Below are 56080 nucleotides of genomic sequence, written 5' to 3' on the forward strand. Positions count from 1 at the left end.
CCCGAACGCCCGGACGAGGGGACACCGCCGCCGCGCGAGGCGCTGCCACCGCGCGAGGCCACCGGGCCGCGGGGCGAGGAGCCGGTGCCGCGCGGGGGAGGCGTGCCCTGCGCCCCGGGGGTGCCCTGTGTGCGGCGCTGGGTGCGCTCCGGATAGCTCTCGGTGAGCCGGCCCGTGGGCCGGTCGGTGTCCGGCGCGCGCGGCGCGGGCGGCCGCAGCTCGGCGAGCCCCTGCGCCTCACGGGCCGCGATCTCCTTGAGCCGCAGCGACAGCTGGAGCGTGGTCGGCCGCTCCCCGGGAGCCTTCGCCAGACAGGCCCGCACCAGCGGGGCGAGCGCGTCGGGCACACCGTGCAGCTGGGGCTCCTCGTGCACCACGCGGTACAGCATCACCTCGGAACTGCCGTGCCCGAAGGGCGAGTCGCCCATCGAGGCGTACGCCAGCGTCGCCCCGAGCGAGAACACGTCCGTCGCCGGGGTCACCGCAGCGCCCCGCACCTGCTCGGGGGCGAGGAAACCGGGCGAGCCCACCGCCGTACCGACGTGGGTGAGGGTGGAGGCCCCGGTCGCCCAGGCGATGCCGAAGTCGATGATCCGCGGCCCCTTCGGGGACAGCAGGATGTTGGAGGGCTTCAGGTCCCGGTGGACGACCCCGGCCTCGTGGACCGCGACCAGCCCCTCGGACAGCGCCGCCCCGATCGCCGCGACCTCGGCCGCGACCAGCGAGCCCTCGTCGACCACCTTGTCGTGCAGGGAGGGCCCGGGGACGTACTGCGTGGCGAACCACGGCCGGTCGGCGTCCAGGTCCGCCGCGACCAGCCGGGCGGTGCACCCGCCCCGGATCCGCCGGGCCGCGGAGACCTCGCGCGCGAACCGCGACCGGAACTCCTGGTCCTCCGCCAGATCGGGCCGGATCACCTTCAGCGCGACCCGCTGCCCCTTCTTGTCGGAGCCCAGGTAGACCACGCCCATCCCGCCCGCGCCGAGCCGCCTGTGAAGCCTGAACGAGCCGACGACGCGCGGGTCCTCGCGCCTCAGGCGCATCATCGCCATGTTCATCCCCGCTGCCCGGTCCTGTGACGAGCCACAGCTTACGTTTCCCCGGCCGCCCGCGCGCAGAGGCCGCGCCCTCTCGGCCGGACGGATTGTCAGTGCCCGGTGCGAGAATTGAGGAGTGGTCAGGGACCTGTCGAGCAGGCCGACTTCGACCTGCCCGGGAGGCCAACCACCCGTCACAGAAGGGGGATTGAACCCGTGAAGGGCGATCGAGTGGAGATAGTCGTGGACGCGGGGGACACGACCCGCACCTACGAGATGGTGGCCAGCAGAGCGGGCCGCCGGGTGGAGACCGCGGTACGCCGAGGTGTGGTGGAAGTGAGCGAAGTCACCCGAAGCGGAACCGTCGTCCGTACGGCGCGATTCATGGCGAACCGGGTCCTGGCGCTGGTCGAGCAGCCGGTGCCGCGCGAGGACGCCTCGGAGAAAGCGGGTCACACCGGGCGCCCCCTCCGGGAAGACCCCGAGACCTAGGACCCGGTCTCCACCCAGGGGAGTACTCCGCAGGTCACGGCTCATCCTCCGGGAGGCCCGGCAATCGGTACGAGGGCATGACGTGCGCGTGGGAGCGCGCCCGTAGATTTGAGGTCAAGCGGCGGGTGCAGCACTCGTCCCCCGAGGTCAGACACTCGCCGCTCCACGACAACCGAACGGTCAGGAGAGGGACCATGGCCTACCCGGCACCGCGGACCCGCACGGCGCTCCGCCCCCGCCGCGACGGCCGTCGCCACCCGCTGGTGGCGACGCTGATGGCCCTTCCCCTGGCGGCCCTGCTGCTCCTCGTCTTCGACGGCTGGGAGACCGTGGCCACACAGGCGTCGTCCGTGGGAGTGATGCTGGGGCGCTGAGCGGCGACCCCAGGCCCGGAAGAGCGGTCCGGGCGGGGACATCCACCCATGAAACCCCGTGGGGACGGGGGTGCGGCGGACGGCAACAATGCCGGCGCAGCTGGGGAGCTGCGCCGGCATTATTCTTTGCCCGTGCCGGAACCGGGGCGTCCGGTCGCGGACCGGTCCCTTGCCGACGGGCGGCCCCCGACCCGCTCGCCACCCCTGCGTACCCTCACCCCAGACCCACCCCGCAGGGAGCCCCGTGACACCGAACCCGCTCGTGCCGGACCTGGCCCGCGCCGCCGCCGCGGCCGCCCACGCCCAGGACCCGGACTGCCCCTGCGCGGAGACCCGCACGCTCGCCGACCGCGCGGACGGCACCGTGGTCCGGCACGGCGCCGCGGTCGCCAAGGCGCACGCCCCGGACGCCGGCTCCGCCGCGCTGGCCGTGCGCCTCGAAACGGCCGCCCGGCTCCCCGAGGTCCTGCTGCCACCGCTTCCCGGCTCCCCGACCTCGCTCGGTGACCGCCCGGTCACCTGCTGGCCGTACGGCACGCCCGTGGATCCGCAGGACCCGGACAGCGCCCCCTGGGAGGCCGCGGGCACCCTCCTCGCGCGGCTGCACCGCCGGCCTCCCCTGCCGGGCACACCCACGATGCGCGGCCCCGAGAAGGCCGCCCGCGCCGTGGACCGCCTCAGGTCCGCCCTCGCGGGCCACCCCTGCCGGGCCGCAGGCCCCGTCCTCCGCGCCTGGCGCACACTCCCCGCCTGGGCCCGCGCCGAGACCCCGGCACCCGGCGGCGCCCCGGCGCTGTGTCACGGCGACTTCCACCTCGGCCAACTGGTGCGCCATCCGGCCCCGCACGGCCCCTGGCGTCTGATCGACGTCGACGACCTCGGCACCGGAGTCCCGGCCTGGGACCTCGCCCGTCCCGCCGCCTGGTTCGCCTGCGGCCTCCTGTCGCCCGAGGAGTGGGACCGCTTCCTCGCCGCGTACCGCGCGGCGGGCGGACCGGCCGTCGGCGCGCACGGCGACCCCTGGGCCACCCTGGACGTCCCGGCCCGCGCCCTCACCGTGCAGACCGCCGCCACCGCCGTCGCCAAGGCCGTCCGGGCCGACCGCACCCTGGACGAGGTCGAAATGTCCTTGATCGACGCCTGCGTCCGAATGGCGTCCGTCCCGGCCGAGTTGACGCGCGAAACCGCCAAGTAGGGTGCAACCGACCGCAGCCGGACAGAGTCTGTCCTGGCGACACCCGAAGCAGGACCTACCGGCGAGGAGTTGAGCCGACGATGCAGTGTCCAAAGTGCCGCGCCACGATGCACACCTACAACCGCAACGGCGTTCAGATCGAGCAGTGCAGCGGCTGCCGGGGGATATTCCTCGACTACGGCGAGCTGGAGGCACTGACCCGTCTGGAGTCCCAGTGGTCGCAGCCCGCACCTCCGGCACCTCCCGCCCCGCAGGCGTACCCGGCGGCCCCGGTTCCCCCGGCCGCCCCGGTGGCCCCCGCCTGGGGCGCCCCGCACCACGGCGGGCACTACGGCCACAAGCGTCACAAGAGCTTCGGCCACATGCTCTTCTCCAGCTGATCCCGAGCCGATCCGGCCGGGCCCGCCCCGCGGAGCCCGGCACGACGAAGCCCCGGCCGCAGGGATGCGGCCGGGGCTTCGTCGAAGTGTGGACGATACTGGGATTGAACCAGTGACCTCTTCCGTGTCAGGGAAGCGCTCTCCCGCTGAGCTAATCGTCCTCGGGGCCGTGACCGATGATCACGACTACTGCGTGCGCGATACTGGGATTGAACCAGTGACCTCTTCCGTGTCAGGGAAGCGCTCTCCCGCTGAGCTAATCGCGCGGGGGATCCGGGGATCCAGTGGACGATACTGGGATTGAACCAGTGACCTCTTCCGTGTCAGGGAAGCGCTCTCCCGCTGAGCTAATCGTCCTTGGAGGTGGAGACGGGATTTGAACCCGTGTAGACGGCTTTGCAGGCCGTTGCCTCGCCTCTCGGCCACTCCACCAGGAGTGTAGGGGTTCGGGAAGATCCCCTGTTCCATCGAGCGGACGACGAGGCTCGAACTCGCGACCTCAACCTTGGCAAGGTTGCGCTCTACCAACTGAGCTACGTCCGCTTGTCGTTTCGGTCGGCTTGCGCGTCCCGGCGACGTGTTGAACTCTAGCGGATTCCGGGGCCAGCACAAAAACGCGTTTGCGCAGCGTGCTGCACCGCTCCCCCTTCCCACCTGCTGAGGGACCTGCTCAGGACCCCCGGGACGACATGCCCGGACCACCCCGGGTACACCCCCATAGACTCGGTCACGTGCACGACCTCCCTCCTCTGGCCCGGTTCGGCGACCGTCTCGCCACCGGTCTCCTCGACGTCACCGGCGATCCCGCCGCCCTGGACTCCAGCGGCTTCTGGGCCGTCACCGCGGACTTCGAGGGCCGGCTGATCTGCGCCCGCTTCCGGGACGTACGGACCTCACCCGTGCCCGCCCCGGTGCCCGGCGCCTGGCGGGGGCCGGCGGTCGGCGACTGGACGTCCTCCCTGGACCGGGCCGCGTACACGGAGGGCGTGCGCCGCATCCGCGAGCACATCGCGGCCGGCGAGGTCTACCAGGCGAACCTCTGCCGCGTGCTCTCCGCGCCGGTCGGCCCCGACGCCGACGTGGACGCGCTCACCGCGCTGCTCGCCCGCGGCAACCCTGCGCCGTATGCCGGAACGATTCGGCTCCCCGGGCACGGGGTGGAGATCGCCACCGCCTCCCCGGAGCTGTTCCTGCGCCGCGACGGCCGGACCGTGGAGTCCGGGCCCATCAAGGGCACCGGGCGCACCGAGGCCGATCTGCTGGAGAAGGACTACGCCGAGAACGTGATGATCGTGGACCTGGTCCGCAACGACATCGGCCGGGTCTGCGCGGCCGGCTCGGTCTCGGTGCCCGACCTGTGCGCCGTGGAGAAGCACCCGGGCCTGGTCCACCTCGTCTCCACCGTCCGCGGCGAGCTGAGCCCGGACGCCGGCTGGGCCGAACTGCTCGGGGCCGCCTTCCCGCCCGGCTCGGTCACCGGAGCCCCCAAGTCCAGCGCGCTGCGGATCATCGACGCGCTGGAGACAGAGCCCCGCGGCCCGTACTGCGGCGGCATCGGCTGGGTCGACGCCGACCGGGGCACCGCCGAGCTGGCCGTCGGCATCCGTACCTTCTGGATCGACCGCGCCCGAGGCGTGCTGCGGTTCGGCACCGGCGCCGGCATCACCTGGGGTTCGGACCCCGAGGGGGAGTGGCGGGAGACCGAGCTGAAGGCGGCCCGGCTGCTCGCGGTAGCGTCAGGCACGTCAGAGGTGAGCGGAGAGGGACCAAGCACGTGAAGATCTGGCTCGACGGCGGGCTCCAGGACAGCGAGTCCGCCCGCGTATCCGTCTTCGACCACGGACTGACCGTGGGCGACGGCATCTTCGAGACGGTCAAGGCGACCGACGGCGAGTTGTTCGCGCTCACCCGGCACCTGGACCGGCTGACCCGCTCGGCGCGCGGACTCGGTCTGCCGGACCCCGACCACGACGAGGTGCGCCGGGCCTGCGCCGCCGTCCTGGCCGCCAACCCGATGCCGCTCGGCCGGCTGCGGATCACCTACACCGGCGGCCACGGCCCGCTCGGCTCCGACCGCGGCGAGCACGGCCCGACGCTCGTCGTGGCCCTCGGCGAGACGTCCCGCCGCCCCGACTCCACCGCCGTGATCACGGTCCCCTGGACCCGCAACGAACGCGGCGCCCTCACCGGCCTGAAGACGACCTCGTACGCGGAGAACGTCGTCGCCCTCGCCCGCGCCCACCAACACGGCGGCTCCGAGGCGCTGTTCGCCAACACCGTCGGACAGCTCTGCGAGGGCACCGGGTCGAACGTGTTCGTCGTCCTGGACGGCGAGATCCACACCCCGCCGGTCGCCTCCGGATGCCTGGCCGGGATCACCCGCGAGCTGGTCGTGGAGTGGACGGGCGCGAAGGAGACCGAGCTGCCGCTGGACGTGCTCCAGCGGGCCGACGAGGTGTTCCTGACCTCCACGCTGCGGGACGTACAGGCCGTGCACCGGGTCGACGGACGCGAACTGCCCGGCGCCCCGGGGCCGGTCACCGCCAAGGCGATGCGGACCTTCGACGAGCGGTCCGGCGACGACCAAGATCCGTGAGCCGCGGAAAAGGGGCTGACTCGGGCCCCCGGCGCGGGTAGAACACCCGTGATGACCACGACCCTGCGGCCGACCGAGCCGCTCCAGCGAGATGCCGACGGGGCGCTGTCCCGCCACTTCAAGGTGTGCGTCAACAGCCGGCCCGTCGGAGCCGTGCACGTGGCCACGGACCCTCAGTTCGGGCCGGCCGTGGCACGGATAGACGGCCTGCGGATCGAGGAGCCGGACCGCGGGCGCGGCCGCGGCACCGTCGCCGCGCTGGCCGCCGAGGAGGTGGCCCGCGGCTGGGGCTGCACCCGCGTCGAGATCAGGGTGCCGGGCGACGCCGGGCCCGCGCTGCGGCTCGCCACCGCGCTCGGCTACCTCCACCGCAACCGCGGCATGGAGAAGCAGTTGCCCGCCACCGCCCCCCGGCTGCCCGAGGGCAGCCGCGCCCGGCCCATGACCGAGGCCGAGTTCGGGCCCTGGGCGGAGCGGGGCAACGCGCACTACGCGCAGAGCTGGATCGACCGCGGGGTCCCCGAGGACCAGGCGTGGGCCAAGGCGCTGAGCGATATGGCCGTGCTGCTGCCGCGGGGCCTGGCCACGGAGGAGGTCCTGATCAGCGTCCTGGAGCACGAGGGCACCGCGGTCGGCACCCTGTGGCTCTCGCTGGCCGGGGAGAAGGCGTTCGTCTTCGACGTCGAGGCCGACGAGAGCTTCCGCGGCCGGGGCCACGGCCGCTCGCTGATGCTGCTCGCGGAGGCCGGGGCGGTGGCCGCCGGGAAGCGGACCATCGGCCTCAACGTCTTCGCCGACAACATTCCGGCCGAGCGGCTCTACGTCTCCCTGGGCTATGTGCCGGTGGGCTACTCCATGTACAAGAACCTGCTCTGAACTCAGCCCTGACCGGACCCGGCGAGCAGCCGGTCCACGATCCCCTCGATCCGCTCCCGCAGCCCCTCCTGGCTCTTGCCGCCGTCGAGCCGCTCCCCGTCGATCACATAGGTCGGGGTGCCGCTCACCCCGATCGCCTTGCCCTCGGCCTGGTCGGCGTCGACGATCAGGATGTGCCGGCCGTCGATCAGCGCGGTGTCGAATTCCTCCGCGTCCAGTCCGAGTTCCCCGGCCACCTCGACCAGGAAGGGTTCGCCCCTACGGTCCAGCTCCTCCACCCGGTCCAGGACGGCCTCCACGTAGGGCCAGCCCTGCCCCTGCTCCACGGCCTCCTCGGCGGCCTGCGCGGCGGCGAAGGCGTGCTTGTGCTTCTCCAGCGGGAAGTGCCGCAGCCTGATCTCCAGCCGGTCCCCGTAGCGGGCGCGCAGGGCACGCACGTCGTCGAGGGCGCTGCGGCAGTCCGGGCACTGGAGTTCGCACCACACGTCGAGGACGGGGGCGGCGGGACGGATGGGGGCGGAGTCACTCATGCGCCCAGTCTCCCAGCCCCGGCCTCCCCGGCCCGCCGGGGAGGCGCTCGGGCACCGGCACCTTGGGAGGAGCCGACCCGGAGATGTCCCTGATGTCCGTCGGGAACATGGCCCGGCGGGGTCCGGCAGGTGCAGGATGGAAGGGAGCGAGGGCGCTCCCGCCCGACCGAAGCCCGTCTGGAGGACCGGATGATTGCCGAGACCGTCTGTTCCGCCGTCGCCGCGGCCGGCCTGGGCATCGCGGCGGTCACGGCGTACCGCAAGCGTTATCTGTCCGCCGCCCGGATCGCCGCGTACGCGCTCGTGCCGCTCGGACTGGTGATGACCGGCGTGGTCGAGTGGCTGGCCGACACCGCGTTCAGCCCGACGGCGTGGGCCGGCTTCGGTGTGCTCGGTGCCGCCTGGCTGCTGTTCGCGAGCACCCGTGCCGTGGAGCGCCGCCGCGGTCTCGGCACCCGCAAGGAGCGCAGGGCCGCCCGGTCCGGCCGGACGGACGCGGTGGCCCCGGCGGCCTCGGCGCCCTCCCTGGACTCCAACTCCGCCTCCCGCCCCGCGGCCAAGCCGACGGCGGCACAGGACGACTTCAGCGACATCGAGGCGATCCTCAAGAAGCACGGCATATGACCCCCGCATGCCGGGTGAAACGACACAGTGGGTCGGGGCCCGTACCTAATCGGTCAGGACTCGAACCGGACATCGCGGATTAAGGCGAACTCCCGCTTCTTCCGGGCGTGTTGATCGCGCCGGACCGGTTCTCTGCGTCATCATCGCCCGCGAGATGCTGGACACGACACAGAGCGAGACCGCGCCGCCGCAGGATGAGCCGCGTGGATGCCTCTTCGCCCTTTCCCAGCCACCGCTGATGATCTTCCTTGCGGTGATCGGGTGTCTGCTGCTCATGGCTGCGCTGCACGACCTGCTGCTGCTCTGAGCCGTACCCGCGGTCCCCGGCGCCACCCGCCGGGGCCCGCGACGACGCACCGGGCGGTCCGCTCAGCCCGCCGCTTCCTTGCGCCGCGCCCGGTAGGCGGCCACATGGAGCCGGTTTCCGCAGGTCCTGCTGTCGCAGTAGCGCCGCGAACGATTGCGGGAGAGGTCGACGAAGGCACGACGGCAGTCGGGGGCCTCGCAGCGCCGCAGCCGCTCCTGTTCGCCGGCGACGACGAAGAACGCCAGCGCCATGCCGCAGTCGGCCGCCAGGTGGTCCGCCACGGAGGCGCCCGGCGCGAAGTAGTGCACATGCCAGTCGTAGCCGTCGTGATCGGTGAGCCGCGGGGTGGTCCCGGCCGCGGCGACCAGCTCGTTGATGAGGCCGGAGGCGCCGCGCGCGTCCGGAGCGGCGAAGATCCGGGCGAACTTGCCCCGGACCTCGCGCACCGCGGCGAGGTCCGGCTCCGCGAGCACACCCACGTCGCTGATGTCGTTCCTGCGCACGAAATCGGCGAGGGCCGCGACATCCGGCAGGGCGTCCTCCGCCGTGTCCTCCTCCGGTGCGGTGTTCACCAGATCCACGACCGCTTCGAGGGCGCACCGGGTGTCGTGGGTGATCAGCACATCTCGCTCCCTGGCCTGAGGGGCGGGCGCGGGCGCCCGCCGATGCTCGCCGATGGTAGTGGCTCCGCCGGAACGGGGTCGGCGGCGCGGGACATGTGGTAGCCGGGGGCAACCGAGTGGCACGGGGGAGGGGCGGCACGGGCAGGGTGCACGCACAGCGACGCCGCCCCGTGACTGACTCACGGTGACGGCGTCGCTGCATACCGTATGCAATTGTTTGACCTGGGCCCGAGCCGTCACCCCGAGTCGACGGCGCCGGGCGGCTTCGTGGTGCCCCGGCTCAGCTTTCCGCCAGGATGTGTGAGAGCTCCTGATCGAGGTCGAAGTGCCGGTGCTCCGTGCCGGGCGGCACGGCGGCGTCCGTTCGCTTCAGGAAGGACTCCAGGGCCCGCGCTGGGGCCTCCAGCAGCGCCTCGCCCTCCGGGGAGCTCAGCGCGATGCAGACGACGCCCTGACCGTGGCTGCGCGACGGCCAGACACGGACGTCTCCGGTACCGGTGGGCCGATGCAGGCCCTCCGCGAGGAGGTCGCGGGCGAACACCCACTCGACGGTCTCCTCGGCTCCGGTGTGGAAGGTGGCGTGCACGGCATAGGGATCGGCCGTGTCGTACCGCAGGCCTGCGGGGACAGGCAGGGATGACTCGCTCGACACAACGAGGCGCAGGTGCAGCTCGCAGCTGACCGTGGTGTTCATAAGCGCCAGGGCCTTTCGCTCAGTGTGCGCTCGGGGATTCGCACGTCGGCGAAATCGACATGCCACCTACGGTGCCGTTGTAAACCCCTCTGAGTGTTTTGCGTGCCTTTACGTAACTCTTCCGGCCGACTCCCCGTTCGCCGGGTACGACCATTTCGGTGACCGGTTTCTCTCCGGTAGGGTTTGGCCGTATGAACACGGGGAGTAGTGAGCCTGGCGAGGTGGTCATGGCGGTGGTGAACGAGGCCGACGTGAACGATGCGCAGACCGAGCAGGGGCTCGGCTCCAGGGCGCCGGAATTCGTCAAGGCGCGCCGTCTGCTGCACATCAGCTGGCAGGTCGGCGTCTTCGTCATCGGCCTGGCGGTCGTGGTGGCCGGCATCATCATGCTGCCGCTGCCGGGACCCGGCTGGGTGGTGATCTTCGGCGGCATGGCGATCTGGGCGACCGAGTTCGTCTGGGCCCAACTGGTGCTGCGCTGGACCAAGCGCAAGGTCACCGAGGCCGCCCAGCGGGCCCTCGATCCGAAGGTGCGCCGCCGCAACATCATCCTGACGTCGATCGGGCTCGTGATCGTGGGCGTGCTGGTCGGCATCTACCTCTGGAAGTTCGGCATCGTCATGCCCTGGAAGATCGAGAACCAGTGATCCGCGCAGGGGGTGCGACTGCCGCCCGGCGGACGTCGTCGCTGGTCACAGGCACCCCCTGACATGGGGTAATGTTCTTCCTGCGCCCGGGCGATTAGCTCAGTGGGAGAGCGCTTCGTTCACACCGAAGAGGTCACTGGTTCGAACCCAGTATCGCCCACCCGGGATGACGGCCCGTCTGCATCAGGCAGACGGGCCGTCGTCATGTCCGGACGCACGGATGGGCGGACGGGTGGGCAGAGGGACAGGCGGACAGGCCGACTGGCGGCGACCGGCGACCGGCGACCGGCGACCGGCGACCGGCGGCCGGTGGCCGGTGGCGCGAGCGGGACGACCGGGTGCGGAGGAGGTGCGGGATGGGGTGCGGGACGAGGTCACGGCGAGGGCCGGTAGCGGGTCGGCGGGGCCGGGCGCTCGCGTCGCGTGCCGCGCACCGGGCTCCGGGCCGCACGTGCGGCCCGGCGTCGGCCTGTGTTGCGCGGGCGGATTTCGTCAGACGATTTTCGGCCTGGGCAGTGGCGTGTCCAGTGCTCCGAATCCTGTTCGACTGGTCGGATGAGCGTCTCTCACCTGCGGATATGCAGGATTCCGCAGGGTCCGCAGCTCCGTCGTGCGCGAGGCCCGTCGAGCCGGTCCGCAAGAAAATCCTGTCCGAATCATTGACGCACCCCGAGCCCCTCCGTAACTTGTGCCAGCAAGCGCTTACTTGAAACGATTCATGCAACCGGCGATGAAGCCGCGGGGAGGGCCCGATGATGGGAACCAGCAGGAATGTTGAGAGGCGTACGATCCTGAAGGTGGCCGGGGCTTCGGCGGCCACGCTCGGGCTGGCCGCGACGACCGGGTGCGGGGGCGACAGTGGCTCCGCCGACGGGACGGTCACCATCCGTTACGCCTGGTGGGGCGGCGAGCCGCGGACCATCGCCATCAAGAAGTCGATCGCGCTCTTCGAGAAGAAGTACCCGAAGATCAAGATCAAGCCGGAATTCACCGACTACGCCGCGTTCTGGGAGAAGTTCCAGACGCAGGCCTCCGGCGGAAATCCCCCGGACGTTTTCCAGAATGCCGTGGGTTTCCTGCGCAAGTACGACAAGCGCGGGGTTCTGATGGACCTCAAGGCGCAGGCGGACGCGGGGAATCTGAGCCTGGAGAACTTCCGCAACGGAGTTCTGGCGAACGGTCAGGTCGACGGCAAGCAGCTCGGCATACCCGTCGGCGCCAACACCATGGCGCTCGTCATCGACCTGAAGGCCTTCGAAAAGGCGGGCGTCGAGGCGAAGTTCGGCTGGACCTGGGACGAGTACTTCGACGCCCTCCAGACGATCCAGGACAAGCTGAAGATCTCCGGTGACACCGGCTACTTCGGCATCATGTACCTCTACGACCTGTACCTGCGTCAGAACGGCAAGGCGTTCTTCACCGACTCCGATCTCGGCTTCACCGAGGACGATCTGACGCAGTGGTGGGAGGACGGCTACAAGCGCGTCCGGTCCGGACTCGTCGCCGACCCCAAGAAGATCGAGCAGGTCGCCCCCAAGTCCGGTCTCTCCGCGGGGCTCGCCGCCTCCGAGTTCACCTGGGACAACTTCTCCATCCGCTACGAGGGCGAGGGCGAGTCGGACTACGGGCTCGCGCCGATCCCCACCACGGACGGCAAGAACACCGGCCAGTACCTCGGTTCGCTGATGCTCAGCGCCTTCTCCGGGACCAAGCACCCCAAGGAGGTCGCCCAGTTCATCGACTTCATGGTGCACGACCCCGAGGTCGGCAAGATCATGGGCTACGACCGCGGCATCCTCGCCACCAGCGAGCAGTACGAGGCGTTCACGCCGACCGACGACAACAACAAGGGCGTCAAGGCGTACGAGGAGCAGGTCGCCGACGCCGGTGTGCTCGGGAAGATCACCCCGCACCCGTCCGGCGCCGATGTCATCGAGGCGGCGTTCCTGCGGCTGGGCGGTGAGGTCTCCCAGGGCAAGACCAAGCCGGCCGACGCCGCCAAGGCGCTGTTCAGCGAGGCCAAGGCCGCGTTCGCGGGCTGAGGGGACGTACCACCATGACGCTCGTCAAGGAAGCGCCCGCGCGCTCGGCCGGGAAGCGGCCCGCCGCCCCCGCCGCCGGGCGGCGCGGGCGGCGCCGCGAGAACCTCGCCGGCTACCTCTTCATGTCGCCGTGGATCGCGGGGTTCCTGCTGCTCACGGCGGGACCGATGATCGCGTCGCTCTACTACGCGTTCACCAGCTACAACCTGTTCACCCCACCCCAGTGGGTGGGTCTGGACAACTTCACGACGATGTTCCAGGACCCGCGCTGGCAGAAGTCGGTGGAGGTCACGCTCAAGTACGTCGTCGTGGCCACCCCGCTGAAGCTGCTGCTCGCGCTGGGTGTGGCGCTGCTGCTCGCGCAGTCGCGGCGCGGACAGGGCCTGTACCGGGCCGCGTTCTACATGCCCTCGCTCATCGGGGCCAGTGTCTCCGTGGGCTTCGTGTGGCGTGCGCTGTTCTCGGACGACGCGGTCGTGGACCGGACGCAGAAGATCTTCGGCATGGACGTGGGCGGCTGGATCGGCAACCCCGACTACGTCATCTACGCGCTGGTGGCGCTGAGCATCTGGCAGTTCGGCGCCCCGATGGTCATCTTCCTGGCCGGACTCAAGCAGGTCCCGCGTGAGCTGTACGAGGCCGCCGAGGTGGACGGGGCAGGTCCGCTTCGCCGGTTCTGGAACATCACGCTCCCGATGATCTCCCCGGTGCTGTTCTTCAACGTGCTCCTGGAGTCCATCCACGCCTTCCAGGTGTTCGGCTCCGCCTACGTCGTCTCCGACACCCGGTGCGGGCCCGCCGACGCCACGCTCGTCTACACCTGTTACCTCTACCAGAAGGGCTTCAAGGAGGCCCAGATGGGCTTCGCCTCCGCGATGGCCTGGACCCTGGTGGTCGCGGTGGGGCTGGTCACGGCGGTCCTGTTCTGGTCGCAGAAGAAGTGGGTGCACTACGAGGAGGCCGCCAAGTGAGCAGCGCCACCAACGAAGTCCTGCGGGGTGCGAGTCCGCGCAGGCGCACCGGTTCGATCGCCTGGCACGTCGGCGCGCTGGCAGTCCTCGCGGTCGTCCTGTACCCCGTGATCTGGGTGATCGGTGCCTCGTTCAAGCCGAGCAAGGACATCATCGCCAGCCTGGACCTGCTGCCGGCGAAGCCGGTCTGGGAGAACTTCTCCGGGCTCGCCGACGGCATCTCCGGGATCTCCATCAGCACCTTCTTCATGAACTCGCTGATGTACGCGGTCCTCGCGGTGGTCGGTGTCGTGGTCTCCAGCTCGCTGACCGCGTACGCCTTCGCCAAGATCGGTTTCGCCGGGCGGAACCTGCTCTTCACGCTGATGATCGGCACCCTGCTGCTGCCGTACCACGTCCTGCTCATCCCGCAGTACGTGCTCTTCCGCAACCTGGAGCTGGTCGACACCCTGGTGCCGCTGGTCGCGGGCAAGTTCCTGGCCACCGAGGCGTTCTTCGTCTTCCTGATGGTGCAGTTCATGCGCGGGCTGCCGCGCGAACTGGACGAGGCCGCCAAGCTCGACGGCTGCGGGCACCTGAGGACGTACTGGTCGATCGTGCTGCCGCTGTGCCGGCCCGCGATCATCACCAGCGCCATCTTCACCTTCATCAACGCGTGGAACGACTTCATGGGGCCGTTGATCTACCTCAACACCCCGGACAAGTACACCGTCTCGCTGGGGCTGATGATGTTCCGCGACCAGGAGGGCATCTCCAACTACGGCAGCATGATCGCCATGTCGCTGGTGGCGCTGGTGCCGGTCATCGCCTTCTTCATGGCCTTCCAGCGCTATCTGATCGACGGCATGGCGACGTCCGGACTGAAGGGGTGAGCATGGCCGGGGCACGTACGAAGCAGCGCAAGGAGTCCGTGTTCGGCGAGCGCTTCGCGGTCTTCGCCGAGTGCCTGCTGACCGGGGTCTGGATCGCCGTGGCGTGCCTCGGCCTGGTCACCTACCCCGCCGCATTCGCGGCAGGCTCCCGGCATCTGCGGCGGCGCACGTCCCACGAGGCGGGCGGCTGGCGGGAGTTCGTCTCGGACTTCCGGTCGGCCGCGCGCCGCGGCTGGGCCGTGGGGCTGGCGGGCTGGGCTGCGGCCGCGGCGGTCTGGGTGGACGTCCAGGCCGCGCGCAACGGGCTGCCCGGCGGCCCGGTCGTCGGGGCCGTCGGACTCTTCGCGCTGATCGGGCTGGTCGTGGCCCTGCTCCGGGCGGCGGCGGTCTGGGCGCCGGGCGACTCCTGGCGGGCCCTGCTCGCCGAGGTCGGCCGGCGCACCGTGCTCGATCCCGCCGGATCCTTTCTGATCACCGCCGGACTGGCCGTCGTGGCCCTGTCCGCCGCGTTCATCGCGCCGCTGGCGGTTCCCGTGCTGGGAGCCGTCGCGGCCGCGGCCGTCGCCGTGGAGGCGCGGTACCGGCACCGCTGAGCGGCGGTGTCCCGCACACCGGGTGGGCGTCCTCGGCGGCGCCGCACCTCTCTCTGTCATGCACCTGTCTATCCACTCGCACGGAAGGAACGGTCATGTCCCCCCTCCCTCGCAGGTCCCTCCTGAAAGCGGCCGCCCTCGCCGGAGCCGCCGCGCAGTTCAGCTGGGCCCTGGGCGCCAGTACGGCGCAGGCGGCACCCGGAGCAGCGGCCGCCGACGACGACCCCGTGACCCTGGACTGGCTGGAGGACGGCGCCCTCGGTGCCGCCCCCGGCTCGACCGTCGGCGTGCCCTGGCCGAAGGGCGCCTTCCAGGAGGACCAGACGTTCGCGCTGACGGACGCCGACGGCAAGGCCGTCCCCGTACAGACCTGGCCGCTCGCGTACTGGCCCGACGGTTCGCTGAAGTGGACCGCGCACGCGGTCAGCTCGGGCACCGGCAAGCTCACCCTCGCCGCGGGCACGCCCGCCGCCCCCGAGAAGAAGGTCACCGTCGACAGGAGCGGCGGCACCGTCGACGTGTCGACCGGTGTGATCACCGCGCGGATCGGCAAGTCCGGCGCGACCCTCATCAAGTCGGTCACCCGCGGCTCCACCGAGATCGCCAAGAACGGCCGGCTCGTGCTGATCCGCCAGCCCGAGATCGAGGACGAGGACCAGGGCACGGTCAAGACCGAGCGGTTCGAGGGCGCGATCTCCGAGGTCACCGTCGAGCAGGACGGGCCGGTCCGCGCGGTCGTCAGAATCGACGGCAAGCACCGCAAGGGCAACCGCAGTTGGCTGCCGTTCTCGATCCGCCTCTACTTCTACGCCGGCGCCGACTCCTTCCGCATGGTGCACACCGTCACCTTCGACGGCACCCAGGAGCCCGGCAAGGCGAGCGGCGACTTCATCCGCGGCCTCGGCGTCCGCTTCACCGTCCCGATGCGCGACGAGTCCTACGACCGCCACATCCGGATCGGCGGCGAGGGCACCGGCCTGCTCCGCGAGGCCGTCAAGGGCATCACCGGACTGCGCCGCGACCCCGGGGCAGCCGTGCAGGCCGCCCAGTACGAGGGCACCGAGCTGCCCGACCCGGCCACCTGGGACCAGCGCGTCACCACCCGCCTCCAGTACATCCCCGAATGGGGCGACTACACCCTCTCCCAGCTCTCCGCCGACGGCTTCACCCTGCGCAAGCGCACCAAGAAGGGCCACGGCTGGATCGGCGCGGGCGGCGGACGGCGGGCCAACGGCTTCGGCTACGTCGGCGGCGTGAGCGGCGGATTCTCCTTCGGCCTCAGGGACTTCTGGGAGAAGTTCCCCGCCCAGCTCGACATCCGCGACGCCCACACCGACGAGGCGGAGGTCACCCTCTGGCTCTGGTCGCCCGAGGCGCAGCCCATGGACCTGCGCTTCTACCACGACGGCATGGGCCAGGACACCTTCCCCGAGCAGCTCGAAGGCCTCAACATCACCTACGAGGACTACGAGCCAGGCTTCGGCACCCCCTACGGCATCGCCCGCACCTCCGAGTTCCTCTTCTGGGCCAACGAGTCGACGCCCGCCCCGACCGCCCTGGCCGAACAGGTCGAGGCCGTACGGGTGCTGCCCCAGCTCGCCGCGCCGCCCAAGCAGCTCATCAAGGCCGGCGTCTTCGGCCCCGGCCTGTACTCCGAGCCCGACCGCTCCACGCCCGCCAAGGCCAAGATCGAGGACCACCTCGACTTCCTCTTCACCTATTACAAGGACCAGGTGGAGATGCGCCGTTGGTACGGCTTCTGGGACTACGGCGACATCATGCACACCTACGACACCGTCCGGCACCAGTGGCGGTACGACATCGGCGGCTACGCCTGGGACAACTCCGAACTGTCGCCCGACCTCTGGCTCTGGTTCGCCTACCTGCGCTCCGGCCGCGCCGACATCTTCCGCTTCGCCGAGGCGATGACCCGCCACACCGGCGAGGTCGACGTCTACCACCTGGGCGAATGGGCGGGCCTCGGCACCCGGCACGGCGTGCAGCACTACGCCGACAGCGCCAAGCAGCAGCGCATCGCCAACACCACCTACCGGCGCTACTACTACTTCCTCACCGGTGACGAGCGGGTCGGCGACCTGATGCACGCCAACGTCGACTCCGACGAGACCTTCCTCGTCCTCGACCCCATCCGCAAGATCCGCACCGAGCCGTACACGCCCGACCGGCACGCCCTGTCGATCGGCTTCGGCACGGACTGGAGCGGACTGGTCTCCGCCTGGCTCACCGAGTGGGAGCGCAAGGGCCCCAAGTGGGAGAAGGCCAAGGCGCGGGTGCTGTCGACGATGGAGACCATCGCCGCCCAGCCCAACGGCTTCGTGCAGGGCACCGGGCTCTACGACCTGGACACCGGGAAGTTCGCCGTCGCCGCGACCCCGGTGGTCGGGGTCTCGCACCTGTCCGCCGTGTTCGGCCTCAACGAACTGTGCGCCGAGCTGATCGACCTCGTCGACATGCCCGCCTTCAACGAGGCGTACTTCGACTACTGCCGCTACTTCAACGCCACCAAGACCGAGCAGGCGGCCCGCTACGGCTCCAACTTCGGGACGCTGCTGCTCTTCCAGGGCCACTCGCGGCTCGACGCCTACGCGGCCGTCAAGACCGGGGACGAGAAGCTCGCCAAGCGGGCCTGGGAGAAGTTCTACAACTCCGACGGCTACAAGGAGTCCGCGCCCTGGAAGACGGAGGAGCTGAGCGGGCCGGCCACGCTGGTCGCGGGCAGCGAGGCGGCCTGGGTGTCCACCAACGACACCGCGCTCTACGGCCTCGCCGCCATCGAGAACCTGGCCCTGCTCGGCCACAGGATGCCGTAGCGACCGGCTAGTCCATCCTCCCCAGGGCATCCCGCACCCGTCGGACGTCTCTGATCCGCTGCTCGTACGTCGCGCCCAGTGCGAGCAGCAGGAGTCCGGCGAGTGCGGGCAGCGCCCAGCGGGGGAGTGCGTCGGTGACCTGGACGATGTACGGGGACAGTTCGTGCAGGGCGTCCAGGGCGAGCACCGCGCCGCCGAGCAGCAGCGGTGCCTGGAGCTGATGGCCGCCGCCCAGCAGGGTGAGCGACAGGGCCGCGAGGCCCAGCAGGAGGGGGCGCGTCCAGTGCGGGTCGGCCCAGGCCGCGAGCAGGCTCGGCAGCAGGGTCGCGGCCAGGCCCGGCCCGTACGCCGTCCAGGACGAGGTCCGCGGGTCGCGGCGCCTGCGCAGCGCGCCGACGAGCAGGGCCGGGATCGTCACCGGGAGCGTGTACAGCTCCGGCGTGGTGACCTCCCAGGCGGCCAGCCGGACCCAGGTGGCCAGGACCAGGAGGGCCGCCGAGACGTACCCGGCCCGGCGGCGGTCGGGCCGCAGCGCCGTGGCGCCGGTCAGCACCCCGCACAGGGCCAGGACGAGGGCCAGCATCGGCGGGTCGGTGACGGCGAGGCCCACGGCGAGCAGTCCCGCCGCCGCGCCGGTCACCTCGACCGCCACCCCCGCCGGGGCGCCGAGGCGCCCGGCGAGCAGCGCGGCGGCCGCCGGGACCACGAGGACCAGCGGCGCGGTGTGCTCCGGTGCCCAGTCGGCGGCGGCGCCGATCGCGCAGGCCAGCGCGGTGGCGTGGGCGAGCGTGACTGGGGCGGCCATGAGCGCCCGGTTCCGGGCGGCCATCGCGAAGAGCAGCGTCAGCGCCGTCAGTACGGTCAGCGTCGCGGACCTGGAGGCGAGGGCGAGGAGAACCGCGTGCGCGGCCGCCACCGGAGCGAGGGGCGCCGCCGCCGGGAAGCTCGGCGCCAGGACCAGTGCCGCGACCGCGCAGGACACCAACAGCCCTGCGGCGTAGGGGAGTTCCAGTACCGGCGGGAAGACGAACGCGGTCGCCGCGGCCAGGACCAGCGCCGCCGCCCGCGCTCCGGGGCGGGCGGTGACGGCGAGGACCGCGGCCACCGCGGCCAGCACCAGCGGAACCGTCTCCGCGTACGGCGGCCAGGGCACCTCGGCCGTCACCGCGGCCCGGGCGTCCGACGGCGCGCCCTCCCAGGGGCGGCCGAGCCAGGCGAGCGGACCCGTCAGGGTGACGGCGACGGTCTGCGCCGCCCACAGCACGGCCAGCGCCTGCACCCCGGCCGAGGCCCGGACCAGGCCCAGCCGGACCGGCTCGGGGACCCGCTCCACCCGCACCACCGCGAGCAGGGCGATGCCGCACAGCAGGTACACCGGGACCGTCCACACCCCGGGCAGCGCCACCCGCGGCACCGAGCCCGCGGCGGCGACCAGGAGCGCCCCGGCGAGCGGGGCCGCCACCGTCGCGGTGCGCCGGGCGGCCGTGAGGGCGATCAGCGCCGCCAGCAGGAGGAGCGCCGCCGCACGGGCGGCGGCGCCCGGACCGGTGGCCGCCCAGGACAGGCCCCCGGCCGTCAGCGCGCCCGCGGCGCCCGTCGTGTACGCCAGGACGGTCGCCGTTACCCGGACCGAACGGGCCGGTACCCGCAGGGCCACGCCCGTGTCGAGGGCGGCCGTCGCGAGGGCGGCGGCGGCATGTCCGTAGGGGCCCGCCTCGGCGGCGAACGCCCACAGTGTCAACGGGAGTTGGGCGGCGATCAGGGCGGCGGGCAGCGGCAGCCGCAGCCCGGCCGTGCGCGGCAGCAGCCCGTACGCCGTCCAGAGTCCGGCGAGCGCCGCCGTCGCGACCGTCGTGTAGCCGACGCCGTCCACCCCGCCGAGCGCGACCCGGTGCAGCGCGTAGGCGTCCAGCACCGTCAGCGCCAGACCCAGCCCCGCCACCGCCTCCGCCGTCGAGCGCAGGCCCCGCCGCAGCAGCGGCAGCGGTGCCGTCAGCGCGGCCACCGTGACCGCAGCCAGCACCGCCGACCGGCCCACGATGCCCAGGTGACCCCAGCCGACCAGGGTGAACGCCATCGCGGCGATGGTGAGCAGGGTGCCGCCGAGCACCAGCAGCACGTTCTGCACCCGCGGCGGGGAGGCCTCGGGGCGCGGCGGCGCGGCCGGCGCCGGCCGGGACGTCCGGAGGGTGGCGACCAGCCAGCCGCGGCGGGCGAGCAACTGCGAGCGGCGGGCGTCCAGTTGCCGCAGCTCCGCGTCGAGGAGCCGCAACTCCTCGGCGGGGGAGGGGATGTGCGTCATACCGAGGAGTGTGGTCGGCGTCACCCGCCGCGACATGAGTGCGCGTACTCAGGACGTACTCATCCTCGCCACGTCCGCGGATGCGCGGCCCGGCGCCGGTGGGCGGGCAGACTCCGGCCATGGACTGGTCGCACTACCGATTCGACAGCCGCTGGACCCTGCCCGCGCCGCCCGCCGCCGTCTACGCGGCCCTGGAGCACGCCGAGGACTACCCCCGCTGGTGGCCCCAGGTGCGCGAGGTGCGCCGCCTCGACGACACCTCCGGAGTGATCCACGTCCGCTCGGCCCTGCCGTACGGGCTGACCTTCACGGCGCGCGAGGCGCGGCGCGACCCGGCCGCCGGGGTGCTGGAGATCGCCCTCTCCGGGGACCTCGAAGGCTGGGCGCGCTGGACCGTCACCGCGCACGGCACCGGCAGCCTGGCCCGCTACGAGCAGGTCGTCGACGTGCGCAAGCCGCTGCTGCGCAGGCTCGCCGTGCCCGGCCGGCCCGCCTTCCGCGTCAACCACTGGCTGATGATGCGGGCCGGACGGCGCGGACTGCGCGCCCACTTGGAAGCGGTTTGAAGGAACGCCTCCCGGACCTGTATTGTTCAGTCCGTTCCCGGGCGATTAGCTCAGTGGGAGAGCGCTTCGTTCACACCGAAGAGGTCACTGGTTCGAACCCAGTATCGCCCACCGGGAAAAGCCGGTCCGTATCCGTACGGACCGGCTTTCTTCATGCCGCCGCCGGCAGGTCCGGGCGCAGGGGCCAGGCGGGATCCACCATCTCCTCCGTACCGCTGCGGGCGAACCAGGCCTGGAGCCCGCGCGCCTGCGCCGCGTGCCACACCGCCTGGAGCGTGTGCAGTTCGGCGGGCGACAGCCGTTCCAGCCGCGCCGCGAACCGGCGCCCCACCGCCCGCACGACCTCCAGCGAGGCCAGCGCGTCCGCGCCCGCGTCATGGGCGCCGTCCAGCGTGACGCCGTAGTGCGCGCACAGGTCGGTCAGCGTGCGCCGTCCCTTGCGGTACCGGTCGAGATGCTTGTCCAGGACCCTCGGATCGAGCACCAGCAGCGGTGCGCTCTCGAACCAGTGGTCCAGGGACGACGCCCGATGGCGGCGCAGCTCCCGGTCCAGCATCGTCAGGTCGAACGGCGCGTTCATCACCACCAACGGGCGTCCCGCGGTGGCCTGTTCGGCCAGTTCTCCGGCTATCTCGTGCATCACCGGCGCCGGCCAGCGGCCGTTGCGCTGAAGATGCTCCTCCGTCAGTCCGTGCACCGCCGTCGCCGCCTCCGGCACCGGCACGCCCGGGTTCACCAGCCACCGGGTCACCCGAGGCCGGCAGCCCGGGGCGTCCTGGACGACGACGGCCGCCGAAACGATTCGGTCGGTCTCGACGTCCACACCCGTGGTCTCCGTGTCGAATGCCGCCAGCGGGCCCTCATACCAGCTCGCCATACCTACACAACCCCTCGTTCACCCACGGCAGCTGACGCACCGTCCGCTGCCCGTTTGGTGATACCCGGGCTGTTTGCGCCGTACGCCGGTAGGAGACAACAGAGGTACGGGTATGTGCAGTTCAGCGGCCCGGAGTGGAACTCGTCGACGCCCCGGTGCGGGCAATTCATCTGGCTGGGAAGGCTGTTCGTCATGGCGATAGCGCAGCCCGAGCGGGGCGGGCTGCTGCCCGACCGTACGGGCCCCCGTCGCGGCACACTCGCCACCACCGCCTGTATGGAGACACTGCAGGTGGGCTATCTGCACGCGGTCGCGGCGGCGGCCGGCTGCTCGCTGTCCCAGCCTTTTCCCGACAACGGCATCGACTGGCACGTCAGCCACAGCGCGCCCGGCCACACCATCGACGACGAGGTCACCATCAAGGTGCAGCTCAAGGCCACCTACCAGATCCCGCCCAACCCGCCCGGCCGCACCTTCTCCTTCACGCTGGACAACGACCACCTGCGCAAGCTCGCCCGCACCCCGGTCTCGGTGCACAAGATCCTCGTGGTGATGCTGGTCCCGCGCGCGCAGGACGACTGGCTGCGCGCCAGCCACGACCGCCTCGACCTCAGGCACTGCTGCTACTGGGTCAACCTCGCCGGCCACCCGGTCACCGGGCGCACCCGGACCACCGTGCGCGTCCCGACCGCACGCATCTTCGACGACCGCGCGCTGTGCGAGATCATGACGCGGGTCGGGACCGGAGGCAGACCATGACGCACCGCCCGGTCGAAGGGCCCCTCAGGCCGGTCCGGCCGCACCCCGTCGACGCCGCCTGGCACCGGCCCCCCGAGCCCGGCCAGGTCGACCCCGCGGTGCTCGGCGCCCTGCTGCGCCGGCACGGCTGGCAGCGCCGCGGCGGCGCCCCCGGGCGGTACGGCCGCTGGACCCCGCCCGGCCCCGGCGGCGGCGGAACCAGCCTGCTCGTCCCCGAGAACCACGCCTTCCCCGACTGCGAGGACCTCCTCGGCGAGGCCCTCCTCGCCCTGTCACGCAGCGCCACTCCCTCGGCGCGCGAGGTGCTGGTCTCCCTCGCCGTGCCCAGCGACGAGATCCGCTGGTGGCGGGACGTCCCCGCCGGACCCGGCGGCAGCGCGTCCTGGACGGTGGAGGAGCAGCTGCGCGCCGCCGTCCGCCAGACCCTGCTCGCCGCCGCCCTCGCCACCCGCGCGCGGGCCGGCTACCACGGTGCCCGGCACCGCCGCCCCGCCGCCGCGCTGCTGGAGAACGTCCTGGTGGGCTCACCGGACGGCGGCCGCGGCCTGACCGCCTTCGTGCCCGTCGCCGGCGGCCGCCCCCTCGCCGTACGCCTGCACCAGGCGCTGTACGCGGTCCGCGAGGCCATCGACTACCGGCGCGCCACCGGCGGGATGGACGCCTTCGACGGCGCCGTCGAGGCCGGCGTCAGCCGGGAGCTGACCGAGGCCCTGGTCGCCCTGGTCCGCGGCACCGAGGGCGCCCGGGTCGCCGTCGAGTGGGCGCCCGCCGCCGGGGTCCCGGACGGCTGCTCCGCCGGCGCGGAGGCGGTCGAGTTCTCCCCGGGCGACCTGCCCGTGCTGCGCGAGGCGGGATCCCGCTATCTGCGCGCCGAGCCCTCCGTGCCGGTGCGCGTCACCGGCGCCGTGGTGCGGATGCGCAGGTCGGGGCCGCGCGGCGAGGGCACGGTACGGCTGCGGGTGCTGGCCGGCGCCGAGATCCCGTACGTCCGGCTCTCGCTGGACGAGGACGCCTACCGTGTCGCCGGCCACGCGCACCTCGTCGGGCTGCCGGTGAAGGTGCACGGGCGGCTGGAGAGCCGGGGCGGCTTCCGCAAGCTCACCGGGGTCCACGGCGTCGTACCCGTGCAGGTCGACGAGGCGGAGCGGGACCGGCTGATGAAGTCGCTCCAGGAGACCGCCGAGCTGACGGCCTTCTTCGAGGAGACCGCCGGAGGGGAATGATTTCGCCTCCGGCGGGTGGGGGTCGGTACGATCCCTCAATGCGCGCGCTCCCGGTATGGCGCCGCACCCCACCTGCAGTCAGGAGAGACCGGTGTCAGACGTCCGTGTGATCATCCAACGCGATTCCGAGCGGGAAGAGCGCGTGGTGACGACGGGGACTACGGCCGCCGAGCTCTTCGCAGGCGAGCGTTCGATCATCGCCGCGCGTGTGGGCGGCGAGCTGAAGGACCTGTCGTACGTCCCCGCCGACGGCGAGGAGGTCGAGGGCGTCGAGATCGCCTCCGAGGACGGCCTCAACATCCTGCGGCACTCCACCGCGCATGTGATGGCCCAGGCCGTGCAGGAGCTCTTCCCCGAGGCCAAGCTGGGCATCGGCCCGCCGGTGAAGGACGGCTTCTACTACGACTTCGACGTCGAGAAGCCGTTCACGCCCGAGGATCTCAAGGCCGTCGAGAAGAAGATGCAGGAGATCCAGAAGCGCGGGCAGAGGTTCGCCCGCCGCGTCGTCACCGACGAGGCCGCCCGCGAGGAGCTCGCGGACGAGCCCTACAAGCTGGAGCTGATCGGCCTCAAGGGCTCCGCCTCCAGCGACGACGGCGCGGACGTCGAGGTCGGCGCCGGCGAGCTGACGATCTACGACAACCTGGACGCCAAGACCGGCGAGCTGTGCTGGAAGGACCTCTGCCGCGGTCCGCACCTGCCCTCCACCCGCCTGATCCCGGCGTTCAAGCTGATGCGCAACGCGGCCGCCTACTGGCGCGGCAGCGAGAAGAACCCGATGCTCCAGCGCATCTACGGCACCGCCTGGCCGTCGAAGGACGAGCTGAAGGCGTACCTCGACTTCCTCGCCGAGGCCGAGAAGCGCGACCACCGCAAGCTGGGCAACGAACTCGACCTGTTCTCCATCCCGGAGCAGATCGGCTCCGGCCTCGCCGTCTTCCACCCCAAGGGCGGCATCGTCCGCCGGGTCATGGAGGACTACTCGCGCCGCCGGCACGAGGAGGAGGGCTACGAGTTCGTCTACACCCCGCACGCCACGAAGGGGAAGCTCTTCGAGACGTCCGGGCACCTGGACTGGTACGCCGACGGCATGTACCCGCCCATGCAGCTCGACGAGGGCGTGGACTACTACCTCAAGCCCATGAACTGCCCGATGCACAACCTGATCTTCGACGCGCGCGGCCGGTCCTACCGCGAACTGCCGCTGCGCATGTTCGAGTTCGGCACCGTGTACCGGTACGAGAAGTCCGGCGTCGTGCACGGCCTGACCCGCGCGCGCGGCTTCACCCAGGACGACGCGCACATCTACTGCACCCGTGAGCAGATGTCGGAGGAGCTCGACAAGACGCTCACCTTCGTCCTCGGGCTGCTGCGCGACTACGGTCTGACCGACTTCTACCTGGAGCTGTCCACCAAGGACCCGGAGAAGTTCGTCGGCTCCGACGAGGTCTGGGAGGAGGCGACCGAGACGCTGCGCGAGGTCGCCGAGAAGCAGGGCCTGCCCCTGGTCCCGGACCCGGGCGGCGCCGCGTTCTACGGCCCGAAGATCTCCGTGCAGGCCAAGGACGCCATCGGCCGCACCTGGCAGATGTCGACGATCCAGCTCGACTTCAACCTCCCGGAGCGCTTCGACCTGGAGTACACCTCCGCGGACGGCACCAAGCAGCGCCCGGTCATGATCCACCGCGCCCTGTTCGGCTCCATCGAGCGGTTCTTCGCGGTCCTGCTGGAGCACTACGCGGGTGCCTTCCCGGCCTGGCTGGCGCCGGTGCAGGCGATCGGCATCCCGATCGGCGACGGTCACGTGGACCATCTGCAGAAGTTCGCGGCCGCCGCGAAGCGCAAGGGTCTGCGGGTCGAGGTGGACTCCTCCTCCGACCGCATGCAGAAGAAGATCCGCAACGCCCAGAAGCAGAAGGTGCCCTTCATGGTCATCGCGGGCGACGAGGACCTGGCGAACAACGCCGTCTCCTTCCGCTACCGCGACGGCTCGCAGGAGAACGGCATCCCCTTCGACGAGGCGATCGAGAAGATCCACAAGGTCGTCGAGGAGCGGGCGCAGGTCTGATCCGGCATCGCGCGCGGGGCCCCCGGCAGGCTTCAGGCCTCCGGGGGCCTCTTGTCGCTCTCACGGGCGAAGATCTGCAGCAGCCACGAGGAGAACGAGCCCGTCACCGCGCCGAGCAGGGCCAGCCCGCCCGCCATCATCGCCATCGCGATCGCCCGCCCGCCCGTGGTCACGGGCACGATGTCGCCGTAGCCGACCGTGCTGAGCGTCGCGGCGGCCCACCACACCGCGTCCCCGAACGACGTCATGTCCGCCCCGGGGGCCCCGCGCTCCAGCTGGTAGACGGCGAGGGCTCCGGCGAACCCGAGCAGCAGCGTCGACAGACCCGCGTAGGAGATCACCCGCGCGTGCAGGGAGAGCCGCGGCTCCCCCTGGCGGCGCTGGATGACGTCGTAGAGCGGCACGATCCGCAGCGGCCGCAGCAGCGGCAGGAGGACCACCACCGTGTGCAGGAAGTGGGCCCTGACGAACCGCGGGAAGCGCTGCCCGCTCAGGCGCCAGCGCACCACGTAGTCCACGCCGAACAGCAGCCACAGCGCCAGCATCGTCCAGCCGCACACGTCCTTCCAGAAGGTGGGCATGCTCACGGCAAGAACGCGAGCGGCATAGGCGGCCAGGAAGAGCAGCGAGGCCAGGAAGAGCGGGATCTCGGTGCGCTGCTCCCAGCGGGCAGCGGGGCTGTCGTCGTCCACCGGCCCAGCTTGGCCGGTGCGGGCCCCGAGGCCGCCCCGGCGACACGCCCCGAACGGGCGAAGCCATATGCTGCACTGCATGAAGAGTGAGCCGGAGCAGCAGATCGGAGTGGGGACGCAGGACGCGTTCCAGCGTCTGTGGACCCCCCATCGGATGGCCTACATCCAGGGCGAGAACAAGCCGACCGGCCCAGGCGCCGACGACGGCTGTCCCTTCTGCTCGATCCCGGCCAAATCCGACGAGGACGGCCTGGTCGTCCGGCGCGGCGAGCACGTCTACACGGTGCTGAACCTGTACCCGTACAACGGCGGCCACCTGATGGTCGTGCCCTACCGTCACGTCGCGGACTACACCGACCTCACCGAGCTCGAGACCGTCGAGCTCGCGGCCCTGACCAAGCAGGCGATGACGGCGCTGCGCACCGCGTCCGGGGCGCACGGCTTCAACATCGGCATGAACCAGGGCACGGTGGCGGGGGCGGGCATCGCGGCCCATCTGCACCAGCACGTCGTTCCGCGCTGGGGCGGCGACACCAACTTCATGCCGGTCGTCGGCCACACGAAGGTGCTGCCGCAACTGCTGGCCGACACCCGGAAGATGCTCGCGGAGGCCTGGCCGGCGAGCGCCTGAGGCCCGGTCCGCCGTACGGACCCGGCCGGACCGGCGCCGTCCTACGCGTCGTAGACGTCGGCCTTGCGCGGCGAGGGGTCCTGCACCTGGGTGCTGAGGAACGCCGAGCGGGCGCCGAACTTCTCGGTGTCCACGCCGTTCTCCGCCAGCACCTTGAGCGCCGCCGCGTGCACCACCCGCAGCACCGGCGTCGCCGCCCGCAGCGCGTCGTCGGCCATGAACCGGTGCCGCCACGGCTTGTCGGCCCAGGCGTGCCGCAGCCCGAACGGCTCCGGCAGGCTCAGGGTGCCGCCGAGCCAGTTCAGCAGCGGCGGATACCAGCCCAGCGGCGCGCGGGCCGCGAGCCGGACCACCTCGTCGGTGCCGACCAGCGGCAGCTTGATCGTCCGGTTCTCCCAGGGCTTGAGGGACTTCTGGACCTCCTTGGTCGGCGCCGCCGACTTCGAGGTGAACAGGGAGTGCACCGGGCCGAGCGCGTGGCCGGTGACCTCGATGCGCAGCGTCTCGTGCAGCACGGTCACCGTGATCAGCATGGTGATGACCAACTGGCCGTCCCACAGCGTCCACTGGACGCCCAGGTAGTGCCGGTTGCCCGCGCCGAACTGCTGCTTGTTGCAGATCTCCTGTATGGCGTGCTGCTTGAACTGGTACGCCTCGATGTCGGTTCCGTCGGGACGGGAGACCGCCTTGGCGTTCTCACCGACCGGGGTGACGATCCAGTGCCGGATCGAGGGCGTGGGGAATCCGCCGGTGTTCAGCGGCCCGCGGGCCAGCATCTTCAGCTGGTCGTGGATGGAACGTATGACGTCCCAGCTGCGGAACGGATGGATCTCCCGCTGCGGATCGGCCGGCGCCAGGTCCTCGGCCAGCTGCCAGCTGCCCCAGCGGGTGCCCATGCCGAGGATGCCCTTGGGCCCGGCGTAGAAGACGGAGTTGGACTGCTGCTCGGCGCTCAGCTTGGCCAGGGCCTGGCGGAGCTGCTCTGCCGCGTTCTCACCGGGAGCGCTCGGCACGGCCTCGGGGACCTTGGCGCCGACACTGCTGCCCGCGAGCAGGCCGTCCCAGCGCTCGCGCAGGTCCTTGGCGGTGCGCTCGCAGATCTGCTTGGCCAGGAACCAGCCGACGACCGGCATGACGACCGCCGCGCGCGCGTACCAGGCCCAGAAGCCGGTGAACGGCATCCGCACCAGGAAGATCACGGCGAGCGCGCCGACCGCGACGAGGAGCGCGGTGGCGAGCGCGCCGGCCCGCTTGTCCTCGCGCTTGGCCATGGTGGTGCGCAGCTGGAAGACGAGCAGCCAGATCAGCAGTCCGGGCAGGAACAGCACCCCGCACAGGACCATGACCACGGTCAGCCGGTTGTCCCGCTCCTTGCGGATGTTGTTGGCCGCCAGGCAGTGCTCCACGACCGCCTGCGGCTCGGCGCCGAAGGACTGGATGAGCGGCCCCCGGCTCGGGCCGACCATGCGGTCCACGACCGCGCGGGAGAACGCCTCGCCGAGGTTCGGCCTGAACAGCTTGACCTTGCCCGCCTTGACGGACGACTCGTGCCACTCGCTGTTGGCGTCGAGTATCTTCTCCACCTCGGTGTCGCGGTAGGCCGCGGAGGCCAGGGCGAACGTCGCCGCCTGCCCCTCGTCGCCCGTGCGCGGCACCTGGGGTCCGAAGATGTCCCCGTAACCGCCGTCAACGGCCATTCCCGCCCCCGATCGCCGCCCACTGTCGTACTGCGGCCTTCCCGACTTCCTTACCCGGCACACCTGTTGATCAGGTGATCAGCGTATCCGCAGCCGCCGGTGCTTCGTCGGCGGACGGCCGAAGCCGCCCGCCGACGGGAGGGGAGCGCCCCGCAAGTACCCCCCTGGCGGGGCCCGTTCGGCACCGCCCGGCCTCAACCAGGCCGAAAACTAGGCCGAATCCCGCAGCTCCTCCCGGATCCGCTCGGCGACCTGGGCCGGCATCGGCTCGTGCCGCGCGTAGGAGCGGTTGAACCGGGCCGTGCCGTGGGACAGCGAGCGCAGGTCCACGGCGTACCGCCCGATCTCGATCTCCGGCACCTCCGCGCGGATCAGCGTCCGCCCGCCCGCCGTCTGCTCGGTGCCCAGCACCCGGCCCCGCCGCCCGGACAGGTCGCTCATCACCGAACCCACGTACTCGTCGCCGACCAGCACCGTCACCTCGGCCACCGGCTCCAGCAGGTGGATCCTGGCGTCGGCCGCCGCCTCCCGCAGCGCCAGCGCCCCCGCCGTCTGGAACGCGGCGTCGGAGGAGTCCACCGAGTGGGCCTTGCCGTCCAGGAGCGTGATCCGTACGTCGATGAGCGGATGCCCGGCCGCGACGCCCCGGGCGGCCTGGGCCCTGACCCCCTTCTCCACGGACGGGATGAACTGCCGCGGCACCGCCCCGCCGACCACCTTGTCGACGAACTCGATGCCCGAGCCGCCCGGCAGGGGTTCCACCTCGATCTCGCAGATGGCGTACTGGCCGTGCCCGCCGGACTGCTTGACGTGCCGGCCGCGCCCGCCGGCGGGCCCGGCGAACGTCTCCCGCAGCGAGACCCGGTGCGGCACGACGTCGACCTGCACGCCGTAGCGGCTGCGCAGCCGCTCCAGGGCGACGTCCGCGTGCGCCTCGCCGAGGCACCACAGGACGACCTGGTGGGTGTCCTGGTTCTGCTCCAGCCGCATCGTGGGGTCCTCGGCGACCAGCCGGGACAGCCCCTGGGAGAGCTTGTCCTCGTCCGCCTTGCTGTGCGCCTGGATGGCGAGCGGCAGCAGCGGGTCGGGCATCTCCCACGGCTCCATCAGCAGCGGGTCGTCCTTGGCGGAGAGCGTGTCGCCGGTCTCCGCGCGGCTCAGCTTCGCCACGCACGCCAGATCGCCCGCGATGCAGTGCGACAGGGCCCGCTGCTGCTTGCCGAACGGCCCCGAAAGGGCGCCGATCCGCTCGTCGACGTCGTGGTCCTCGTGCCCCCGGTCGGCGAGCCCGTGGCCCGAGACATGGACCGTCGCGTCCGGGCGCAGGGTGCCGGAGAAGACCCGGACCAGCGAGATCCGGCCGACATAGGGGTCGGACGCCGTCTTCACCACCTCGGCGACGAGCGGTCCGCCGGGATCGCACGGCTTCAGCTCGCGCGGCTCGCCGGCGACGGTCGTCACCCGGGGCACCGCGCGCTCCAGCGGCGTCGGGAAGCCGCCCGTGACCAGCTCCAGCAGCTCGATCGTGCCGAGACCCTGCCGGGCGCCCTCGGCCGCGGGCGCGGCGGCCAGCACGGGGAAGAAGACCCCGCGCGCCACGGCCCGCTCCAGATCCTCGATGAGCGTCTTGACGTCGACCTGCTCGCCGCCGAGGTAGCGGTCCATCAGGGTCTCGTCCTCGCTCTCGGCGATGATCCCCTCGATCAGCCGGTTGCGGGCCTCCTCGATCCCGGGCAGCCGGTCCTCACCGGGGTCCGACTCCACGCGCTCCCCGGAGGAGTAGTCGAACAGCTTCCGCGACAGCAGCCCGACCAGGCCGGTCACGGGCGCGTGCCCGTCCGGCGCCTGCGGACCGTGCAGCGGCAGGTAGAGCGGCAGCACCGCGTCGGGATCGTCGGCGCCGAACGCCTCGGCGCAGATCCGGGTCATGTCCTCGTAGCCGGCGCGCGCCGACTCCAGGTGCGTGACCACGATGGCGCGCGGCATGCCGACCGCCGCGCACTCCTCCCACACCATGCGGGTCGAGCCGTCCACGCCGTCCGAGGCGGAGACGACGAAGAGGGCCGCGTCCGCTGCTCGCAGACCGGCCCTCAGTTCCCCCACGAAGTCGGCGTACCCGGGGGTGTCCAGAAGATTGATCTTGATGCCGTCCCATTCGACCGGCACCAGGGAGAGCTGTACCGACCGGTGCTGCCGGTGCTCGATGTCGTCGTAGTCCGAGACGGTGCCGCCGTCCTCCACACGGCCCGCCCGGTTCACCGCCCCCGCTGTCAGCGCGAGAGCTTCCACCAGTGTCGTCTTGCCCGAACCGCTGTGGCCGACCAGCACCACATTCCGTACGGACGCGGGGTGGTCGGCCGCTGTAGCCCTGCCGGCGGCCCCGGGGTGTGCGTTCGCCTTGTCGCCCATGGCCTTGCCTCCCGTGCACGGTGAGGTCTTCAGTGGGCGCGGGCCTGCCCGTCCTCCCGCACTGACGGCCAGGAGGTGCCCCGGCGACGGCGGCTCCGGTGACGCCCGCGGTCCTTCGAGCTTTCCACTCCGGTCACGGTGCGTCCATACGGCGGACGCGATCGCGGCGGCCGGTGCCGGGCCCGCCGTGATCCGACGCCCGGCCGCCGCCCACGCGCGCGCGTGGCTACGATGGGCCAGCCGGTGGCCAGCAGGGGCCGCGCGGCCACACCGAACCTCGGGAAGGCCATGCTGAACAAGTACGCGCGTGCATTCTTCACGCGTGTCCTCACACCGTTCGCCGCGTTCTTGATCCGGCGGGGCGTGAGCCCCGACACGGTCACGCTGATCGGCACAGCCGGCGTGATGGCGGGCGCGCTGGTCTTCTACCCGCAGGGCGAGTTCTTCTGGGGCACGGTCGTGATCACGCTCTTCGTGTTCTCCGACCTCGTCGACGGCAACATGGCACGCCAGCTGGGCCGCTCCAGCCGGTGGGGCGCCTTCCTGGACTCCACGCTCGACCGGGTCGCCGACGGCGCGATCTTCGGTGGCTTCGCCCTCTGGTACGCCGGGGGCGGCGACGACCTGGTCCTGTGCGCCGTCTCCATCTTCTGCCTGGCCAGCGGCCAGGTGGTGTCGTACACCAAGGCCCGGGGCGAGTCGATCGGGCTGCCGGTCGCCGTCAACGGCCTGGTCGAGCGCGCCGAGCGCCTGGTGATCTCCCTGGTCGCGGCCGGCCTCGCCGGTCTGCACGACTTCGGCGTGCCCGGGATCCAGTACCTGCTGCCCGTCGCCTTGTGGATCGTCGCCGTCGGCAGCCTGGTCACGCTGATCCAGCGGGTCGTCACCGTACGCCGGGAGTCCGCGGAGGCGGACGCGGCGGCCGCGCCCGAGGACGCTCCGCAGGGGAGCGAGGCGGCGAAATGAGCGCCCAGGAACGGCTGACCGACGCGCTGTACGGCCTGGGCTGGAGCACCGTCAAGAAGCTTCCCGAGCCGGTCGCGGTGCGCCTGGGCCGGTCCATCGCCGACCTCGCCTGGAAGCGGCGCGGCAAGGGCGTGCGGCGGCTGGAGAGCAACTACGCGCGCGTGGTGCCGGACGCGAGCCCGGAACGCCTCGCGGAACTCTCCCGCGCCGGCATGCGCTCCTACCTGCGCTACTGGATGGAGTCCTTCCGGCTGCCGGCGTGGAGCGCGGACCGGGTCAGGACCGGGTTCGACCCCAAGGACGTGCACTACCTGACCGAGGGACTGGCGAGCGGCAAGGGCGTCATCCTGGCGCTGCCGCACCTCGGCAACTGGGACCTGGCCGGCGCGTGGGTGACCACCAAGCTTCAGACGCCGTTCACCACGGTCGCCGAGCGCCTGAAGCCGGAGACGCTGTACGACCGGTTCGTCGCCTACCGCGAGGGCCTCGGCATGGAGGTGCTGCCGCACAGCGGCGGCACGGCCTTCGGCACGCTGGCCCGGCGGCTGCGCGACGGCGGCCTGGTCTGCCTGGTCGCCGACCGCGACCTGTCCGCCTCCGGCGTCGAGGTCGAGTTCTTCGGCGAGACGGCCCGGATGCCCGCGGGGCCCGCGCTGCTCGCCCAGCAGACCGGCGCCCTGCTGCTGCCGGTCACCCTCTGGTACGACGACTCCCCGGTCATGCGGGGACGGGTGCATCCCCCGGTCGAGGTGCCCGAGTCAGGTACCCGGGCCGAGAAGACGTCCGTCATGACACAGGCGGTGGCCGACGCCTTCGCCACGGGGATCGCCGAGCATCCGGAGGACTGGCACATGCTCCAGCGCTTGTGGGTCGCCGACCTGGAACCCGGGAAGGGCCCGTCGTGAGAATCGGCATCGTCTGCCCGTACTCCTGGGACGTGCCGGGCGGCGTCCAGTTCCACATCCGTGACCTCGCCGAGTACTTCATCCGCCTCGGCCACGAGGTCTCGGTGCTCGCCCCCGCCGACGACGACACCCCGCTGCCGCCGTACGTCGTCTCGGCCGGCCGCGCGGTCCCGGTGCCCTACAACGGCTCGGTGGCCCGGCTGAACTTCGGGTTCCTCTCGGCCGCGCGCGTACGGCGCTGGCTGCACGACGGCGCCTTCGACGTCGTCCACATCCACGAGCCGTCCTCGCCGTCGCTCGGCCTGCTGACCTGCTGGGCCGCGCAGGGCCCGCTGGTCGCCACCTTCCACACCTCCAACCCGCGCTCCAAGGCGATGATCGCCGCGTACTCGATCCTCCAGGCAGCCCTGGAGAAGATCAGCGCGCGGATCGCGGTGAGCGAGTACGCCCGGCGGACCCTGGTGGAACACCTCGGCGGCGACGCCGTGGTCATCCCCAACGGCGTCGACGTCGACTTCTTCGCCAAGGCCGAGCCCAAGCCGGAGTGGCAGGGCGACACGATCGGCTTCATCGGCCGGATCGACGAACCCCGCAAGGGGCTGCCGGTCCTGATGAAGGCGCTGCCGAAGATCCTCGCCGCGCGGCCGCAGACCCGGCTGCTGGTCGCCGGGCGCGGTGACGCGGAGGAGGCGGTCGAGGACCTGCCCGCCGAGCTGCGCTCGCGCGTGGAGTTCCTCGGCATGGTCAGCGACGAGGACAAGGCCCGCTTCCTGCGCAGCGTCGACCTGTACGTCGCGCCCAACACCGGCGGCGAGAGCTTCGGGATCATCCTGGTCGAGGCGATGTCGGCCGGGGCGCCGGTGCTCGCTTCGGACCTGGACGCCTTCGCCCAGGTGCTGGACCAGGGCGCGGCGGGCGAACTCTTCGCGAACGAGGACGCGGGGGCGCTCGCCGAGGCGGCGGTACGGCTGCTGGAGGACCCGGCGCGGCGCGCGGAACTGCGGGAGCGGGGGAGCGCCCACGTCCGGCGGTTCGACTGGTCGACGGTCGGCGCGGACATCCTGTCGGTGTACGAGACGGTCACCGACGGCACGACCGCGGTGGCGGCCGACGAACGCACGACGGGCCTGAGGGCCCGCCTGGGCCTGGCCAGGGAGTGACCCCGCGCGCGGGGCGTGAGCGGGTGTGCCGGGCCCACGCGGGTGTGCTGACGCGTGTGCCGGGCCGCGCGGGCGTGCCGGGCCCGCGCGGAGCATGCCGGCACCGGTCCCCGTCCCGCGTCGATGCCGCGAGCCCGCTGCTTGCGCCCGCCTCCGGGCACGCGCGGCAGGCGAGGCCCGGTCCATCGGCCGCCCCCGGTGCGGGGGCGGTGGTGCCGCGCGGTCGGCCGGAGGGCACCGCCGGAACGCGCCAGGGCGCGCCGGGCCGGTCCCGCGGGCGCACGCGGGACACGGGTGCGCGCGGTCCGTGGGCCGGGGCTCGGTAACCTTGCCGCCCGTGACCGCAACCCTGATCTGGATCCTCGTCGCCCTGGTCGCGATCGGCCTGTATCTCAGCTGGACCGCGGGCCGGCTGGACCGGCTGCACGCCCGGATCGACGCCACCCGCGCCGGGCTGGACGCGCAGCTCCTGAGGCGTGCCTCGGTGGCCCAGGAACTCGCGACCTCCAACGTCCTCGACCCGGCCGCCTCGATCGTCCTGTACGAGGCGGCGCACGCCGCCCGGCAGGCCGAGGAGGAGCACCGGGAGGTCGCCGAGAGCGAACTGAGCCAGGCGCTCAGGGCGGTGTTCGCCGAGGCCCAGCAGGTCGAGGAGGTCCGCCGGGCGCCCGGCGGAGAGGCCGCAGCCAAGGAGCTGACCGAGGCGGTGCGCCGGGTGCCGATGGCCCGGCGCTTCCACAACGACGCCGTCCGGGCCGCCCGCGCGCTGCGCCGGCACCGCAAGGTGCGCTGGTTCCGGCTGGCCGGTCACGCGCCGTTCCCGATGGCCTTCGAGATGGACGACGAGGCCCCGCCGGCCCTGACCGACCGCGCGGCGTAACAGGGCCGAGGACCGGGCGCGGAGCCACCCGCGAGGGAAAACGATCCACCGCCTCACCATTGGCCCTTGCTGTGGACTGGTTCCTTCACGTTTCCTCGGTCCTGCAGAAACCCTCTTTTCACGTCAGTGAGGTCAATCCGTGTCCACCACCGAGAACCAGGCTCCCGCCACCGGCACCGCACGAGTCAAGCGCGGCATGGCCGAGCAGCTCAAGGGCGGCGTGATCATGGACGTGGTCAACGCCGAGCAGGCGAAGATCGCCGAGGACGCCGGCGCCGTGGCCGTCATGGCTCTGGAGCGGGTTCCCGCCGACATCCGCAAGGACGGCGGAGTCGCCCGGATGTCGGACCCGAACATGATCGAGGAGATCATCGAGGCGGTCTCCATCCCGGTGATGGCCAAGTCCCGCATCGGTCACTTCGTCGAGGCCCAGGTCCTGCAGTCCCTCGGTGTGGACTACATCGACGAGTCCGAGGTCCTCACCCCGGCCGACGAGGTCAACCACAGCGACAAGTTCGCGTTCACGACCCCCTTCGTCTGCGGCGCCACCAACCTGGGCGAGGCCCTGCGCCGTATCGCCGAGGGCGCCGCGATGATCCGCTCCAAGGGCGAGGCCGGCACCGGCAACGTCGTCGAGGCCGTCCGCCACCTGCGCCAGATCAAGAACGAGATCGCCAAGCTGCGCGGCTACGACAACAACGAGCTGTACGCCGCCGCCAAGGAGCTGCGCGCCCCGTACGAGCTGGTCAAGGAAGTCTCCGAGCTGGGCAAGCTCCCGGTGGTCCTGTTCTCCGCCGGTGGCGTCGCCACCCCCGCCGACGCCGCGCTGATGCGCCAGCTCGGCGCCGAGGGCGTCTTCGTCGGCTCGGGCATCTTCAAGTCCGGCGACCCGGCCAAGCGCGCCGCCGCCATCGTGAAGGCCACCACCTTCTACGACGACCCGAAGATCATCGCGGACGCCTCCCGCAACCTGGGCGAGGCCATGGTCGGCATCAACTGCGACACCCTCCCCGAGGCCGAGCGCTACGCCAACCGGGGCTGGTGATGACCTCTCCCGTGGTCGGAGTGCTCGCACTCCAGGGCGACGTACGGGAGCACCTCATCGCGCTGGCCGCGGCGGACGCCGTGGCCAGGCCGGTGCGGCGGCCCGATGAGCTCGCCGAGGTGGACGGCCTGGTGATCCCCGGCGGTGAGTCCACCACCATCTCCAAGCTGGCGGTCCTGTTCGGCGTCATGGAGCCGCTCCGTGCGCGCGTGGCGGCCGGGATGCCGGTCTACGGCACCTGCGCGGGCATGATCATGCTCGCCGACAAGATCCTCGACCCGCGCTCGGGCCAGGAGACCGTCGGCGGCATCGACATGATCGTGCGCCGCAACGCCTTCGGGCGCCAGAACGAGTCCTTCGAGGCCGCGCTCGACGTCAAGGGCGTTCCGGGCGATCCTGTGGAGGGCGTCTTCATCCGCGCCCCGTGGGTGGAGTCCGTCGGCGCCGAGACCGAGGTGCTCGCCGAGCACGACGGCCACATCGTCGCCGTCCGCCAGGGCAACGCGCTGGCCACGTCGTTCCACCCGGAACTGACCGGCGACCACCGCGTGCACGGCCTCTTCGTCGACATGGTGCGCGCCGCCCGGACGGCCGAGTCCTTGTAGGATCTCTGGCGTTCGTTGTTTGGATGGGTTACGCGAAGGAGACAGGCAGATGTCCGGCCACTCTAAATGGGCTACGACGAAGCACAAGAAGGCCGTGATCGACGCCAAGCGCGGCAAGCTCTTCGCGAAGCTGATCAAGAACATCGAGGTCGCGGCCCGGATGGGCGGCGTCGACATCGAGGGCAACCCGACGCTCTACGACGCCATCCAGAAGGCCAAGAAGCAGTCGGTCCCCAACAAGAACATCGACTCCGCGGTCAAGCGCGGCGGCGGTCTCGAGGCCGGCGGCGCCGACTACGAGACGATCATGTACGAGGGCTACGGTCCCAACGGTGTCGCGGTGCTCATCGAGTGCCTCACCGACAACCGCAACCGCGCCGCCTCCGACGTCCGCGTCGCCATGACCCGCAACGGCGGCAACATGGCCGACCCGGGCTCGGTGTCGTACATGTTCAGCCGCAAGGGCGTGATCATCGTCCCCAAGGGCGAGCTGACCGAGGACGACGTCCTCACCGCCGTCCTGGAGGCCGGCGCCGAGGAGGTCAACGACCTCGGCGAGACCTTCGAGGTGATCAGCGAGGCCACCGACCTGGTCGCGGTCCGCACCGCGCTCCAGGAGGCCGGCATCGACTACGACTCCGCCGACTCCAGCTTCGTGCCGTCCGTCCAGGTCGAACTGGACGAGGAGGGCGCCAAGAAGATCTTCAAGCTGATCGACGCCCTGGAGGACAGCGACGACGTGCAGAACGTCTTCGCCAACTTCGACGTGAGCGACGAGGTCATGGAGAAGGTCGACGCGTAGCGCTGTCGCGCACTGAGCGACTTCGGCGGGCCGGTGGGACACACCCCACCGGCCCGCCGCCGTTGTCGGTGGCGGCCGATAGCCTGCACGAACAGGCAGTCGAGAGGGAGGGGGCGCGGTGCGCGTACTGGGGGTGGACCCCGGACTGACCCGGTGCGGGGTCGGCGTCGTCGAAGGGGTCGCGGGCCGACCGCTGACGATGCTCGGCGTCGGGGTCGTCCGCACGCCCGCCGACGCAGAGCCGGCACAGCGCCTGGTCGCCGTCGAGCAGGGCATCGAGCAGTGGCTCGACGAGCACCGGCCCGAGTTCGTCGCCGTGGAGCGCGTCTTCAGCCAGCACAACGTCCGCACGGTGATGGGCACCGCCCAGGCCAGCGCCGTCGCCATGCTCTGCGCGGCCCGCCGCGGCATCCCCGTCGCCCTGCACACGCCCAGCGAGGTCAAGGCCGCCGTCACCGGCAGCGGCCGGGCCGACAAGGCGCAGGTCGGCGCCATGGTGACCCGGCTGCTCCGGCTCGGCGCGCCGCCGAAGCCCGCGGACGCCGCCGACGCCCTCGCCCTCGCCATCTGCCACATCTGGCGCGCCCCCGCGCAGAACCGCCTCCAGCAGGCCGTGGCCCTGCACACCACCCGAGCCTCGAAAGGCCGCACCGCATGATCGCCTTCGTGAGCGGCACGGTCGCCGCACTCGCCCCGGACGCCGCCGTCGTCGAGGTGGGCGGTGTCGGCATGGCCGTGCAGTGCACCCCGAACACGCTCTCCACCCTCCGCGTCGGCAGCCCCGCCAAGCTGGCGACCTCCCTGGTCGTGCGCGAGGACTCGCTGACCCTCTACGGCTTCACCGACGACGACGAGCGCCAGGTCTTCGTCCTGCTCCAGACGGCGAGCGGGGTCGGACCGCGGCTCGCCCAGGCGATGCTCGCCGTGCACACCCCGGACGCCCTGCGCCGTGCCGTCGCCACCGGCGACGAGAAGGCCCTCATGGCCGTCCCCGGCATCGGCAAGAAGGGCGCGCAGAAGCTGCTGCTGGAACTGAAGGACCGGCTCGGCGAGCCCCTCGGCGCCCCCGCGGTCGGCGCCCCGGTCAGCCAGGGCTGGCGCGACCAGCTGCACGCCGCCCTGATCGGCCTGGGGTACGCCACCCGCGAGGCCGACGAGGCCGTGACCGCCGTGGCGCCGCAGGCGGAGGCCGCCGAGGGCACCCCGCAGGTGGGGCAGCTGCTCAAGGCGGCCCTGCAGACACTGAACCGAGCCCGCTGACCCCGAGAGCCCGAGGCACACCACATGAACTGGGACGACACGACCGACACCCCCGCCGACGAGCGGCTGGTGGGTTCTGTCGCCGACCGTGAGGACCAGGCCGTCGAGGCGGCGCTGCGCCCCAAGGACCTGGGCGAGTTCATCGGACAGGAGAAGGTCCGCGAACAGCTCGACCTGGTCCTGCGCGCCGCACGCGCGCGCGGCGCCACCGCCGACCACGTCCTGCTCTCCGGCGCCCCCGGCCTCGGCAAGACGACCCTGTCGATGATCATCGCCGCGGAGATGGGCGCCCCCATCCGCATCACCTCCGGCCCCGCCATCCAGCACGCCGGCGACCTCGCCGCGATCCTCTCCTCGCTCCAGGAGGGCGAGGTCCTCTTCCTCGACGAGATCCACCGCATGTCCCGGCCCGCCGAGGAGATGCTCTACATGGCGATGGAGGACTTCCGGGTCGACGTGATCGTCGGCAAGGGCCCCGGCGCCACCGCCATCCCGCTGGAACTGCCGCCCTTCACCCTGGTCGGCGCCACCACCCGCGCGGGACTGCTGCCGCCCCCGCTGCGCGACCGCTTCGGCTTCACCGCCCACATGGAGTTCTACGAGCCGGCCGAGCTGGAGCGCGTCGTCCACCGCTCCGCGCACCTCCTCGACGTCGAGATCGACGCGTCCGGCGCCGCCGAGATCGCCGGCCGCTCCCGCGGCACGCCCCGCATCGCCAACCGGCTGCTGCGCCGCGTCCGGGACTACGCGCAGGTCAAGGCGGACGGCAGGATCACCGAGGAGATCGCCGCCGCCGCCCTCGCGGTCTACGAGGTCGACGCCCGGGGCCTGGACCGGCTGGACCGGGCCGTGCTCCAGGCCCTGCTCAAGCTCTTCGGCGGCGGACCCGTCGGCCTGTCCACCCTCGCCGTCGCGGTGGGGGAGGAGCGCGAGACCGTGGAGGAGGTCGCGGAACCCTTCCTGGTCCGGGAGGGGCTGCTGGCCCGCACCCCGCGCGGCCGGGTCGCCACCCCGGCGGCCTGGGCCCACCTCGGTCTCACCCCGCCCGGCTCGCAGACCGCGTCAAACGGACAAGGAGACCTGTTCGGGACGTGAGGACGCCTGACCGGGGGCGCGACGGCGCGGGCATTGGCCGGGTCAGGAACCTCGGTGCCATGCTGAGCGTTGTTCCTTGCACGCGGACTCGCTTAGACTCCGCCGATGCCGCCGTTGTCGGCGGCATGCATACCCCCAACCATCAGGCCGCTCACCCCGCGGTCGTGTGAAGGAAGTTCCGACCCGTGAGTCTCGTGACCCTCCTCCCGTTCATCGTGCTCATCGGGGCCATGTTCCTGATGACCCGGTCGGCCAAGAAGAAGCAGCAGCAGGCCGTCGACATGCGGAACCAGATGCAGCCCGGTTCCGGCGTACGCACCATCGGGGGCATGTATGCCACGGTCAAGGAGGTCAACGAGGACACCGTCCTCCTCGACGCCGGCCCGGGCGTCGACCTGCTCTTCGCCAAGAACTCCATCGGTGCCGTCCTCTCCGACGACGAGTACAACCGCATCGTCCACGGCATCGAGCACGACCTGAAGGCCGACGCCGACGCCGTTCCCGACGACGCCTCCTCCCTCACCGAGTCCGAGGACGCCGACGCCGCCTCCGCCTCCGACGAGAAGGTCGACCTCGGCAAGAAGGACGAGGAGCCCGCCGACGACGTCGCGGCCGCCGAGGCGAAGGCCGACAGCGAGCCGAAGAAGACCGACGGCGGCACGGACGCGAAGTAGCCGCCTCCCGGGGCGCGCGGGTCCGGCCCGCGCGCCGCGGGACAGGTGTGGCTCTCGCACGGGATCCCGACTACACGGCATGGCCGTCGGCGCCGACCCGGCGACAGACGGCCCGAGAGGGAGTACGAGAAGGTGGCAGCACCTAAGAAGGGCCGGAACGCGAGCGCCCAGAGCAGGCCGGGGCGCTCGCTGGCCCTCATTCTGATCGCCATGGTGGCGCTCACCGGGGGAATGTTCCTCTCCGGGCACACCACTCCGCGTCTGGGCATCGACCTGGCCGGCGGTACGAGCATCACGCTGCGCGCGGAGGCCGAGCCAGGCCAGGAATCGGCGATCAACAAGACCAACATGGACACCGCCGTCGACATCATGGAGCGGCGCGTCAACGGTCTTGGTGTCTCCGAGGCGGAGGTCCAGACCCAGGGCGACCGCAACATCATCGTCAACATTCCCAAGGGCACCAACTCCAAGGAAGCCCGGGACCAGGTCGGCACCACCGCCAAGCTGTACTTCCGCCCGGTCATCGCCACCGAGGTCGTGGGCGCCGCCGCGACGACCAGCCCGTCCCCGAGCGCCTCCGACGGCGCGACGGACGAGGCCACGGACAAGGCGACCGACAAGGCGACCTCCTCCTCGTCCCCCTCGGCGTCGACCACGCCGTCGGCGACCTCCACGACCCAGGGCCGCGCGGTCACCGACGCCCTGAAGGCCGACCCCTCCGCGTCGGCGAGCGCCACCGCCGAGGCCGACGCCTCGCCGTCGGCCAGCGCCTCCGGCTCCGCGGACACCAGCAAGCTCGAAGCGCAGTACGCGGCCCTGGACTGCACCGACGAGGCGGTCCGCGCCAAGGCCGGTGACGGCGCCAAGCCCGAGGACTCCACCGTCGCCTGCGGTCAGAACGCGGGCGGCCAGTGGCAGAAGTACATCCTCGGTCCGGCCGAGGTCGACGGCACGGACGTGAAGGAGGCCGACGCGGTCCTCAACACCCAGACCGCCGCCGGCTGGACCGTGACCATGGAGTTCACCGGTGAGGGCCGCAAGAAGTTCGGCGACATCACCGGCCAGCTGGCGCAGAACCAGTCGCCGCAGAACCAGTTCGCCATCGTCCTGGACAACGAGGTCGTCTCCGACCCGTCCGTCAGCCAGGCGCTGACCGGCGGCAACGCCGAGATCTCCGGCAACTTCAACCAGGAGTCCGCGCAGTCGCTGGCCAACATGCTGTCGTACGGCGCGCTGCCGTTGTCGTTCAGTGAGGACAGCGTCACCACGGTGACCGCCGCCCTCGGCGGCGAGCAACTGCACGCCGGTCTGATCGCCGGTGCCATCGGCCTCGCGCTGGTCGTGATCTACCTGGTGGTCTACTACCGCGGCCTGTCCATGATCGCGGTGGCCTCGCTGCTGGTCTCGGCCGCCCTCACCTACGTGATCATGTCGTTGCTCGGCCCGGCCATCGGCTTCGCGCTGAACCTGCCGGCCGTCTGCGGCGCCATCGTCGCCATCGGCATCACAGCGGACTCGTTCATCGTGTACTTCGAACGGGTCCGGGACGAGATCCGCGAGGGCCGCTCGCTGCGTCCCTCCGTCGAGCGGGCCTGGCCGCGTGCCCGGCGCACCATCCTGGTCTCCGACTTCGTGTCGTTCCTGGCCGCCGCGGTGCTGTTCGTCGTCACCGTCGGCAAGGTCCAGGGCTTCGCGTTCACGCTCGGCCTGACCACCGTGCTCGACGTCGTCGTCGTGTTCCTCTTCACCAAGCCGCTCCTGACAATCCTCGCGCGCACGAAGTTCTTCGGCGGCGGACACCCGTGGTCCGGTGTCGACCCCAAGCGCCTGGGTGCCAAGCCGCCCCTGCGCCGTTCGCGCCGTCCCTCCGCCCCCGTCGAGACGAAGGAGGCGTGAGATGTCGAAGCTCGGAAATCTCGGCGCCCGACTGCACCGCGGCGAGGTCGGCTACGACTTCGTCGGCAACCGCAAGCTCTGGTACGGCCTGTCCATCCTGATCACCATCACGGCGATCGTGGGCCTCGCGGTGCGCGGCCTGAACATGGGCATCGAGTTCCAGGGCGGCGCGGTCTTCACCACCCCGAAGACCTCCGTCTCCGTCTCCCAGGCGCAGGAGTACGCGGAAGAGGCCTCCGGCCACGACGCGATCGTCCAGCAGCTCGGCGACGGCAAGCTCCGCATCCAGGTCTCCGGCATCGACACCACCCAGGCCGACAAGGTCTCGGCGGAGCTGGCCAAGGACCTCAAGGTCGACGAGAACGACGTCACCGGCGAGCTGGTCGGCCCCAGCTGGGGTGAGCAGATCGCCAACAAGGCGTGGCAGGGACTGGGGATCTTCCTGGTCCTGGTGGTGATCTACCTGGCCATCGCCTTCGAATGGCGCATGGCGATCGCCGCGTTCGTGGCGCTGATCCACGACATCACCATCACGGTCGGCATCTACGCCCTGGTGGGCTTCGAGGTCACACCGGGCACGGTGATCGGTCTGCTGACCATCCTCGGTTACTCGTTGTACGACACCGTGGTGGTCTTCGACAGCCTCAAGGAACAGACGAAGGACATCACCAAGCAGAACCGCTGGACCTACAGCGAGATCGCCAACCGGTCGATCAACAGCACGCTGGTGCGGTCCATCAACACCACGGTGGTCGCGCTGCTGCCGGTGGCCGGTCTGCTGTTCATCGGTGGCGGCTTCCTCGGCGCCGGCATGCTGAACGACATCTCGCTGTCGCTGTTCGTCGGCCTCGCGGCCGGCGCGTACTCCTCGATCTTCATCGCCACGCCGCTCGTCGCCGATCTCAAGGAGCTCGAGCCGCAGATGAAGGCCCTCAAGAAGCGGGTGCTCGCCCGGCGTGCGGCGGCCGCCGCCAAGGGCGAGCCGCTCGACACCGTGCCGGTGGTCGAGGAGTACGAGGACGGGCCGGAGGACGCGGCCCCCGCCGTCGTCGGACCGCGCAACCAGCCCGCCTCGCGCAGCCGCGGCCGTGGCCGTCCCTCGGGGAAGCGCCGATGACCGGCATCGAGGAGCTGCTGCTCAGCCGTATCCGTGACGTGGCGGACTACCCGGAGCCGGGTGTGATGTTCAAGGACATCACCCCGCTCCTGGCGGACCCGTCGGCGTTCACCGCGCTCACCGACGCCCTCGCCGAGGTCGCCGGCCGCACCGGCGCCACCAAGGTCGTCGGCCTGGAGGCCCGCGGCTTCATCCTGGGCGCCCCGGTGGCCGTCCGCGCCGGACTGGGCTTCATCCCGGTGCGCAAGGCGGGCAAGCTGCCCGGAGCCACCCTCAGCCAGGCCTACGACCTGGAGTACGGCTCCGCGGAGATCGAGGTGCACGCCGAGGACCTCTCGGCCGGCGACCGCGTCCTGGTCGTCGACGACGTCCTCGCCACCGGCGGCACCGCCGAGGCGTCGATCCAGCTCATCCGCCGGGCCGGTGCCGAGGTGGCGGGCCTGGCCGTGCTGATGGAGCTGGGCTTCCTCGGCGGCCGCGACCGCCTCGCGGGACCCCTCGCCGGCGCCCCGCTGGAGGCCCTGCTCAAGATCTGAGCGACGCACGGACCTGGGGCGCGCACCTCCCGCAAGGGAGCTGCGCGCCCCAGGTGCGAGCGCGGCAGGACACCTCCCAGGAAGCGGCAGGACACCTCCCAGGAATCCGTGGTCCGCCCCCCGTGTTTCTCCCGTGTACGGGCCTCACGACGGCCTGCAGGCGATCCTGACGCGCAGGATCGCTACCATGGGGTCTCCGGAGCCTGACCGGGGGACCCGGATCGCGCACGAGGAGCCCTCTTGCCAGACGAGGCCCAGCACCTGACCGCCGCCAAGCCCGACGCCGCCTCGGGCCCCGCGGCCAAGCCCGCGCCGAACACGTCGAGCACCAAGAACGACGCCGGTGGGCCGGTCGAGCACGCCCAGTCCGCGCCCGTAGGCAAGACGGCCGAGCAGGCCCGCCCCAAGCCGGCCCCGCCCGAGCGCTCCGAGACGCCCGCGGTCCGTCCGAACACCGGCCAGCCGCCCCGCTCCGGCTCCTCCAACCGCGTCCGCGCCCGCCTCGCCCGCCTCGGCGTGCAGCGCTCCAACCCGTACAACCCGGTGCTGGAGCCGCTGCTGCGGATCGTGCGCAGCAACGACCCGAAGATCGAGACGGCCACGCTCCGCCAGATCGAGAAGGCCTACCAGGTCGCCGAGCGCTGGCACCGCGGCCAGAAGCGCAAGAGCGGCGACCCGTACATCACCCACCCGCTCGCGGTGACGACGATCCTCGCCGAGCTGGGCATGGATCCGGCCACCCTCATGGCGGGCCTGCTGCACGACACGGTCGAGGACACCGAGTACGGCCTGGACCAGCTCCGCCGGGACTTCGGCGACTCCGTCGCGCTGCTCGTCGACGGCGTGACCAAGCTGGACAAGGTCAAGTTCGGCGAGGCAGCGCAGGCCGAGACCGTGCGCAAGATGGTCGTCGCCATGGCCAAGGACCCCCGGGTCCTGGTCATCAAGCTCGCCGACCGCCTGCACAACATGCGCACCATGCGTTACCTCAAGCGCGAGAAGCAGGAGAAGAAGGCGCGCGAGACCCTGGAGATCTACGCGCCGCTCGCCCACCGCCTGGGCATGAACACCATCAAGTGGGAGCTGGAGGACCTCGCCTTCGCGATCCTCTACCCCAAGATGTACGACGAGATCGTCCGGCTGGTGGCCGAAAGGGCACCCAAGCGCGACGAGTACCTGGCCATAGTGACCGACGAGGTCCAGCAGGACCTGCGGGCCGCCCGCATCAAGGCCACCGTCACCGGCCGCCCCAAGCACTACTACAGCGTCTACCAGAAGATGATCGTCCGCGGCCGTGACTTCGCGGAGATCTACGACCTGGTGGGCATCCGCGTCCTGGTGGACACCGTCCGCGACTGCTACGCGGCGCTGGGCACCGTCCACGCCCGCTGGAACCCGGTTCCGGGGCGGTTCAAGGACTACATCGCGATGCCCAAGTTCAACATGTACCAGTCGCTGCACACGACGGTCATCGGCCCCAACGGCAAGCCGGTCGAGCTCCAGATCCGCACCTTCGACATGCACCGCCGCGCGGAGTACGGCATCGCCGCGCACTGGAAGTACAAGCAGGAGGCCGTCGCCGGCGCCTCCAAGGTGCGCACCGACGTGCCCAAGGCCGGCAAGGGCAAGGACGACCACCTCAACGACATGGCGTGGCTGCGCCAGCTGCTGGACTGGCAGAAGGAGACCGAGGACCCGGGCGAGTTCCTGGAGTCCCTGCGCTTCGACCTCTCCCGCAACGAGGTCTTCGTCTTCACGCCCAAGGGCGATGTCATAGCGCTGCCGGCCGGGGCCACCCCCGTCGACTTCGCCTACGCGGTCCACACCGAGGTCGGACACCGGACCATAGGAGCCCGGGTCAACGGACGGCTGGTGCCGCTGGAGTCCACCCTGGACAACGGCGACCTGGTGGAGGTCTTCACCTCCAAGGCGACCGGCGCGGGACCCTCCCGGGACTGGCTGGGCTTCGTCAAGTCGCCGCGCGCCCGCAACAAGATCCGGGCCTGGTTCTCCAAGGAGCGCCGGGACGAGGCGATCGAGCAGGGCAAGGACGCCATCGCCCGCGCGATGCGCAAGCAGAACCTGCCCATCCAGCGCATCCTGACCGGCGACTCCCTCGTCACGCTCGCGCACGAGATGCGCTACCCCGACATCTCCTCGCTGTACGCGGCGATCGGCGAGGGCCATGTGGCCGCGCAGAACGTCGTGCAGAAGCTGGTGCAGGCCCTCGGCGGCGAGGAGGCGGCCACCGAGGAGATCGACGAGGCGGTCCCGCCGGCCCGCGGCCGCAGCCGTAAGCGCCGCAGCAGCCAGGACCCCGGTGTCGTGGTCAAGGGCGTCGACGACGTCTGGGTCAAGCTCGCCCGCTGCTGTACGCCCGTGCCCGGCGACCCGATCATCGGGTTCGTCACCCGGGGCAGTGGCGTATCGGTTCACCGCAGTGACTGCGTCAACGTCGAATCACTGTCCCGCGAGCCCGAGCGGATCCTCGACGTCGAGTGGGCGCCCACCCAGTCCTCGGTCTTCCTGGTCGCCATCCAGGTCGAGGCGCTGGACCGCTCCCGGCTGCTCTCCGACGTCACCCGCGTCCTGTCCGACCAGCACGTCAACATCCTCTCCGCGGCCGTGCAGACCTCCCGCGACCGGGTCGCCACCTCCCGGTTCACCTTCGAGATGGGCGACCCCAAGCACCTCGGGCACGTCCTGAAGGCGGTCAGGGGCGTCGAGGGCGTCTACGACGTCTACCGGGTCACCTCGGCACGCAGCCGCTCGTAGCGGCCGCACGAATCACGGACCACGGACAACGACGAAGGGGCTCCCCGTGCGGGGGAGCCCCTTCCTCGTGCGTGCGGTGGCGTCAGCCGCCGAACTCCTGCAGACCCTTCAGCGCCTGGTCCAGCAGGGCCTGGCGGCCCGCCAGCTCACGCTCCAGCTTGTCGGCGCGGGCGTTGTTGCCCTGGGCGCGCGCCGTCTCGATCTGACCGCGGAGCTTGTCCACGGCGGCCTGGAGCTGACCGGTGAGACCCTCGGCACGCGCGCGTGCCTCCGGGTTGGTCCGGCGCCACTCGGCCTCCTCGGCCTCCTGGATGGCCCGCTCGACGGCGTGCATCCGGCCCTCGACCTTCGGCCGGGCGTCCCGCGGGACGTGGCCGATGGCCTCCCAGCGCTCGTTGACCGAGCGGAACGCGGCGCGCGCCGCCTTGAGGTCCGTCACCGGGAGGATCTTCTCGGCCTCGTGGGCCAGCTCCTCCTTCAGCTTGAGGTTCTCGGACTGCTCGGCGTCCCGCTCGGCGAAGACCGAGCTGCGCGCGGCGAAGAAGACGTCCTGGGCGCCGCGGAAGCGGTTCCACAGGTCGTCCTCGTGCTCGCGCTGGGCACGGCCGGCCGCCTTCCAGTCCGCCATCAGCTCGCGGTAACGGGCCGCCGTCGGACCCCAGTCCGTCGACCCGGACAGCGCCTCGGCCTCGGAGACCAGCCGCTCCTTGGTCCGGCGGGCCTCCTCGCGCTGCGCGTCCAGCGCCGCGAAGTGCGCCTTGCGCCGCTTGGAGAACGCCGAGCGCGCGTGCGAGAAGCGGTGCCACAGCTCGTCGTCCGACTTGCGGTCGAGCCGGGGCAGACCCTTCCAGGTGTCCACCAGCGCGCGCAGCCGCTCACCGGCCGCCCGCCACTGGTCGGACTGGGCCAGCTCCTCCGCCTCGGTGACCAGCGCCTCCTTGGAGTGCCGGGCCTCGTCGGACTGCTTGGCGCGCTGCTGCTTGCGCTCCTCGCGGCGCTTGTCGACGGTCTCCACGAGCGTGTCCAGCCGCGTCCGCAGCGCGGCCAGGTCACCGACCGCGTGATGGGCGTCGACCTGTTCGCGAATGTGGTCGATCGCGGTCTGGGCGTCCTTCGCGGACAGGTCGGTGGTCTTCACTCGCTTCTCGAGGAGGCCGATCTCGACCACCAGGCCCTCGTACTTGCGCTCGAAATAGGCCAGCGCCTCCTCGGGGGAGCCTGCCTGCCAGGAACCGACGACCTGCTCGCCCTCGGCCGTACGCACGTACACGGTCCCCGTCTCGTCGACGCGGCCCCACGGGTCGCTGCTCACAGCGCCTCCTCCACATGATGCCTGCGCAGGGCTTGTGCGCCCCCGGCATCGTCCACAGTTTCGTCACGGCCAACATAGGCGACCGGCGGGTTGCCTGTCCGCATCCCGCGCGACCGAAATTTCGCAGTTGACGGGTCAGGATTTGGTGACGGTCGCCTTGTTGATCACCACGGTCGCGTTCGGTGCCGTGTTGCCCGTCGTGGGGTCCGCGGCCTGCGCTCCGGCGGCGGACAGCTTCTTCAGAACCTTCATACCGGCCTCGGACACCGTGCCGAACGGGGTGTAGTTCGCCGGCAGCGGACTGTCCTGGTAGACGAGGAAGAACTGGCTGCCGCCGGAGTCCTTGCCCTCGCCGGTCTGGGCGTTGTACTGGTTCGCCATCGCGACGGTGCCCGCCGGGTAGACGTCGCCCTTGACGCTCTTGTCCTTGAGGTTCTCGTCCGGGATGGTGTAGCCCGGTCCGCCGGTGCCGGTGCCCGTCGGGTCGCCGCACTGGAGCACCCAGATACCGGCGTCGGTCAGCCGGTGGCACTTGGTGTGGTCCAGGTAGCCCTTGTTCAGCAGGAAGTTGAACGAGTTCACCGTGCGCGGGGCGGCCGACGCCTTGAGAGCTATGTCCATCTCGCCGCAGGTCGTCGACAGCGTCATCGTGTAGTCGGCGGACTTGTCGATGGTCATGGCCGGTTCCTTCTTCCAGCTCATGGTCTCGACCTTGCCCGCGGCCGCCTTCTCGCACGGGTCCGGGGCCTTGCTGGTCGGGGCGGCGCTCGGGGTGACCTCGGCGCCCGCGTTGGCCTTGCCGTCGTCCCCGTCGAAGGCGCCCGCGGTGTAGAGCCCGAGGCTACCGATGAGGACCACGCCCACCGAGGACGCGATCACCGCGTTGCGGGTGCGGGACTTGCGCCGCGCGTCCGTGCGCCGCTGCTGCTGTCGCAAGAACTTCTCCCGGGCGAGCTGACGCCGCCGCTGCTCCTGGCTGACCACGGAGTTGTCTCCTCATGCGTCTCGTACGTCGACCGGTCCGCGTGCGCCGTCGGGTCGACCGTCTGCGTGTGCCCCGTACCGTATATGGGTTCGCTGAGGAATCGGCAGCGCCGGTAGGCTCTGACCTCAGGCGCAGCCCGCCGACTTGTCGCCCGAACCGACACAACGAAGGACGATCGTGCTCATTGCCGGGTTCCCCGCCGGGGCCTGGGGGACGAACTGTTATCTCGTCGCCCCCGCCGCCGGTGAGGAGTGCGTGATCATCGACCCCGGCCATCAGGCCGCCGCAGGCGTCGAGGAAGCGATCCGCAAGCATCGCCTCAAGCCCGTCGCCGTCGTCCTCACCCACGGCCACCTCGACCACGTGGCCTCGGTCGTCCCGGTGTGCGGCGCGCACGACGTGCCGGCCTGGATCCACCCCGAGGACCGCTACATGATGAGCGACCCCGAGCGGGCGCTCGGCCGGTCCATCGGCATGCCGCTGATGGGCGAGCTGACCGTGGGGGAGCCGGACGACGTCAAGGAGCTGAGCGACGGCGCGAGGCTGGAGCTGGCCGGTCTGGAGCTGACCGTGGCGCACGCCCCCGGCCATACCAAGGGGTCGGTGACCTTCGGTATGCCCGAGGCGGCGGACATCCCGCCGATCCTGTTCTCGGGCGACCTGCTGTTCGCCGGCTCCATCGGACGCACCGACCTGCCCGGCGGTGACATGGCCGAGATGCTCGACTCGCTGGCCCGCGTGGCCCTGCCGCTCGACGACTCGACCGTGGTGCTGTCCGGCCACGGCCCCCAGACGACCATCGGCCAGGAGCGCGCCACCAACCCGTATCTGCGGCAGGTGGCCTCCGGCCTCGGGAGCGCGGACGCTCCCCGACGAGGAATGTGACGAGACCTTCCGTGAGCACCTTCAAGGCCCCCAAGGGCACCTACGACCTCATCCCGCCGGACAGCGCCAAGTTCCTGGCGGTCCGTGAGGCCATCGCCGCCCCGCTGCGCACCTCCGGCTACGGCTACATCGAGACGCCCGGCTTCGAGAACGTGGAGCTGTTCGCCCGCGGCGTCGGCGAGTCCACCGACATCGTCACCAAGGAGATGTACGCCTTCGAGACCAAGGGCGGCGACCGGCTCGCTCTGCGTCCGGAGGGCACCGCCTCCGTGCTGCGCGCGGCGCTGGAGGCCAACCTGCACAAGGCCGGCAACCTCCCGGTCAAGCTCTGGTACTCCGGCTCGTACTACCGCTACGAGCGCCCCCAGAAGGGCCGTTACCGCCACTTCTCCCAGGTCGGTGCCGAGGCGATCGGCGCCGAGGACCCGGCGCTGGACGCCGAGCTGATCATCCTGGCCGACCAGGCGTACCGCTCCCTCGGTCTGCGGAACTTCCGCATCCTGCTCAACAGCCTGGGCGACAGGGAGTGCCGTCCGGTCTACCGCGCCGCCCTCCAGGACTTCCTGCGCGGCCTGGACCTCGACGAGGAGACCCTGAGCCGCGCGGAGATCAACCCGCTGCGCGTCCTCGACGACAAGCGCGAGGCGGTCCAGAAGCAGCTCACCGGCGCCCCGCTGCTGCGCGACTACCTGTGCGACGCCTGCAAGGCGTTCCACGAGGAGGTCCGCGAGCTGATCACGGCGGCGGGCGTCGCCTTCGAGGACGACCCCAAGCTGGTCCGCGGCCTGGACTACTACACCCGGACGACGTTCGAGTTCGTCCACGACGGCCTGGGGTCGCAGTCCGCGGTGGGCGGCGGCGGCCGCTACGACGGGCTGTCCGAGATGATCGGCGGCCCCGCCCTGCCCTCCGTCGGCTGGGCGCTCGGCGTCGACCGCACGGTCCTCGCCCTGGAGGCCGAGGGCGTGGAGCCGGACCTGCCCTCCACGACCAGCGTCTTCGCGGTGCCGCTCGGGGAGGAGGCCCGGCGGGTGCTGTTCGCGAAGGTCACCGAACTGCGCAAGGTCGGCATCGCCGCGGACTTCTCCTACGGTGCCAAGGGCCTGAAGGGCGCCATGAAGAACGCCAACCGCAGCGGTGCCCGCTACACCGTGGTGGCCGGTGAGCGCGACCTCGCCGAGGGCGTCGTGCAGCTGAAGGACATGGAGTCCGGCGAGCAGACCTCGATCGGCGTGAACGAGATCGTCGCCGAGCTGGAGTCGAGGCTCGGCTGACACCCCTTTCCTCGCGAAGGCGCCGGGTTCTCCCGGCGCCTTCGTCGTACGCCCGTCAACTCCGCGACCGCGGATTCGTCCCGCCGGATGATTCCGGCCGGACGCCCGCCCCGGAACTCGGCCGGAACCGAACGCTCAGGGGCCTGCGGGCGCCCGTCCTTATGTCCACCGAACGGTGGAAAGGCGCCCCGGTGCGGCACAATGGCCCCTGCTCGAAGAAGGTCCAACTCTCAAGCAGACGGAATCGGCGTGATGAGCAAGACGACAGTCAAGGACGTCTCCACCGAGCCCGAGCCGGAGCGCACCGTCGCGGCACCGCGCACCGAGGGCGGCAGCGTCGCCTTCGCGCTGATGCTGATGATCACCGGCGCGGCCGGGCTGCTCGCGGCCTGGGTCATCACGCTCGACAAGTTCAAACTGCTGGAGGCCAAGGTCGAGGGGAAGACCTTCGTCCCCGGGTGCAGCCTGAACCCCGTCGTCTCCTGCGGCAGCGTCATGGAGAGCGACCAGGCGTCCGCCTTCGGCTTCCCCAACCCGATGCTCGGCCTCGTCGCCTACGGCATCGTCATCTGCGTCGGCGTGAGCCTGCTGACCCGCGCCCGCTTCCCGCGCTGGTACTGGCTCACCTTCAACGCCGGCACCCTCTTCGGAGTCGGTTTCTGCACCTGGCTCCAGTTCCAGTCGCTGTACCGCATCGGCGCCCTGTGCCTGTGGTGCTCGCTGGCCTGGGTCGCGACGATCATCATGTTCTGGTACGTGACCTCCTTCAACGTGCGGCACGGCTTCCTGCCCGGCCCGCGCTGGCTGAAGAGCTTCTTCGGCGAGTTCACCTGGGTCCTCCCGGTGCTGCACATCGGGGTCATCGGCATCCTGATCATGACCCGCTGGTGGGACTTCTGGACCAGCTGACCGTGCCGGAGGCGTTGTCGGTGCGGTGATTTAGGGTTTCAGCGTGGAGCCCGACCTGTTCACCGCCGCAGCAGAAGAACGCCAGGAGAAGGACCCGGCCGCCAGCCCCCTGGCCGTACGGATGCGTCCGCGCACCCTCGACGAGGTGGTGGGCCAGCGGCACCTGCTCAAGCCGGGCTCGCCCCTGCGCCGCCTGGTGGGCGAGTCGGGAGGCCCGGCCGGACCCTCCTCGGTGATCCTCTGGGGCCCGCCCGGCACCGGCAAGACGACCCTGGCGTACGTCGTCTCCAAGGCCACCGACAAGCGGTTCGTGGAGCTGTCCGCGATCACGGCGGGCGTCAAGGAGGTCCGCGCGGTCATCGACGGGGCGCGCCGCGCCTCCGGCGGCTTCGGCAAGGAGACCGTCCTCTTCCTCGACGAGATCCACCGCTTCAGCAAGGCCCAGCAGGACTCCCTGCTCCCCGCGGTGGAGAACCGCTGGGTGACGCTGATCGCGGCGACCACCGAGAACCCCTACTTCTCGATCATCTCCCCGCTGCTCTCCCGCTCGCTGCTGCTCACCCTCGAACCCCTCACCGACGACGACATCAGGGACCTGGTGCGGCGGGCACTGACCGACGAACGCGGTCTGAAGGGCGCCGTCACCCTGCCCGAGGACACCGAGGACCACCTGCTGCGGATCGCCGGCGGCGACGCCCGCCGCGCCCTCACGGCCCTGGAGGCCGCCGCGGGCGCCGCCCTGGACCTGGGCGAGAGCGCCGTCGCACTGGCGACGCTGGAGCAGACCGTCGACCGCGCGGCCGTGAAGTACGACCGCGACGGCGACCAGCACTACGACGTGGCCAGCGCCCTGATCAAGTCGATCCGCGGCTCCGACGTCGACGCGGCCCTGCACTACCTGGCCCGGATGATCGAGGCGGGCGAGGACCCCCGCTTCATCGCCCGCCGCCTGATGATCTCGGCCAGCGAGGACATCGGCCTCGCCGACCCGAACGCGCTGCCGATCGCGGTCGCCGCCGCCCAGGCCGTCGCCATGATCGGCTTCCCGGAGGCCGCCCTCACCCTGAGCCACGCCACCATCGCCCTGGCCCTCGCCCCGAAGTCCAACGCCGCCACCACCGCGATCGGCGCCGCCATGGAGGACGTCCGCAAGGGCCTGGCCGGACCCGTGCCGACGCATCTGCGCGACGGGCACTACAAGGGCGCGGCCAAGCTCGGTCACGCGCAGGGGTACGTCTACCCGCACGACCGGGCCGAGGGCATCGCCGAACAGCAGTACGCCCCGGATGCCCTCAAGGACCGCGAGTACTACACCCCGACCCGGCACGGTGCCGAGGCCCGGTACGCGGACGCGGTGGAGTGGACCAGGAAGCACCTCGGTCGCAGGCGGTCCTGAGCACCCTGTAAACTTCTCCGAAGTGCTGTGTCCCGTGCTGTCAGAACGGGACGGTCAGCCGGAGCCCCCGCCAGGGGGATCCAGGAGCGTCGCGCACCGATCGAATGGTGTCGCGGGCAGCCCACCACCACCCGTCGCAGGACGGAACCGGCCGGTGGGCCTCTCGCGTGCTGCACGTTGTGCCCAGACCAGGGAGCGGCTGCCCACCCCGTCCGCGAGGACGAGGAGGGTTTCCCCGGCTGCGGATGCGACCTCCCTCAACCCTGACGAGCCGAACACCGAGAAATGAGAGATCGTGGCGAACCAGTCCCGCCCCAAGGTCAAGAAGTCGCGTGCCCTCGGCATCGCGCTGACCCCGAAGGCCGTCAAGTACTTCGAGGCCCGTCCCTACCCGCCGGGTGAGCACGGCCGTGGCCGCAAGCAGAACTCGGACTACAAGGTCCGTCTGCTGGAGAAGCAGCGTCTGCGTGCGCAGTACGACGTGTCCGAGCGTCAGCTCGTCCGCGCCTACGAGCGTGCCTCCAAGGTTCAGGGCAAGACCGGTGAGGCCCTGATCATCGAGCTCGAGCGTCGTCTCGACGCCCTGGTCCTGCGTTCGGGCATCGCCCGCACCATCTACCAGGCCCGTCAGATGGTCGTGCACGGCCACATCGAGGTCAACGGCCAGAAGGTCGACAAGCCGTCGTTCCGCGTCCGTCCCGACGACGTCGTGATGGTCCGCGAGCGCAGCCGCGAGAAGACCCTCTTCTCCATCGCCCGTGAGGGCGGCTTCGCCCCCGAGGGCGAGACCCCGCGCTACCTCCAGGTGAACCTCAAGGCCCTGGCGTTCCGCCTGGACCGCGAGCCGAACCGCAAGGAGATCCCGGTGATCTGCGACGAGCAGCTCGTCGTCGAGTACTACGCCCGCTGATCATCCAGCAGCGGACGTAGCACCACCCGCGCGTCAGCCCGCCGTCTCCCCGCCCTTCCGGGTGGGCGAGGCGGCGGGTTCGTGCGTACCGGGGGACACCTCGCGGGACGTCATCCGGCCCCGCGGCGACGGCGGGCGCGGCGAGCGGGCGGGGCCACGCCCCAGCGCCCGCGCCACCGCCTCCTCCCGGCCGAGCAGGGATCCCGTCCGCACGCACGCCTCGTAGCGCTCGTCGCCCAGCCGCTCCCGGGCGCTCGCCTCGCACAGCTCGTGCGGGGCGTTGTAGTACGCCGAGCCGAACAGCGGCAGCCCCACCGAGGGCCACATCCGCCCCGCCGCCCCCTGCAGCACGGCCGCCTCCACGGCGTCCCCCTCGGCCACCGTCACCAGCGCCAGCAGCTCCACCGCGAGCACCGAGCCGAGCAGGTCGTGGAAGGAGTGCGCCCCGGCCAGGCAGTCCGCCAGCAACCGGCGGGCGTCGGCCTGATCCCCCTCCCGCCAGGCCGCGTACGCCAGCACGTACAGCGCGTACGACCGGGCCCAGCGCTCCCCGTGGTCCTCGCAGACCCGCCGCACGTCCTCGCACAGGCGCACCGCCTCGGCCAGATCGTCCTGGAAGGCCCGTGCCATCGCGAGTTCCACCTGGCCCATCAGGACGTTGCTGTTCAGCTCGCCGATCTCCTGATAGCCGGCCAGCGCCGAGCGCAGCAGCGTTTCGGCACCGGCCATGTCGTCGCTGACCAGCGCCAGACAGCCGGTGCGGTGCTCGGCGTAGGCCGCCGCGGTCCGGTTCGCCGTCAGCTCCGCCTCCTCGCGGCACTCGTGCAGCGCGGCCAGCGCGGCCACCGTGTCGCCCTGGAGGATCGCCACGTAGCCGAGCACCCACAGGGCCTTCAGCAGGGACGGATCGTGGCCGGAGTCGAGCCGGACCGCCTGGTCCAGCCAGTGCCGCCCCTCCGACAGCCGCCCGCAGCCGACCCAGTAGAACCACAGCGAGCCGGCCAGCAGCTGGCCCAGATGGGCCTCGTCCGGCTCGGACAGGCAGTGCTCCAGGGCGCCCCGCAGATTGGGCAGTTCCGCCTCCACCCGGGCGGCGACCTCGGCCTGCCGCGGCGAGAACCAGTCCAGTTCGCACCAGGTCACCAGGCCGAGATACCAGTCGCGGTGCCGCCGCCGCAGCCGCTCCGCGTCACCGGTGGCCGCGAGCCAGTCGGCGCCGTAGGCCCGGACCGTGTCGAGCATGCCGTACCGCACCCCCGAGGTGGTCTCCTCGCGGGAGACCACCGACTGCGCCAGCAGTTGGGAGAGCACGTCGAGGACGTCCTCGGCGGCCAGGCCGTGCCCGCCGCACACGTACTCCACGGCGTCCAGGTCGAAGCGTCCGGCGAACACCGACAGCCGCGCCCACAGCAACCGCTCCTCGGGCGTGCACAGTTCGTGGCTCCAGCCGATCGCCGTGCGCAGCGTGCGATGACGCGGGGGCGTGTCCCGGCCGGCTCCGGTCAGCAGCCGGAACCGGTCGTCGAGACGGGCCAGCAACTGGCCGGGGGAGAGCGCCCGGAGCCGCCCGGCCGCCAGCTCGACGGCGAGCGGGATGCCCTCCAGCCGCCGGCACAGCTCGCGCACGTCCGCGTCGTCCGCGACCGGCACCCCGAGCAGCGCGGCCCGGCAGACGAACAGCTCCACCGCCTCGTCCTCGGCCAGCGGCGCCAGCGGGAACAGCCGCTCGCCCGCCAGCGCGAGGGGTCTGCGGCCCGCCGCGAGCACCCGCAGTCCGGGCGCCCG

The 56080-nt window shown here is 71.5% G+C and carries 52 protein-coding genes and 7 tRNA genes (1 of these 59 cut by a window edge); 42 read left to right on the forward strand and 17 right to left on the reverse strand.

What is annotated here, in order from left to right; genetic code table 11:
- Positions 1–1058, reverse strand: a 1058-nt coding sequence (locus tag AB0E07_RS34590) for a serine/threonine-protein kinase (protein WP_362260971.1), incomplete at its 3' end; no start/stop codon positions are given.
- Between the two features lie 195 nt (positions 1059–1253).
- Between AB0E07_RS34590 and AB0E07_RS34595 the strand changes: the two genes are divergently transcribed.
- From AB0E07_RS34595 to AB0E07_RS34610, 4 genes are all read left to right on the forward strand, one after another.
- On the forward strand, positions 1254–1529 hold the full coding sequence (locus tag AB0E07_RS34595; RefSeq protein WP_351929938.1) for a hypothetical protein: 276 nt from the start codon (positions 1254–1256) through the stop codon (positions 1527–1529).
- A 194-nt stretch (positions 1530–1723) separates the two neighbouring features.
- On the forward strand, positions 1724–1903 hold the full coding sequence (locus AB0E07_RS34600; protein ID WP_362260973.1) for a hypothetical protein: 180 nt from the start codon (positions 1724–1726) through the stop codon (positions 1901–1903).
- A gap of 244 nt (positions 1904–2147) precedes the next feature.
- Positions 2148–3098, forward strand: a complete 951-nt coding sequence (locus AB0E07_RS34605) for an aminoglycoside phosphotransferase family protein (RefSeq protein WP_362260975.1) — start codon at positions 2148–2150, stop codon at positions 3096–3098.
- Positions 3099–3178: 80 nt separating this feature from the next.
- Positions 3179–3478, forward strand: coding sequence for a zf-TFIIB domain-containing protein (locus tag AB0E07_RS34610; protein WP_362260977.1), 300 nt, complete (start codon positions 3179–3181; stop codon positions 3476–3478).
- Between the two features lie 89 nt (positions 3479–3567).
- On the opposite strand, the gene AB0E07_RS34615 is transcribed toward AB0E07_RS34610, so the two are convergent.
- The 5 genes from AB0E07_RS34615 to AB0E07_RS34635 form a co-directional block, all read right to left on the reverse strand.
- Positions 3568–3639 (reverse strand) — tRNA-Val (locus AB0E07_RS34615).
- A 33-nt stretch (positions 3640–3672) separates the two neighbouring features.
- Positions 3673–3744, reverse strand: a tRNA-Val gene (locus AB0E07_RS34620).
- A gap of 19 nt (positions 3745–3763) precedes the next feature.
- Positions 3764–3835 (reverse strand) — tRNA-Val (locus AB0E07_RS34625).
- 1 nt (position 3836) lies between these two features.
- Positions 3837–3910 (reverse strand) — tRNA-Cys (locus AB0E07_RS34630).
- A gap of 38 nt (positions 3911–3948) precedes the next feature.
- Positions 3949–4021: transfer RNA gene (locus AB0E07_RS34635), tRNA-Gly, on the reverse strand.
- A 188-nt stretch (positions 4022–4209) separates the two neighbouring features.
- On the opposite strand from AB0E07_RS34635, the gene AB0E07_RS34640 reads away from it, so the two are divergent.
- From AB0E07_RS34640 to AB0E07_RS34650, 3 genes are read left to right on the forward strand one after another with little or no spacing between them, the layout of a single operon-like run.
- On the forward strand, positions 4210–5256 hold the full coding sequence (locus tag AB0E07_RS34640; protein ID WP_362260980.1) for a chorismate-binding protein: 1047 nt from the start codon (positions 4210–4212) through the stop codon (positions 5254–5256).
- On the forward strand, positions 5253–6074 hold the full coding sequence (locus AB0E07_RS34645) for an aminodeoxychorismate lyase (protein ID WP_362260982.1): 822 nt from the start codon (positions 5253–5255) through the stop codon (positions 6072–6074). Before AB0E07_RS34640 ends, AB0E07_RS34645 begins: the two co-directional genes overlap by 4 nt.
- A gap of 51 nt (positions 6075–6125) precedes the next feature.
- Entirely contained in the window at positions 6126–6950 is an 825-nt protein-coding gene (locus AB0E07_RS34650) for a GNAT family N-acetyltransferase (protein WP_362260984.1), read from the forward strand.
- A gap of 2 nt (positions 6951–6952) precedes the next feature.
- Here the strand turns inward: AB0E07_RS34650 and AB0E07_RS34655 are convergent, their stop codons facing one another.
- A complete protein-coding gene (locus AB0E07_RS34655; protein WP_362260986.1) occupies positions 6953–7480 on the reverse strand; it encodes a DsbA family protein in 528 nt (175 codons plus the stop codon).
- Positions 7481–7669: 189 nt separating this feature from the next.
- On the opposite strand from AB0E07_RS34655, the gene AB0E07_RS34660 reads away from it, so the two are divergent.
- Positions 7670–8104 (forward strand): hypothetical protein, encoded by a 435-nt coding sequence (locus AB0E07_RS34660; RefSeq protein WP_362260988.1) that lies wholly within the window; start codon positions 7670–7672, stop codon positions 8102–8104.
- Positions 8105–8258: 154 nt separating this feature from the next.
- Positions 8259–8411: a hypothetical protein gene (locus tag AB0E07_RS34665; RefSeq protein ID WP_176711650.1), complete on the forward strand. Its 153-nt coding sequence runs from the start codon at positions 8259–8261 to the stop codon at positions 8409–8411.
- Positions 8412–8473: 62 nt separating this feature from the next.
- Here the strand turns inward: AB0E07_RS34665 and AB0E07_RS34670 are convergent, their stop codons facing one another.
- Positions 8474–9034: a CGNR zinc finger domain-containing protein gene (locus AB0E07_RS34670; protein WP_362260991.1), complete on the reverse strand. Its 561-nt coding sequence runs from the start codon at positions 9032–9034 to the stop codon at positions 8474–8476.
- 280 nt (positions 9035–9314) lie between these two features.
- On the reverse strand, positions 9315–9728 hold the full coding sequence (locus AB0E07_RS34675) for an SsgA family sporulation/cell division regulator (RefSeq protein WP_004002642.1): 414 nt from the start codon (positions 9726–9728) through the stop codon (positions 9315–9317).
- Positions 9729–9919: 191 nt separating this feature from the next.
- Between AB0E07_RS34675 and AB0E07_RS34680 the strand changes: the two genes are divergently transcribed.
- The 7 genes from AB0E07_RS34680 (at position 9920) to AB0E07_RS34710 (ending at position 17684) form a co-directional block, all read left to right on the forward strand.
- On the forward strand, positions 9920–10375 hold the full coding sequence (locus AB0E07_RS34680; RefSeq protein WP_362260993.1) for a TIGR02611 family protein: 456 nt from the start codon (positions 9920–9922) through the stop codon (positions 10373–10375).
- Between the two features lie 88 nt (positions 10376–10463).
- Positions 10464–10535 (forward strand) — tRNA-Val (locus AB0E07_RS34685).
- A 595-nt stretch (positions 10536–11130) separates the two neighbouring features.
- Positions 11131–12417: an extracellular solute-binding protein gene (locus AB0E07_RS34690; RefSeq protein ID WP_362260995.1), complete on the forward strand. Its 1287-nt coding sequence runs from the start codon at positions 11131–11133 to the stop codon at positions 12415–12417.
- A 14-nt stretch (positions 12418–12431) separates the two neighbouring features.
- On the forward strand, positions 12432–13388 hold the full coding sequence (locus AB0E07_RS34695) for a sugar ABC transporter permease (protein ID WP_362260997.1): 957 nt from the start codon (positions 12432–12434) through the stop codon (positions 13386–13388).
- Positions 13385–14260, forward strand: coding sequence for a carbohydrate ABC transporter permease (locus AB0E07_RS34700; RefSeq protein WP_362260999.1), 876 nt, complete (start codon positions 13385–13387; stop codon positions 14258–14260). The genes AB0E07_RS34695 and AB0E07_RS34700 overlap by 4 nt, the downstream gene beginning before the upstream one ends.
- Before the next feature lie 2 nt (positions 14261–14262).
- The gene (locus AB0E07_RS34705) at positions 14263–14853 is read left to right on the forward strand and encodes a hypothetical protein (RefSeq protein WP_362261001.1); all 591 of its coding nucleotides are present in this window, start codon (positions 14263–14265) and stop codon (positions 14851–14853) included.
- 95 nt (positions 14854–14948) lie between these two features.
- Entirely contained in the window at positions 14949–17684 is a 2736-nt protein-coding gene (locus AB0E07_RS34710; RefSeq protein ID WP_362261003.1) for a Tat pathway signal sequence domain protein, read from the forward strand.
- A 7-nt stretch (positions 17685–17691) separates the two neighbouring features.
- Here AB0E07_RS34710 and AB0E07_RS34715 read toward each other — a convergent pair whose 3' ends face one another.
- The gene (locus AB0E07_RS34715) at positions 17692–19986 is read right to left on the reverse strand and encodes a hypothetical protein (RefSeq protein ID WP_362261005.1); all 2295 of its coding nucleotides are present in this window, start codon (positions 19984–19986) and stop codon (positions 17692–17694) included.
- Between the two features lie 119 nt (positions 19987–20105).
- On the opposite strand from AB0E07_RS34715, the gene AB0E07_RS34720 reads away from it, so the two are divergent.
- Both AB0E07_RS34720 and AB0E07_RS34725 read left to right on the forward strand, forming a co-directional pair.
- Positions 20106–20552 (forward strand): SRPBCC family protein, encoded by a 447-nt coding sequence (locus AB0E07_RS34720; RefSeq protein ID WP_362261007.1) that lies wholly within the window; start codon positions 20106–20108, stop codon positions 20550–20552.
- Positions 20553–20591: 39 nt separating this feature from the next.
- A tRNA-Val gene (locus AB0E07_RS34725) sits at positions 20592–20663 on the forward strand.
- 40 nt (positions 20664–20703) lie between these two features.
- On the opposite strand, the gene AB0E07_RS34730 is transcribed toward AB0E07_RS34725, so the two are convergent.
- Entirely contained in the window at positions 20704–21429 is a 726-nt protein-coding gene (locus AB0E07_RS34730; RefSeq protein WP_362261009.1) for a 3'-5' exonuclease, read from the reverse strand.
- A 192-nt stretch (positions 21430–21621) separates the two neighbouring features.
- Between AB0E07_RS34730 and AB0E07_RS34735 the strand changes: the two genes are divergently transcribed.
- From AB0E07_RS34735 to thrS, 3 genes are all read left to right on the forward strand, one after another.
- Positions 21622–22188, forward strand: a complete 567-nt coding sequence (locus tag AB0E07_RS34735; protein WP_362261011.1) for a DUF4365 domain-containing protein — start codon at positions 21622–21624, stop codon at positions 22186–22188.
- Positions 22185–23411: a hypothetical protein gene (locus tag AB0E07_RS34740; RefSeq protein ID WP_362261013.1), complete on the forward strand. Its 1227-nt coding sequence runs from the start codon at positions 22185–22187 to the stop codon at positions 23409–23411. The genes AB0E07_RS34735 and AB0E07_RS34740 overlap by 4 nt, the downstream gene beginning before the upstream one ends.
- 91 nt (positions 23412–23502) lie before the next feature.
- Complete coding sequence (gene thrS, locus AB0E07_RS34745) at positions 23503–25479, forward strand: threonine--tRNA ligase (RefSeq protein ID WP_362261015.1); 1977 nt, start codon at positions 23503–23505, stop codon at positions 25477–25479.
- Positions 25480–25511: 32 nt separating this feature from the next.
- Here thrS and AB0E07_RS34750 read toward each other — a convergent pair whose 3' ends face one another.
- Positions 25512–26171 (reverse strand): potassium channel family protein, encoded by a 660-nt coding sequence (locus tag AB0E07_RS34750; protein WP_362261017.1) that lies wholly within the window; start codon positions 26169–26171, stop codon positions 25512–25514.
- A gap of 67 nt (positions 26172–26238) precedes the next feature.
- Here AB0E07_RS34750 and AB0E07_RS34755 point away from each other — a divergent pair, with 67 nt between their 5' ends.
- Complete coding sequence (locus AB0E07_RS34755; protein ID WP_362261019.1) at positions 26239–26802, forward strand: HIT domain-containing protein; 564 nt, start codon at positions 26239–26241, stop codon at positions 26800–26802.
- Positions 26803–26843: 41 nt separating this feature from the next.
- Here AB0E07_RS34755 and AB0E07_RS34760 read toward each other — a convergent pair whose 3' ends face one another.
- Positions 26844–28499 (reverse strand): hypothetical protein, encoded by a 1656-nt coding sequence (locus AB0E07_RS34760; RefSeq protein ID WP_362261021.1) that lies wholly within the window; start codon positions 28497–28499, stop codon positions 26844–26846.
- Positions 28500–28709: 210 nt separating this feature from the next.
- On the reverse strand, positions 28710–30908 hold the full coding sequence (locus AB0E07_RS34765) for an elongation factor G-like protein EF-G2 (RefSeq protein WP_362261023.1): 2199 nt from the start codon (positions 30906–30908) through the stop codon (positions 28710–28712).
- Between the two features lie 231 nt (positions 30909–31139).
- Here AB0E07_RS34765 and pgsA point away from each other — a divergent pair, with 231 nt between their 5' ends.
- The 15 genes from pgsA to AB0E07_RS34840 all read left to right on the forward strand — a co-directional run bounded on the left by pgsA (position 31140) and on the right by AB0E07_RS34840 (position 46624).
- Positions 31140–31874 carry a phosphatidylinositol phosphate synthase gene (gene pgsA / locus AB0E07_RS34770; protein ID WP_362261025.1) on the forward strand — a complete coding sequence of 245 codons (735 nt, stop codon included), beginning with the start codon at positions 31140–31142 and terminating at the stop codon, positions 31872–31874.
- A complete protein-coding gene (locus AB0E07_RS34775) occupies positions 31871–32779 on the forward strand; it encodes a phosphatidylinositol mannoside acyltransferase (protein ID WP_362261027.1) in 909 nt (302 codons plus the stop codon). Before pgsA ends, AB0E07_RS34775 begins: the two co-directional genes overlap by 4 nt.
- Positions 32776–33939, forward strand: coding sequence for a glycosyltransferase family 4 protein (locus AB0E07_RS34780; RefSeq protein WP_362261029.1), 1164 nt, complete (start codon positions 32776–32778; stop codon positions 33937–33939). The genes AB0E07_RS34775 and AB0E07_RS34780 overlap by 4 nt, the downstream gene beginning before the upstream one ends.
- 337 nt (positions 33940–34276) lie before the next feature.
- Positions 34277–34819, forward strand: coding sequence for a hypothetical protein (locus AB0E07_RS34785; protein ID WP_362261031.1), 543 nt, complete (start codon positions 34277–34279; stop codon positions 34817–34819).
- 139 nt (positions 34820–34958) lie between these two features.
- Positions 34959–35864: a pyridoxal 5'-phosphate synthase lyase subunit PdxS gene (pdxS, locus tag AB0E07_RS34790; protein ID WP_362261033.1), complete on the forward strand. Its 906-nt coding sequence runs from the start codon at positions 34959–34961 to the stop codon at positions 35862–35864.
- Entirely contained in the window at positions 35864–36469 is a 606-nt protein-coding gene (pdxT, locus tag AB0E07_RS34795) for a pyridoxal 5'-phosphate synthase glutaminase subunit PdxT (RefSeq protein WP_362261035.1), read from the forward strand. The genes pdxS and pdxT overlap by 1 nt, the downstream gene beginning before the upstream one ends.
- 49 nt (positions 36470–36518) lie before the next feature.
- Positions 36519–37271, forward strand: coding sequence for a YebC/PmpR family DNA-binding transcriptional regulator (locus tag AB0E07_RS34800; protein ID WP_362261037.1), 753 nt, complete (start codon positions 36519–36521; stop codon positions 37269–37271).
- Between the two features lie 118 nt (positions 37272–37389).
- Positions 37390–37929 carry a crossover junction endodeoxyribonuclease RuvC gene (ruvC, locus tag AB0E07_RS34805; RefSeq protein ID WP_362261039.1) on the forward strand — a complete coding sequence of 180 codons (540 nt, stop codon included), beginning with the start codon at positions 37390–37392 and terminating at the stop codon, positions 37927–37929.
- On the forward strand, positions 37926–38531 hold the full coding sequence (gene ruvA, locus AB0E07_RS34810) for a Holliday junction branch migration protein RuvA (protein ID WP_362261041.1): 606 nt from the start codon (positions 37926–37928) through the stop codon (positions 38529–38531). Before ruvC ends, ruvA begins: the two co-directional genes overlap by 4 nt.
- A gap of 24 nt (positions 38532–38555) precedes the next feature.
- Entirely contained in the window at positions 38556–39626 is a 1071-nt protein-coding gene (gene ruvB, locus AB0E07_RS34815; protein ID WP_362261043.1) for a Holliday junction branch migration DNA helicase RuvB, read from the forward strand.
- A 185-nt stretch (positions 39627–39811) separates the two neighbouring features.
- The gene (gene yajC, locus AB0E07_RS34820) at positions 39812–40300 is read left to right on the forward strand and encodes a preprotein translocase subunit YajC (RefSeq protein ID WP_362261045.1); all 489 of its coding nucleotides are present in this window, start codon (positions 39812–39814) and stop codon (positions 40298–40300) included.
- Between the two features lie 132 nt (positions 40301–40432).
- Positions 40433–42196 carry a protein translocase subunit SecD gene (gene secD / locus AB0E07_RS34825; protein ID WP_362261047.1) on the forward strand — a complete coding sequence of 588 codons (1764 nt, stop codon included), beginning with the start codon at positions 40433–40435 and terminating at the stop codon, positions 42194–42196.
- A gap of 1 nt (position 42197) precedes the next feature.
- Complete coding sequence (gene secF, locus AB0E07_RS34830) at positions 42198–43313, forward strand: protein translocase subunit SecF (RefSeq protein WP_362261049.1); 1116 nt, start codon at positions 42198–42200, stop codon at positions 43311–43313.
- Entirely contained in the window at positions 43310–43849 is a 540-nt protein-coding gene (locus tag AB0E07_RS34835) for an adenine phosphoribosyltransferase (RefSeq protein ID WP_362261051.1), read from the forward strand. The genes secF and AB0E07_RS34835 overlap by 4 nt, the downstream gene beginning before the upstream one ends.
- 240 nt (positions 43850–44089) lie before the next feature.
- Positions 44090–46624, forward strand: coding sequence for a RelA/SpoT family protein (locus tag AB0E07_RS34840; protein WP_362261053.1), 2535 nt, complete (start codon positions 44090–44092; stop codon positions 46622–46624).
- Positions 46625–46706: 82 nt separating this feature from the next.
- Here the strand turns inward: AB0E07_RS34840 and AB0E07_RS34845 are convergent, their stop codons facing one another.
- Both AB0E07_RS34845 and AB0E07_RS34850 read right to left on the reverse strand, forming a co-directional pair.
- On the reverse strand, positions 46707–47936 hold the full coding sequence (locus AB0E07_RS34845) for a DUF349 domain-containing protein (protein WP_362261055.1): 1230 nt from the start codon (positions 47934–47936) through the stop codon (positions 46707–46709).
- A gap of 135 nt (positions 47937–48071) precedes the next feature.
- Entirely contained in the window at positions 48072–48920 is an 849-nt protein-coding gene (locus AB0E07_RS34850; protein WP_362261057.1) for a peptidylprolyl isomerase, read from the reverse strand.
- 178 nt (positions 48921–49098) lie between these two features.
- Here AB0E07_RS34850 and AB0E07_RS34855 point away from each other — a divergent pair, with 178 nt between their 5' ends.
- The 5 genes from AB0E07_RS34855 (at position 49099) to rpsD (ending at position 54295) form a co-directional block, all read left to right on the forward strand.
- On the forward strand, positions 49099–49806 hold the full coding sequence (locus AB0E07_RS34855; RefSeq protein ID WP_362261059.1) for an MBL fold metallo-hydrolase: 708 nt from the start codon (positions 49099–49101) through the stop codon (positions 49804–49806).
- 11 nt (positions 49807–49817) lie between these two features.
- Positions 49818–51080: a histidine--tRNA ligase gene (gene hisS / locus AB0E07_RS34860; protein WP_362261061.1), complete on the forward strand. Its 1263-nt coding sequence runs from the start codon at positions 49818–49820 to the stop codon at positions 51078–51080.
- A 252-nt stretch (positions 51081–51332) separates the two neighbouring features.
- Positions 51333–51989, forward strand: a complete 657-nt coding sequence (locus AB0E07_RS34865) for a vitamin K epoxide reductase family protein (RefSeq protein ID WP_362261063.1) — start codon at positions 51333–51335, stop codon at positions 51987–51989.
- 43 nt (positions 51990–52032) lie between these two features.
- Entirely contained in the window at positions 52033–53385 is a 1353-nt protein-coding gene (locus tag AB0E07_RS34870; RefSeq protein ID WP_362261065.1) for a replication-associated recombination protein A, read from the forward strand.
- Between the two features lie 295 nt (positions 53386–53680).
- Positions 53681–54295 carry a 30S ribosomal protein S4 gene (gene rpsD, locus AB0E07_RS34875; protein ID WP_015661793.1) on the forward strand — a complete coding sequence of 205 codons (615 nt, stop codon included), beginning with the start codon at positions 53681–53683 and terminating at the stop codon, positions 54293–54295.
- 33 nt (positions 54296–54328) lie between these two features.
- Here rpsD and AB0E07_RS34880 read toward each other — a convergent pair whose 3' ends face one another.
- Positions 54329–56080, reverse strand: partial view of a regulator gene (locus tag AB0E07_RS34880; RefSeq protein WP_362261068.1) — the 3' portion only. 411 nt of this gene lie beyond the right edge of the window; 1752 of the gene's 2163 nt are visible here — the last part of the coding sequence; the start codon falls outside the window, past its right edge — the gene reads right to left on this strand; its stop codon occupies positions 54329–54331.

Source organism: Streptomyces sp. NPDC048002 (genome assembly GCF_040653275.1).
Taxonomy (GTDB): domain Bacteria; phylum Actinomycetota; class Actinomycetes; order Streptomycetales; family Streptomycetaceae; genus Streptomyces.

What these genes read in the sequence shown, in the direction of transcription:
- AB0E07_RS34695 (WP_362260997.1), top strand. Translation starts at nt 12,432, where the DNA reads ATGACGCTCGTCAAGGAAGCGCCCGCGCGCTCGGCCGGGAAGCGGCCC.
- AB0E07_RS34650 (WP_362260984.1), top strand. Translation starts at nt 6,126, where the DNA reads ATGACCACGACCCTGCGGCCGACCGAGCCGCTCCAGCGAGATGCCGAC.
- AB0E07_RS34600 (WP_362260973.1), top strand. Translation starts at nt 1,724, where the DNA reads ATGGCCTACCCGGCACCGCGGACCCGCACGGCGCTCCGCCCCCGCCGC.
- AB0E07_RS34765 (WP_362261023.1), bottom strand. Translation starts at nt 30,908, where the DNA reads ATGGGCGACAAGGCGAACGCACACCCCGGGGCCGCCGGCAGGGCTACA.
- ruvA (WP_362261041.1), top strand. Translation starts at nt 37,926, where the DNA reads ATGATCGCCTTCGTGAGCGGCACGGTCGCCGCACTCGCCCCGGACGCC.
- AB0E07_RS34800 (WP_362261037.1), top strand. Translation starts at nt 36,519, where the DNA reads ATGTCCGGCCACTCTAAATGGGCTACGACGAAGCACAAGAAGGCCGTG.
- AB0E07_RS34665 (WP_176711650.1), top strand. Translation starts at nt 8,259, where the DNA reads ATGCTGGACACGACACAGAGCGAGACCGCGCCGCCGCAGGATGAGCCG.
- AB0E07_RS34655 (WP_362260986.1), bottom strand. Translation starts at nt 7,480, where the DNA reads ATGAGTGACTCCGCCCCCATCCGTCCCGCCGCCCCCGTCCTCGACGTG.
- AB0E07_RS34735 (WP_362261011.1), top strand. Translation starts at nt 21,622, where the DNA reads ATGGCGATAGCGCAGCCCGAGCGGGGCGGGCTGCTGCCCGACCGTACG.
- AB0E07_RS34680 (WP_362260993.1), top strand. Translation starts at nt 9,920, where the DNA reads ATGAACACGGGGAGTAGTGAGCCTGGCGAGGTGGTCATGGCGGTGGTG.
- secF (WP_362261049.1), top strand. Translation starts at nt 42,198, where the DNA reads ATGTCGAAGCTCGGAAATCTCGGCGCCCGACTGCACCGCGGCGAGGTC.
- AB0E07_RS34675 (WP_004002642.1), bottom strand. Translation starts at nt 9,728, where the DNA reads ATGAACACCACGGTCAGCTGCGAGCTGCACCTGCGCCTCGTTGTGTCG.
- pdxT (WP_362261035.1), top strand. Translation starts at nt 35,864, where the DNA reads ATGACCTCTCCCGTGGTCGGAGTGCTCGCACTCCAGGGCGACGTACGG.
- AB0E07_RS34690 (WP_362260995.1), top strand. Translation starts at nt 11,131, where the DNA reads ATGGGAACCAGCAGGAATGTTGAGAGGCGTACGATCCTGAAGGTGGCC.
- AB0E07_RS34775 (WP_362261027.1), top strand. Translation starts at nt 31,871, where the DNA reads ATGAGCGCCCAGGAACGGCTGACCGACGCGCTGTACGGCCTGGGCTGG.
- AB0E07_RS34710 (WP_362261003.1), top strand. Translation starts at nt 14,949, where the DNA reads ATGTCCCCCCTCCCTCGCAGGTCCCTCCTGAAAGCGGCCGCCCTCGCC.
- AB0E07_RS34835 (WP_362261051.1), top strand. Translation starts at nt 43,310, where the DNA reads ATGACCGGCATCGAGGAGCTGCTGCTCAGCCGTATCCGTGACGTGGCG.
- AB0E07_RS34730 (WP_362261009.1), bottom strand. Translation starts at nt 21,429, where the DNA reads ATGGCGAGCTGGTATGAGGGCCCGCTGGCGGCATTCGACACGGAGACC.
- AB0E07_RS34760 (WP_362261021.1), bottom strand. Translation starts at nt 28,499, where the DNA reads ATGGCCGTTGACGGCGGTTACGGGGACATCTTCGGACCCCAGGTGCCG.
- AB0E07_RS34715 (WP_362261005.1), bottom strand. Translation starts at nt 19,986, where the DNA reads ATGACGCACATCCCCTCCCCCGCCGAGGAGTTGCGGCTCCTCGACGCG.
- pgsA (WP_362261025.1), top strand. Translation starts at nt 31,140, where the DNA reads ATGGGCCAGCCGGTGGCCAGCAGGGGCCGCGCGGCCACACCGAACCTC.
- ruvB (WP_362261043.1), top strand. Translation starts at nt 38,556, where the DNA reads ATGAACTGGGACGACACGACCGACACCCCCGCCGACGAGCGGCTGGTG.
- AB0E07_RS34660 (WP_362260988.1), top strand. Translation starts at nt 7,670, where the DNA reads ATGATTGCCGAGACCGTCTGTTCCGCCGTCGCCGCGGCCGGCCTGGGC.
- AB0E07_RS34865 (WP_362261063.1), top strand. Translation starts at nt 51,333, where the DNA reads ATGAGCAAGACGACAGTCAAGGACGTCTCCACCGAGCCCGAGCCGGAG.
- AB0E07_RS34740 (WP_362261013.1), top strand. Translation starts at nt 22,185, where the DNA reads ATGACGCACCGCCCGGTCGAAGGGCCCCTCAGGCCGGTCCGGCCGCAC.
- AB0E07_RS34720 (WP_362261007.1), top strand. Translation starts at nt 20,106, where the DNA reads ATGGACTGGTCGCACTACCGATTCGACAGCCGCTGGACCCTGCCCGCG.
- AB0E07_RS34705 (WP_362261001.1), top strand. Translation starts at nt 14,263, where the DNA reads ATGGCCGGGGCACGTACGAAGCAGCGCAAGGAGTCCGTGTTCGGCGAG.
- AB0E07_RS34755 (WP_362261019.1), top strand. Translation starts at nt 26,239, where the DNA reads ATGCTGCACTGCATGAAGAGTGAGCCGGAGCAGCAGATCGGAGTGGGG.
- AB0E07_RS34610 (WP_362260977.1), top strand. Translation starts at nt 3,179, where the DNA reads ATGCAGTGTCCAAAGTGCCGCGCCACGATGCACACCTACAACCGCAAC.